Origin of the sequence: Phyllobacterium bourgognense, from assembly GCF_003337575.1 — a bacterium.
Taxonomy (GTDB): domain Bacteria; phylum Pseudomonadota; class Alphaproteobacteria; order Rhizobiales; family Rhizobiaceae; genus Phyllobacterium; species Phyllobacterium bourgognense.
This window is the reverse complement of record NZ_QPJM01000016.1, coordinates 57389-114626: the sequence shown is the minus strand read 5'-3', so window position 1 is coordinate 114626 and position 57238 is coordinate 57389. Positions and strand designations below refer to the sequence as shown.

The following is a 57238-nucleotide window of genomic DNA, read 5'->3' as shown; positions in this document are numbered from 1 at the left end:
GATTAAGCCCCTTGGCTCCAGTAGGGGGCACAATATGTGCCGCATCGCCGACGAGGAAAAGACGTCCGAAGCGCATGGGCTCCGCAACGAAGGAGCGCAGGGGCGCGATGGACTTTTCGAACGAAGGTCCGGTTATCACCGCCTCCGCATGGTGGGGAGGCAGTCGGCGCCGCAGCTCGTCCCAGAAGCGATTGTCGCTCCAGTCCTCGATCTTCTGGTCGAGCGAGCATTGCACATAATAGCGGCTGCGGGTTGTGGAGCGCATGGAGCATAGCGCAAAGCCGCGCGGATGATTGGCATAGATCAGTTCGTGATTGACCGGCGGCACATCGGCAAGGATGCCGAGCCAACCGAAGGGATAGACTTTCTCGAAGACGCGTAGCGATTTCTCCGGGATGGATTTGCGGCTGACACCATGGAAACCATCGCAGCCGGCAATGAAATCGCAGTCGATACGATGGGTGATGCCATCTTTTTCATAAGTGACATAGGGCGAATTGCCATCGAAATCATGCGGCTGAACATTGCTTGCATCATAAATGCTCTCGCCGCCGCTCTTTTCGCGCCGTTCCATCAGGTCGCGGGTGAGTTCCGTCTGGCCGTAGACCATGACCCGCTTGCCGCCGGTAAGTCCAGTCAGGTCGATGCGATGATCGCGTCCGTCGAAGACAAGAGAAAAGCCGTCATGCGGTAGCCCTTCAGAATGCATTCTCGTGCCGGATTTCGCCTTGTCGATCAGTTCGACTGTGCCTTCCTCGAGAACACCCGCGCGGACGCGGCCGAGGATATAATCCTTGCCGACGCGATCGAGGATGATGTTGCCGATCCCGGCATCGCTCAAGAGCTGTCCGAGCAGCAGGCCGGATGGCCCCGAGCCGATGATGACGATCTGGGTACGCATGATCCCCCGCATTTTTGGCTCAAGTCTGTACCGGCGCGGCTCGGACAGCAAGGAAGATTTTAAGGGCCAAGTTTGCACCACCGGCATGCGTGGTTCGACAAGCTCACCATGAGGGAGGTGAGTTGATTGCAGGGAGTTGATGTGCAGCGTTGGCGTCACGCTCTTGGGTGGAGCGATTATTACTGCAACCCACAATTCTCCCTCATGGTGAGCATCCTGAGCCTGTCGAAGGGCGAACCACGCACAGCAGCATTGCAGACAACCAGAAGTCTTAACCTTTCACCGCACCTGCCGTCATGGAACCGCTGATCTGTCGGTACATGATGATGCCGATCAGCATCGGCGGCAATGCGCCAACGATCATGACGGCCGACGCCGCGCCCCACTGAATGCCTCCGCCGCTTGCCGCGAAGAAGAACGAAGCGCCGACTGTCATCGGAACGGCTCTGTTTGACGTCAGCATCAGCCCGAACAGGAATTCGTTCCACGCTGTGATAAACCCGAAGATGAAGACTGTGGCGAGCGCGGGACGGCAGACCGGCAACATCATCCCCTTCATTATTCCCCATTTGCTCATACCGTCCAGCTTGGCCGCCTCATCGATCTCGATGGGGACTTCCGCAATCGCGTTGACGAATACGATCAACGAAAGCGGCAGGTTGACTATCGTCAGGATCAGTCCGAGACCAAGTTGTGTGTCGAGCAGGCCGGCAAACTGGAACATCATGTAAAGCGGGATCGCAAAGATGATCAGCGGCACCGCTCGCAGATTGACGATCAGCGGCATCAGGACCTTGCGGCCATATCTGCCGCGCGCAATGGCATAGGCTGCCGGAAAAGTAATGATCATGGCGAGCACCGTGCCGATCAGGGACGCCGCCAGGCTATTGAAGAGATAGGCGAAAATGTTCAACCGGTCGCTCACCTGTAGAACCGTCGCATAGTTTTCGAGGGTAGGGCTCGAAATCCAGAATCCCGGATTGACCGAGATTTCCTTGCCGCTCTTGAACGAGGTGAGCAGCGTGACGATAACCGGAAAATTCAGCGCAAGAGCAGCAACGGCATAGACGATCCAGCGTGCGAGTTTGATCATGACGCAGCGCCTTTCCCGCGGCGCGAAAGCCATGTCAGCGCGTACAAACCAACGAAGGACGCCAGGAACAGGATGACGGAAGCGGCGATTGCCTTGCCGATGGCACCCTGTTTGAAGAAGGCCTCGTAGATGTAGATCGGCAGCGATGTGGTCGAGCCGCCTGGACCACTGCCGGTCAGCGTATAGACATTGTCGAACACGCGGAATCCATCGATAAACCGGATGAAGAAAGTGAAGATGAGCGTCGGCCGCATCAGGGGCAATTCAATCGCCGTAAGGATTTGGCGAGCGGAAGCACCATCGATGGCCGAGGCTTCGCGCACGTCGTTCGGAATGGCCCGATAGGCGGTATAGAAGAGTAGCAGCGCGAAGGGTGTCCACTGCAATGTCTCGACGACGACAAGGGTCCAGAAGGCATTTTCCGCATTGAGGAATGACGGGCTGTCGCCAAACCACAAATACAAATAATACGGAACAGGGCCGACGAACTCGTGCAGCACGAGCCGGTACATCAGGCCGATCATCGCCGGCGCAACCATCAACGGCAACATCAGCGGCGCCATGAGCCATGAGCGCTTCTCGATCAGAGGCGACAGGAATACGGCGAGCCCGAGACCGAGCACACATTCCAGAATTGCCGTGATTACGCCGAAGCGCAGTGAAAACCAGCTGGCCCGCCAGAACTGCGCATCGCCGAGCACCTCGCCGTAGTTCCCGAAACCGACGATTTCCGGGCTGCGCAAATTCGTGAAACTGACGCGGGAAAGGCTGTAGACGAGATCGATCAGGATCGGAAATCCGAGGAAAAGCAGGAGAAACCCGACCAGCGGGCTCGCAAAAATTCTCCAGCCTTTGTGGTCCAAATCGACCATGTTTTTCCTTCAAATGGCTCGGAACAAGATGCTTATCTCCCCCCTTGTGGGGGGCCGAAGGCGGGCGAGATCCGTGGCTTGCCCCGGTAGCGATTTCAGCATCTTAGCTCTTGCTAAGTGCTAGAAATCGCAAGAGAGGGGATTTTGCTTCACTCATCCGCATCTGCTGGCGCTTCTATTGCTTCAGCAGTTTCTCCATGCCAGCCTTTGTATTGGCAAGCGCTTCGTCCAGGGTTTCCTGCCCCGACCAGTAGCCGGTGAATTCCTTCGCCTGCAGTTCGTAAACCGGGAAGGCACTGGCTGAGGTGGCTCCCGTCATGACATAGCCATAGGCGCCGGCATATTGACCGAGCGTAACGAGATCCGGCCGCTCCTTGGCAATCTTTGCCGCAACATCGGGGAGGAGCGCAGGCGAACCACCGCTGCGGGCATAAAGCAGGGCAGTGTCCTCGGTCGCCAGCCATTGCAGGAACTTGGCGGCACCTGGCTTGTTCTTGGCGTTCTTGTTGATGCCGAGCCCGAGGCCATGGATATGGTCAGCGCGGCCTGCCGAACCGGCTGGGGGCGCAACGATACCGACATTCTCGGCAACCGCTGGAGATTTGGCGGGATCGGTGAGTTCGCTGGCTGCAGCATTCCACTGCAACGCCGTCGCCACCTGACCGGAACCGAACGCAGCATTCGTTTCAGCATATTCATAGGACAGCGAATCCTTTGGCGAAGCACCCGCATCATAGAGCTTTTTGTAAAGTTCCAGCGCCGTCCGGTAGGCCGGAGAGTCGATTGTGATATTGCCCGAAGCATCCATCCAGTCGCCGCCGTTGGCACGGGCCACGGACTGCCACACCATGATGTTGAAGAGAAGGTTCTTCATCTGCAGCACCGTGCCGTAGCGAACCGGGCTTTCGGGATTTACGGACTTGGCGAAATAAAGCGCGGTCGCCGCCCAGTCATCCCAGGTCCAGCTGTCGGGCGCTTTCGGCTCCAGGCGCCTGCCGAGATATTTCTCGCTGATCTCGGCATATTTGGCCCTGGCTGCCGGATCGGCGAGAAGCGCGTCGATCAAATCCTTGCGGTAATACATGAAATGTAAGGAGAGGTCGGTCGGGACGCCGTATTGCTTGCCATTGAACTGCATTGTCTTCAGGACCGACTCGCCAAATACCTTGGCCGCATCCGGGCCGAGGTCGACCGGCTCCATGTAGGACGCATAGCGGCCGATCGAATATGTCGCGAGAAGATTGATGTCGAAGGCGCTCGACCCCGCTGCCATGTCGGCCTGCAACTTGTCGTAGAAGCCATCGCGGCTATAGAAAAGCAGTTCAACTTTGTCCGCGTCGGCAACGCCGCTTTGTGCGTTGTAGGCTTCTGCGACAGCGCGCAACGCGGTTTCCTCCGAACCGCCCGGCCAGCCTAGAACGGTAACCGCGGCGTTGGCGGCACCCAAGGATGTCGTAATGAGTGCGAGGGCCGATAAAGTGATTTTTGTAAATTTAAGCATGTTCTAGCCTCCAAAAATTGAGTTGGATTGTGCAATGGCAAGGTCGGCCGCGCCGATTACCCCCGCATGACGGCCGAGACCGGCACTCACGAGGGTCGGACGCAGCGATATTTTGGGAAATGTGAATGCGCCCCGAACCTGATCGATATAGCCTTCTGCAAGCCCGATACCGCCGCCAATGACGATACACTTCGGATCAAGGGCCAGCTGTATGTTCTGGCAGAGTATAGCGAGTCTGCGGGCGGAAATTGCGATAATATGCGATGCCCAGGGCGCCCCGGACCTCGCTGCGACGAAGATGGCAGGTGCCTCCAGCTCATAGCCCGCCTTGCAGGCTTCCGCATTCATCCAGTGACCGGAAATACTGTCTTCAAGCGGTCGGTGCGAGCATTCAAAGTAGCCCTGAAACAGGCCGAAATGACCGGCGGTTCCTTGCAAGAGCCTGCCGTTGATGACGATGCCTCCGCCAATGCCGGTCGAGACCGTGAGGAACACCATGTCCTTCTGTGCGCCGGCGCCAAACCGATGCTCGCCCCAGGCGGCGCATTGCGCATCGTTGACGGCAATTGCATCGACGCCGAACGTACCGCGCAACCTGTCGATGAGCGGATAGTCTTGCGGCAGGTTGAGCGTTGCCGGATTGAGCGCCTGCCAATTTCCGTCGACGACAATCCCTGTGACGGCAGCAGCAACCCGCCCATAGGAGCCGCGCCAGTTGGAGACCTTGGTGGCGATAACGTCGATCCAGCCGTCGGGACCAAGATTGTGGTCGGTAGCAAATTGCACCTCCTCGATGACTTTGCCTTCTTTCACCAGGCACGCCATCGTTTTCGTACCGCCGACATCGATCGCAAGCACGGCTTTGTTGGTTGGCCCCCTAAGCCCCGCATCCATTGCCTGCCTGAACCATGAGGTGACATGCTCGGTGCGGGTGATGGCGGAGCCGACCACGACGCTGAATGCGCCCCGGCGAATTGCCTCCGCTGCCTGTTCGGGCGTCCGGATGCGGCCCTCCGCGATCACATAAGGCGTCAGTTTGCGCAGTCCGGCGATCAACTCGAAATCTGGCGCATCGGGAACCGGACCGCCGGTATAGCCGGACAGCGTCGAGCCGACACAATCGGCACCCGCGGCCAACGCGGCGCGGCCATCCTCGACCGACGAACAGTCCGCCATCGCCAAGGCGCCCTTGGCGTGAATGGCCGCAATGATATCTGCGACAGTATCCGGCCGCGGCCGCGATGTTGCGTCGAACGCGACAATCTGTGCGCCGGCATCGATCAGCGCCATTGCGTCGGCCACGTCGGGCGTGATCCGGACGGGCGACGTTTCAAGATCTTTTTTGACGATGCCGATGATAGGCGCGTCCGTCACCTGGCGGACCGCTCGCACATATTCCACCGACTCGATCCTGAGTGCGCTTGCACCTCCCGCGATCGCCGCCAAGGCAAACGCCGTGACCATGTCGGCACGATCCATCGGGCCGTCCGGAACCGGCTGGCAGGAGACGATAAGGCTGCGTTCGAGATCCCCGATTTTCACTTCAAAATCCTCGCTTATGGCGAGAACGATATCCAGTTCATACCAGATTGCAACCAGTCAAAAACTGGTATTAGCGGCTTAGCTCCGTAACGAAATCATAGAGATCGCCGCGATACCTTGTTTCGGTAAATTCTACGGGCTGGTCGTCGGCAAGGAAACAACGCCGTTCAATGATAAGCAGCGGTGCGCCAACCGCACATTTCAAGAGCTCGCTGTCACGCACCGAAGCAGGCCGCGAACGCAGCCGTTGTATGGCCCGCTGGGGCAGCGCACTGCGCTTTGCCAGTGCCTCGTAGAGGGAGTCGCCAACGAGGTCGGGCGATGGCAGAAACTTTGCCGGAACGACTGCAGTCTCGTAGGCGGCGGGCTCTCCGTCAGCAGTTCGTATCCGTTTCAAGCGAATGATATCGGCATTTGGCGGCAAGGCGAGCGCCATCGCTTCGGCCGGGGATGGTCGACTTATTTCCTTGGAAATCCAGATACATCCGGGTTCAAGCCCCCGTGCAACCATATCTTCGGAAAAGCTCGCAAGGGTCGAAAGCGATTTCTCGACGGGAACGCTCACTTCAGTCTTCGCGCCATGCCGCCGCCGCAAATGGCCATCCTGGATAAGAAGTTCCAGAGCCTTTCTTACAGTCACACGCGAGAGGACAAGAGCCTCCGCCACGGCCCGCTCGCCCGGAAGAGTAGACCCGCGTTTGATGCGGTTGCTGATGATGAGATCCTGCAGCGCCATCTTCAATTTCTTGTGCAGGGGAATTCCCGTTTCGAACGCATCGATCCGCGACCGGATCTCCGCAAACAGCTGCTGGCGGTCCATGATTTCTCCTTGCCAGCGGTCTTCCCAAAGGCTGGATGTTCACCCTCGCATTATTTTTTTGGAAATCCAACTGGTATTATCTATAGGTGGTTTTCAACTGGGGATAGCAAGAGAGCTTGGGGCAAATCGATTTTGCGTAGCACGTTCTTATTTCTGTAAAGCTTTTGCATGAAATGGTGTCATTTTCGCACGCGAACATCCGATTCCCGCACGAGAATCCTCGAATCCGGGACGGATTTCGCTACGCAGGATTGAAATTTACGTGCGATCAGTTGTAACTGCCGGGATTCAAACATAATCGAACGATCTATTGCAATTTCCTGTAGATCGACCTTTTGTGAAAGCCTGCAGAAAAATCACGGAAAGAGAGACGTGCATCAAGAGGTTTCGCTCTTAGCGACGGTGGCGATCGGCTTTGTGTTTGCCGCAGTCTTCGGCTATCTGGCCGATCGTCTGCGCTTGCCGCCGCTGGTCGGCTATCTCGTTGCCGGCATCATGATGGGGCCGTATACACCGGGCATCGTCGCCGATAGCGGGCTTGCCTCGCAGCTCGCGGAAATGGGCGTTATCCTTTTGATGTTCGGTGTGGGCCTGCATTTTTCCGCCTCCGATCTGTTGGCGGTTCGAGGGGTTGCGGTTCCGGGAGCGCTGGGGCGTATCCTGCTTGCCACCCTGCTCGGCATCGGCCTTTGTTCGTTGTGGGGCTGGGGTCTTGGCGCGGGCATCGTCTTTGGCCTAAGTCTTTCCGTCGCCAGTACCGTGGTCCTGCTCAAGGCGCTTGAAGAGCACAATCAGGTGGACTCCGTAAATGGTCGCGTGACCGTCGGCTGGCTCATCGTCGAGGATCTGGCGATGGTTCTCGCCTTGGTGCTGTTGCCAGCATTTTCGGGGGTTTTGGGGGGGAATGCGGACGTAGCAGCTGGAGAGGCTGGTGGCCTTGCCATCACATTGACCATCGGCATAACCCTGCTCAAGGTCGGTGCTTTTACGGTGATGGCTATATATTTCGGGCCTAAGGTCGTTCCGTGGATTCTCACATTGGTTGCCCGCACCGGCTCACCCGAACTGTTCACGCTTTCCGTTCTCGCCGTTGCCCTCGGCATCGCCTTTGGCTCGGCGGAGATTTTCGGCGTATCCTTTGCGCTCGGGGCGTTTGTGGCAGGCGTGGTCATGAGCGAGTCGCATCTCAGCCATCGTGCCGCGGCCGACTCCCTGCCCCTACAGAATGCGTTTGCAGTACTGTTTTTCGTTTCTGTCGGGATGCTTTTCGACCCCTATGTCATCATCCGCGACCCGCTTGCGGTTGCTGCAGTGCTGGCGCTGATCATCTTTGGTAAATCGTTGATTGGGTTTCTGATCGTCGTCCTCTTGCGCTATCCGATTGCGATGGGCCTGTCGGTCGCTGCCGGTCTGGCGCAGATCGGCGAGTTTTCTTTCATTTTGGCTAGTCTCGGTGTTTCGCTCGGCCTTTTGCCACGTGAGGGACAGGACCTCATACTCGCCGGTGCCATCCTGTCCATCACCGTCAATCCACTCGTCCTGCTCGGTGGCGAATGGCTACAAAAAGTCGTTCGTCGAAAGTGGCCATCGCTGTTTGAACAATACGGAAAGAGCAAGCATGACGCACTTTGCCGTGAGCTGGAGCGTATCCGGAAGATCAGCGATGAAAGAAACAGGCAGCATCAGCTGGAAATGCAGCAGCTGATCGAGACTTTCCCGATGTTTGCCCAGGTCGACGAAAATTCTCAGGAAGAGCTTCTCCTGTTGTTTCGGCCGAAGGTGGCGTCGCCGGGCGAACGCGTCATTCGCGTCGGCGATCGTGGCGATGGCATGTATTTCATTTCCTCGGGAGCAGTAGAGGTTCAACTGGAGGACGAGCCGGTTCGCTTGAAGGCTGGTTCCTTCTTTGGTGAAATGGCGCTTCTGAGCGGTGGGCGCAGGACCGCAGACGTCATTGCAGTCGATTTTTGTCAGTTCCTGGTTCTCGAGCGCCGGGATTTCAACGTTTTTATGTCGAAGCATCCCGCACTTCGGGCCGCAGTTAGCGATATGGCTAAAGCGAGAAAAGCGATGAACGTTTCACGCAGGAAACGCAATCAGTCGCTCGATGCGACGTGATTGCTAATCCGACATCAGCGACAGCGTGGAAAATCCCCGCATCGCATCGGCCACGAGACACTTGTCGGTCAAGGTCAATCGATTGCCCGTCACGATATCCTGAAAATCCTTGCCATTGATTTCCGCTGGAATATGCACGGCGGTATCGCCCCATGCGGGTATCGGCATAAAGGGTTCGTGAAAACGTTTGACCGCTTCGAACGGTTGGCGGGGCACGGCGACCAGACAATAGTCGGATTGACGTTTTCGCAGAAAAGCGATGACGTTTTTCCGCTTCTTGCCGGTTACCTTCAGAGGAATGTATTGGCCGTCGATGAACAGTTCAGGCTTGCGCTTTCGAGCCCGAAGATGGGCGGCGACAAGCCGCTGTTTGACGGCGCCCGTATGCCAATCTTCCAGGAGAATATTCAAGGGGCACTGATCTGCATAGGAAAGCCGGGCAGTCAGCGCATCGAAATCTATGTCATTCGATGCAGGAATATTCGACACGGCGAAATCCCAGGATTCCGCCCCATTGTAGATAACAGGAACGCCGGGAGCAGTTGCCTTCAGGACAGTTTGCGAAAAACTATTGATCGCCCCGGCTATCCAGAAAGGCCGCATGGTCTTTGTGAAGTCCAGCAGGAACGAGCGGTCGGCGAAGAGCTGACCGATATAGTCCATCACGGCCAGCTCATAGGGCTTGTTTATTTCGGTCCAGAAGGAATCCCTTTGAATTTCGCTGATCGCCTTCTGAATGAATGCGCAAAGATCGTTATGAACGGCCTGCAAACTATTTTCATCGTCGATCTGCAACGTCAAAGGCCAGATCGCGCCAAGAGTTTGATAGATCAGCCATTCGGTCTGGGGGTCGGGCGCCAGCGTTTCCTCGATCGTTGCAACATTGCGCGCATGGAGCTTGCGCCAGCGCGCCACCGCCTCGCACCAGATTTCTGGCGCTTCGGACAGAGCGAGTAGCCGCATCCGCGCATCCTCGCCGAATTTTGTGGTGTAGGAAAACGTTGTCGCCAGCATGCCTCTAGGCGCGACCGTGGCTTTGCGCAGCATCTTTTCGTGGAAAAGCTGCACCGAATCCCCGGCATCGCTCGAGCGTAATATGATTTCGTCAAGCGCGATCGGCCCACGACCATATTGGTAAGATTGCTCGATTGCCTGGGCCATGACAGCGGCGGTCAATTGCTGGAATCTCACGATGAATTCACCAATTTTTCCGTCAGGATCATTCGCCGCTTCCAATATGCGCTGCACGAACTTCAGCGGAGCGGGATCGGCAGCGTCAGGACGTGCCAGGATATCGGAAATGGTGGACTGAAGAATGGATCGATAGGATTGGAGGATTCCCGCCTCATTCGAATAAGTCCGGAAAACCGGGAGTTCGATCACGAGATCGCTTACTGCGCGCCTCAGCTCAAGCTCGTCGGCGGCATTCGGTTCTATCAAGATGAGCAGGTCGACCAGTGCCTGCAGTTCCGCAGCGAATCTGCTGTGCAGCACAGCAGACTTTGCAACGCGATAATGGAGTGTACTTTGCGCGCCAATATTGCGGCTGTAGAGCTGTTCGAGTTCAGCCAGCCGTGCGTGATCGACCATGAGGTTCGCGGTCACCGAGATGAACTCGTAGCCTGCAGTTCCATCGACATGCCATGAAGCGGGATAAGGTTCGCCGTTCAGAAGAATCTTGTCGGCGACCAGATAGGCTTTTTCGCCAGCGTGCCGGCGCAATTCCTGCGAATATGTCTCAGGGTCGGCCAGACCATCGATCTGGTTGACACGAAAACCGATGACTTGGCTGATCTCGAGCAGATCGAGCGGAACCTCGTGAAAGTCCTTGAATGGCTGTGTCTTTTCGACCTGAACACCGACAGAATGCATGGATTCGAAAGAGTGGCGATAATTCATCCGGCGGCGAGCCTTCTGACGTGTCACCAGACGCCACTTTTGCGTCGATAGCACGTCTTCGAGCATCGAGATGTCCTGAGAGATATCTTTCAGCCGCGACGCGAGCACGAGACGATGCGCGAGTTCACTGGTGTCGTAGAGTTCCCGCAACCGGACATGAAATTCCTCCGATCGTTGCGGGTCAGCCTCGTTTACCGCGTCCTGGAAATCATTCGAAAGGGCGTTGTCGACCCCGCGAAGAATTGTTTCATAGGATTTCGGATACAGCGGATAAAAGACGTCGGCGTAAGAGACGCCGAGCGCAAATTTGTTCGGATCGAATTTGAGCTGCAGAGTCCCGGCCTGAACTTCTTCGACCAACGGACGTTGTAGAACGGGAAGCGCCAGACGTTTTTTCCAGTCCACATCGAAATGCTCGGCGTAGCGGCTCTTTGATCCCCATTCGAGAACATCAAACCACCAGGGATTGTGGTGCGTAGCTGGCAGCTGGTTTGGATTGATATCGACGATGAGACCCATACCCAACTTGCGAAGTGCAGAATCGAGGACGACGAAACCATCTTCGCCCCCGGCGTCCCTGTCCAGCTTTGTCGGGTTATAGGATTTCTTGCCGCGCCCGACGTCGATCGAGCTGAAAATTGGAGAAATGGTGAGCGTATCGATGCCGAGATTATTCAGGTACGGGACGATTGCCGCTACATCATTGAAGGACAGTCCGTTCCTCAACTGAATACGATAGGCGGAATTGGGTAGGGTCATATTCTTCAAGCAACCCGTTCATTGGCGGAGTGATGATCGCCATGTTGCAGGGCATGGAGATATTCCCGCTGCCACCATTGCGCATCGCGATCGATGACGCGTTTCAGAAGCTTGCGATGGCGCAGTTGCCGTTCTTCCAGCGGCATTGTGACAGCCGTCTTCAAAGCGTGCGCAACCTCGCTGATGTCGTAAGGATTGACAATGAGCGCCTCGCTCAGTTCTTCGGCTGCACCCGCGAACTTGGAGAGGATAAGGATGCCTGGATCCTTGTTGTCCTGAGCGGCGATATATTCTTTGGCCACAAGGTTCATCCCGTCACGCAACGGCGTTACCAGCCCGATCAGACTTGCCCGAAACAGAGGCGCCAGCTTTTCTCTTGGAATGTTACGATTGATGTATTGAACGGGCGCCCAGTTGAAATCCGCGAACCTGCCATTGACCGCGCCGGCAAGCTGCTCGAGTTCGGCCTTGATATCGGAATAGGCGGTGACATCTTCCCTGGAGGGCGAGGCAATTTGCAAGTAGTCGGCATGCCCTTGATATTCAGGACAAATCTCCAGAAATTTTCTAAAGGCTTTCATGCGGTGCGGCAGGCCTTTCGAATAGTCGAGACGATCCGCAGAAATGACCTGGAATCGCTTCAGAACAGTGCGGCGCATGCGTTCGAGTTCGATCGTATCGTCGGTTCTGGCCGACACCTTCGCAAACTGCTTCACATCGATGCCTATCGGGAAATGCCCGATATGGATCGTCCGATCGTTGACGCGAACCAGTTCGGGCGAAATGATTGCCGCATCGGAATGCTCTTTGAGATAGCGATGAAAATTATGGACGTCATTGATTGTCTGGAAACCGATGAGGTCAAACTGCAGCAGGCAATATCGTAGCCATTCGTGACGAGGGACGGCAGAGAAGATGTCGGCAGAGGGGAACGGAATGTGCAGGAAAAACCCGATCCTGTTCTTGTGTCCCCGTTTGCGGAGCTCGGCAGCCATGGGTATCAGATGATAGTCGTGCACCCATATAACGTCGTCATCCCGCAGATGCGGACTGACCATCTCTGCGAACTTCGCGTTGGTTGCAGAGTAGCAATCCACGAACTCCATGCGATAGTCCATCAGGTCAAGGCGATAGTGAAAGGCAGGCCAAAGCACCTTGTTAGCGAAGCCGAGGTAATATTTTTCGTGTTCCTCGGTTGTGAGTGGGGCCGTCAGGCTCGTGACATTGCCGTGCGTCTGAATCTTGGTTGTTGCGGTTTCTTCGGCACCCACGACACTCCCGTCCCAGCCGGCCCAAAGGCCGCCTTGAGCTTTAAGTGCATCCACGATACCGACAGCAAGTCCGCCAATTTGAGTATTCTTTCCCAAATTCGCCGTGCGATTTGAGATTACGACCAGCCGTCCCATAAGATGTCCCTTGCATGCAGTCAGGACTCTAACCAACTCCTCAAAGACTTGATGGTTCCGAAAAAGTCGGCATCAAGTCAACTTTCATTGAACGATTCAGGGCCGGTTGAGTTCTTCAATAACGAGAGTCTGTTTTGAAAGTCGCTGCCGCGAGGCAGATGGCGCGGTTTTTCGAGAACCGGAGCGCAGCGTACTAAGTACGTGAGCACCGGAAGCGCAAAAAATCGCGTCAGATGACCGCAGCAGTAGAGTTTCAAGACAGACTCTGAGAGTTCGAGCAAAGGAAAGAGATATGCAGCCGAGCACGGCGGTTGATACTGCAAACCACCCACTGCCAGACGATCTGAATGGTTGGGCGCTTTTCATAGACATTGACGGCACGCTGATTGATCTTGCGGCAACGCCTGAAAGCATTGTCATTCCTCCAGAATTACCCGTTCAACTCATGAAGCTGTCACAAAAGGTTGATGGTGCCATGGCGCTTGTGACCGGCCGTTCGATCGCTGCAGTCGATGCGATGTTTGAACCCTATTACTTCACCGTTGCAGGGCTCCATGGCGCGGAAATCCGCAGGGAAAATGCAGAAATTCTCCGGAAGGGGATGGAGGCAGCGGCGCTCGACCGCCCGCGCATGGTGTTGCAAAAATTTGCGAGCCGCTGGCCGGGTATGGTGATCGAGGACAAGGGCTTGGGGCTCGCCGTGCATTACCGGCAGGTTCCGGAAGCAGCGATTGCCGCCACGCATGCGGTCGATGGCCTGGTCAAGGATCTCGGTTATGGGTGGAAGCGCCAGGACGGGAAGATGGTCATCGAAATTGGGCCTGCCGGAACCAATAAAGGCATGGCGGTCGCGCATTTCATGGAGACCGCACCCTATGCAGGGCGCAAGCTTCTCGTCATGGGCGATGATCTGACTGACGAGACCATGTTCCGCTATGCCAACGAAACAGGAGGACGCTCGGTAAGAGTGGGTGATCCGCCGTTCGAGAGCGTTGCCGAATTCAAGCTGGACTCTGCAGATACTGTTCGATCATGGATCGCCACGATGGTGGCTCGGCAATGATTTTGCGCCGCCGAGCGACCATTCCCCGGGGCTATTGTCTCTGGCTTAATTTTTCCGATTCGCGTATGTTTTGTCTTGTGCAGGTTTAGGTCCATTGGTACCGCCTCTAGCATGGTACCCTTGGTGCCTTTCCCGCTCGAAACGAGATTGGGAGAATTGCTCATGGCACAATTTCATGTGATCGCTGGCGCAAATGATACCAGCGCCTATCCTGAGGTGCGTAAAATCGGTGTGGCAGATGTTTTTGCTGCGCTTCGTCAAGGGCTCGACGATTTTTGGGAAAAGCCTTCCCACTATGTTTTCCTCTGCCTGATCTATCCTGTCGCCGGCCTGGTATTGGCCCGTTGGTCGTCGGGAGCCAATGCGCTACCGATACTGTTTCCGCTGATGTCGGGTTTCGCTTTGATTGGTCCGTTTGCAGCGCTCGGTCTTTATGAGATCAGCCGCAGGCGGGAACTTGGCCTCGATACATCATGGCAGCACGCACTTGAGGTCAGGCGGTCGCCTGCCATGCCATCGATCTTTGCCGTCGGTATATTGCTCTTTGCGATCTTCATCGTATGGCTGCTCACTGCCCAGGCGCTTTATGTGAACCTTTTCGGTCCAGCAGCGCCGGAGTCCATCAGCGCCTTCCTGAACCAGGTGTTCAACACATCCGAGGGCTGGCGGATGATCATCCTTGGCAACGCGATTGGATTTGTCTTTTCCGTTGTTGTTCTATGCACCAGCGTCATCACCTTTCCGCTTCTTCTCGATAGGGACGTGGGTGCGTTGGCGGCAGTCGTAACATCGATCAAGGCCGTGCTTGCCAATCCGATACCGATGCTCTTGTGGGGCTTGATAGTGGCAGCGCTGCTCTTCGTCGGCTTCTTGACACTCTTCGTCGGCCTGGCAATCTTTATCCCGGTACTCGGCCATGCGACATGGCATCTTTACCGCAAGGTCGTCGCGCCGCTTCCTAGCGCGGAAGTGCAGAATCTGGCGAAACCACGCGCCCGGTGATAGTTAAGCAAATGTGCTAAAGGGGCGGTGCCAAAAGGGTGCCGCCTTTTTATTTTTACTCATGGTCCGGTGCCGAAGAAGGTCATCCGGCTGAGCAGTACGTAGTGCGATTCCGAAACCATCAGCGCCACGAATACCAACACAAGAACGGGCGGTAGCAGGATGGCATAGATGAGAGCCAGCCTTTCCCATGCCATGTGCATGAAAATCGCGACGATCAACCCGGCCTTGAGGATCATGAAAAGTAGAATAAGCGACCACCGCAGATAGCCGTGAAGACCAATGTAGTCGACCATATAAGAGAATAGGCTCAGGACGAAGAGTAGACCCCAAACGACGAGATAGAGCTTGATCGGATGCTCTTGATGTTCCGTATGTGCTGCCGGTTGCGTTGCCGGATGTGCCATGATTGGAGCCCTCACCACAGATAGAAGAATGCGAAGATGAATACCCAGACCAGATCGACGAAGTGCCAGTAGAGGCCGGTGATTTCGACGATTTCATAGTGGCCCTTCCGGCTGGTGAAAAAGCCACGTTTCTCCGTGTCGAAATCGCCGCGCCAGACCTTCCGGGCTATGATGAGCAGGAATATGACGCCGATTGTAACGTGTGTGCCGTGAAAGCCGGTGATCATGAAAAACGTTGAACCGAACTGTGGGGCGCCCCATGGATTTCCCCATGGACGAACCCCTTCGGAGATCAGCTTGGTCCATTCGAAAGCCTGCATTCCCACGAAAGTTGCGCCGAACAATGCGGTCAGCAGCATCAATAGCGCCGTCTTGCGGCGGTCGCGCCGGTAGCCGAAATTAACGGCCATAGCCATCGTACCGCTGCTGCTGATGAGAACGAACGTCATGATGGCGATCAAAATCAGGGGAACTTCGGTTCCGCCGATATTCAACGCAAAGACTTCGCTCGGGTTGGGCCAGGGGACGGTCGTCGACATGCGGGCGCTCATATAGGCCAGCAGGAAACAACCGAAGACGAACGTATCGCTGAGAAGGAAGATCCACATCATGGCCTTCCCCCAGGAAACATTCTTGAATGTTCGCTGGTCGGACGCCCAGTCGGAAGCGAAGCCGCGCAAGCCGTCAGGCCGCGGTTGGGATATTCTGGTTTCGGTTTCCACGACGTCGGTCATTGTCACATCCTCAGGTCAACAGTTGCCGGCAGATATCGACGAAATCATTGGCCCAGCCTGCGAACAGCGCAAAAATGACCAGCCAGACGATGAGCATGAAATGCCAGTACATGGCGCAGAGTTCGATGCTAAGCCGCGCTTCTTTCGGCGGTTCGCCTTGCCATACGTTGAACGTGGTCCGGCTGAGCACCAGGAGACCGCCGAGAATGTGCAGTCCGTGCATTCCCGTAATCAGATAGAAAAAGCTGTTGGCAGGATTGTCGGCGAGGACATAGCCCTCAGACACCAGTTCGCGCCAAGCGAACAGCTGTCCGGCCAGGAAGCCAATGGCGGTTACAAAACTTGCCAGAAGCGCGATTTTCATGGCGTTGGCATCGTTTTGCTGTGCCGAGGATTTTGCCATTTCCAGAGCAATGCTGCTCACGACGAGCGCGGCTGTATTGACCCAGAGGACGCCGGGCAGGGGAATGGCCCACCAATCCTGCAACCCCATGCGCATGAAGTAGGCGCTGATGAAAAGCGTGAACAGCGCCCCAACCACGGCAAGAAATACGCCGAGGCCGATTTTTACAGTGGGTATCGGTGACCGCGTAACCGGGAAAATATCGCTGGCTCGTGCGGACTCTAGCCATGGTTTGGAGGTCAGACGCTGCTGTGCCATCCACCAGATGATGATCGACGCCAGCCCCGCCAGAAAGATCAGGATTGCACTCATGACGCGTGCTCTCGCGACCGGTTCTCGGGATCCGGCTCATTCTGTGGAATGAAATCCTCGGGAGCACCGGGAACACTGTAATCATAGGCCCAGCGGTAGACGACCGGCAGTTCCTTGCCAAAATTGCCATGCGGCGGCGGTGTCGTTGGCGTCTGCCATTCGAGCGTCGTTGCCCGCCAGGGATTTCCCCCGGCGTCCTTGCCCCTGCGAAGGCTCCAGGCGGCATTGAACAGGAACAGGACCTGTGCGGCACCGACTGTCAGCGCCATCAGCGTGATGAAAATATTCAGATCATGCGCCGAAGGCGGATTGACGACGGATTCACCGAGTTCGTAGTAGCGGCGTGGAGCTCCCAGCAGGCCAAGATAGTGCATCGGGAAGAAGATCAGGTAGGCCCCGAGGAACGTCACCCAAAAGTGAATCTGCCCCATGGTTTCATCCAGCATTCGCCCGGTGATTTTTGGATACCAATGGTAGATCGCCCCGAAGATCACCATGATTGGTGCAACGCCCATCACCATGTGAAAATGCGCGACGACGAACATCGTATCGGAAAGCGGAACGTCTACGACGACATTGCCGAGAAACAGTCCCGTCAATCCTCCATTGACGAATGTAACGATGAAGCCGAGCGCGAAGAGCATCGGTACAGTCAGGTGGATATCGCCGCGCCACAAAGTGAGCACCCAGTTGTAGACCTTGATGGCGGTAGGAACCGCGATTATCAGGGTTGTCGTGGCAAAGAAGAACCCGAAATTGGGATTCATGCCGCTGACATACATGTGGTGTGCCCAGACAACGAAGCTCAGCGCACCGATGATGACAATCGCCCAGACCATCATTCGGTACCCGAAGATATTCTTGCGGGCATGGACGCTGATAAGGTCCGATACGATACCAAAGGCAGGCAAAGCGACGATATAGACTTCCGGATGTCCGAAGAACCAGAACAGATGCTGGAAGAGGATCGGACTGCCGCCACCATGTTGCAACTGTGTTCCCATCTCGACAATTGCGGGCATGAAGAAGCTTGTGCCGAGGACGCGGTCGAACAGCATCATGACAGAGGCGACGAAGAGGGCAGGGAAGGCGAGGAGCGCCATGACCGTCGCGGTGAAAATGCCCCAGATCGTCAAGGGCATGCGCATCAATGTCATACCGCGCGCGCGCCCTTGCAGGACTGTGACGACATAGTTCAATCCGCCCATGGTGAAGCCGATGATGAACAGGATCAGCGAACTCAGCATCAGGATGATACCCCAATCCTGCCCGCCCGGCGTGCCGGAAAGCACCGCCTGCGGTGGATAAAGCGTCCAGCCGGCGCCCGTTGGGCCGCCAGGTGCGAAGAACCCCGCGACTAGAACAAGCACGGCAAGAAGGTAAATCCAGTAGCTCAGCATATTTGCGTACGGGAACACCATGTCCCGTGCTCCGAGCATCAGCGGAATCAGGTAATTGCCGAAACCACCCAGGAAGAGCGCAGTCAGGAGATAAATCACCATGATCATGCCGTGCATGGTGATGAACTGGTAGTAGCGGTCGGCATCGATGAAGGTGAAAACGCCGGGGAAAGCAAGTTGCAACCGCATCAACCAGGAAAGGACAAGCGCAACGAGGCCAATCGAAATGGCTGTCAACGAATACTGGATAGCGATGACTTTGGCGTCTTGGCTGAAGACGTAGGTCGTCCACCAGCTATGCGGGTGATAAAGCTCCACATCTTCGACTTCCGCTGCCGGAATGGGATCGTTGATGCTGGATGGAATATTGACCATCTATTGCCCTCCCTGTGTTCGCTCTTTCTCCCGAAGAGCGGTGCCGTTTTCACTGTGCCGTCTGTGGTTCTCCGGATGCTGCCATCATCTGCGTGAATGTCTGCTGCTGCTGCAGCCACGTTTGATAGTCGGCCTCGTTATCGACCACCACCGTTCCACGCATTTGCGGGTGGCCGACCCCACAAAGCTCGGCACAAAGGACTTCGAACGTGCCCGTTCGTGTCGGGGTAATCCAGAAATAGGTGACCATGCCGGGCACCATGTCCATTTTGGCGCGGAACTCCGGAACGTAGAAATCATGCAGGACATCGATCGAGCGCAGCACCATCTTCACCGGCTTTCCAATCGGAAGGTGTAGTTCACCGCCCTGAATGATGATGTCGTCGAGCCCCGCGCTGTCGTTCTTGTTCACGCCGAGTGGATTTTCCGCGGTGATATCTCGGGTTTCCGACGTTCCGAGCTTGCCGTTGGCTCCAGGCAACCGAAAGCTCCAGAGCCACTGTTGGCCCACGACTTCAACTTCGGTCGCATCGCTCGGCACATTGACGAAACGGTCCCATACGAACAAACCGGGCGCAAGCATGGCGACGACGCCGATGGTGGTCAGCGTGGCGAGCCAGAATTCAAGCTTCCTGTTTTCCGGCTCATAATGCGCACGGTTTCCTGGCTTGTGGCGGAAACGCAAGACGCAATAAGCGACGAATAATACCACCGCGACGAACACGAAACCGGTGATCCAGAAAGTAATGATGATTGTATTATCGATGTATTGCCAATTGGACGCGATCGGCGTCCACCACCAGGGACTCAAAAGATGAAACAAGACTGACGCAACTGCAACAAAAGCAAGAATTAAGACTACAGCCATTCTATTGTCCCCTCCCTGCCGGAATCGGCTGTGGACATGAACTCGCAATCCGTAGAACCTCACCCTAGCATTTCAGAAACGAGAAATACAGGTAGTCGTCTCATCGAAAGTATCGGTGCACAGAATATCGGAAATATCGCTGGCGGTTACTATCGTTTCATCGCCGCGCCGTCATCGCCGGCGCGGCGCCTGAGCGGGAATACTGACCCGGTTATAGCTCCACGATAGGCGAAAATCCGCCAAAGATCATGCGCTTGCCGTCGAAGGGCATGCTGGCCATGTCGCCTTTCAGGCGTGGGTCCGCCATCACCTTCGCATTGATGGCATCACGCTTTTCGCGCGATTCATAAACGATCCAGGAAAACACGACGGTCTCGTCGTCTGTTGCGTGCACAGCGCGCGGGAAGGAAGTAAGTTCACCATAGGGTACGTCATCGGCGACGCACTCGACAAAGGCGAGCGCGCCGTGCTCTTTCCAGACCTCTCCCGCTAAACTGGCGAGTTCCTTGTAGGCTTCCAGTTTCGCTTTAGGAACGGCAAGTAAGAACCCATCGACATAGGACATAGAAAACCTCCATTTGCTTGACACGACCAAAGGACGTTGGCGCAAGTGGAAATCCTACATCGTCTTTCAGGTTTTGTCGTCGCTGCGCCACAGCCAGATCGTGACCGAGCCGGAGCGCCCGCGTATTTCCGTTTCGAGCGGTCCGCTCAGAACGCCGGTCTTGTACGGCGCGCTGTCCGGGCCTGCAATGTGCAGGATATCGGTCGTAAGCGCGAGTTCCGCGCGGTTCTTCTTGGCCACTTCCATGAGCCGGCTGGCAACGTTGACCGTATCTCCGGTCGCGGTGATCTGCTGGCGGTCACCGCCACCGAGCCGCGAAGCAACCACTGTGCCGAAATGTGCACCCAGTTTGAACCCGATGCGCGAAGCGGTTGACGCGGGAAGCGAGGCGAGCCACAGTTTCGTTCTGTTCGACAGCCTTATGCAGCAGAGGGTGGCATTGGCCGCGTCTTGCGGATCAGGTTCCGGCAGGCCGAAAAGTATCATCGCGCCGTCGCCCATGAAACTCGTAATGGTTCCGTTGCAGGCCGCGACTTCCTCATCGACCAGCTCGTAAAAGCCGTTCAATAATTCGCGCGTAGCATTAGGTCCAAGAACCTCGCTGAGGCCGGTAAATCCGGAAAGGTCGATGAAAACCACGGCGGCGTCCTGGCGAACAGGCTCGGCCAGAAAATCGGGGTTTCTTGCCAGCCATTTTCCAAGTCCCGGCGCCTGCACGCTTTGCAGCATCGCGCTTTGCCGAGCAAAATGCTGCGCGCGGCGCCGATCGAGCAAGAGCTGGCTTGCTCCGAATAGAAGGAGTGGGGGGACTGCAGCTGCGATAGGAATTGCGGCGCTGAGCCAGATGCCGTTTGCAAACGCAACTATATTGATGACGACCCATGCGCAGACCACTGCGGCTATTGCGGCGAGGCCAATGATACTGCGCCGCCACGCGAGCAGTCCTACGAGAACGACCGGCAGGCCGACAGCAAAGCCTGCATCGATAAGCCGGATATGACGATCGCGGACCGTGGCATCGCCCGCTACAAGCTGGGCTATTGCCGTCGAGATGACCTCCACGCCGGGAAGTACCTGATCGAATGGTGTCGGGAAAACGTCGCCGCCGCCGGTTACTGTCGTCCCCAGAACGACGATCTTGCCGGTAACGTCGTTGGCCTCAAGCTTGCCATCCAGCACCGCAGCGGCGCTGACCGTTTTTATCGTACCCCGCGGGCCGTAGAAGGTCAGGGGAAACGATTGGCCGATATCGGTGCGGATGTGGCGTTCACCCAGCGCGATGCCGCCGGGCTCGAATACAGGGTCGACTCCGGCGGCAAGCGCAACTGCACGCAGTGGAAAAGCAGGCTGGACCTCGTCACCCTTCTTGAACAGCATCGGGATAAATCGCGGCGTTCCGGATTGATCTGTTGCGACGTTCACGATGCCCACCGGCGATATATCGGCAAATTGCTGCTGCGGGAGTAACAAGCTGACCGCATCCGGAATGCGATCGAGTGCGTCGTCGTGTGCAGGCTCTATCAGTTGCTTGCCACTTGCGAACACTGCTGCTCCCGCCAGAAGTGTCGTGGCTTTCCCGAGCGATGACGCGAGCTTGCGATCGCCATCTTCCGGACCGCGATCCACCAGAAGCAAATCCAGCGCAATGACTTTTGGTTTGAGCTCGGCAATTGCGTCGATGAGTGCAGCGAGCGTCGAGCGGGGAACAGGATAACTCCCGACCAGCGTCACCGTCGGGTCGTCAATGGCTATAATTGTGACAGCATCCGGTGCCGGCTTTTTGCCACGGATATTGGTGCGCAGATCGGCGAAGGTAGCCTCGACGCGCTCCAGAAACCAGGTGGTTCCCCGGATGTGCATCAGGCCGAGGCCGGCGCCCCATATGCCCGCAAGGATCAGCGCGACCAGTATCTGCCGTGCACGACTGGACATGGTGATTATTGGCCGAGGCGCGCCATCAATGCGTTGACGCGCGGTTGGGGCCACCGCTTCACGACAAGAGCGCTGGTGCTTTCGTCGACATCAACGCCTTCACCGGGCCCCAGCACCACAGCCGCCGGCGCGGCCTGCCGCCTGACGCTGACCGCACCCCTGACAACGAAAACTGCCGTCTTGCCCGCACTGACATCGACAGCCCATTTCGTACCCCTGACCGCTGCGATAGCCTGCGGCGTGTCGACCACGAACCCGGATGGTGATTTCGGGGCATCGAGCAATATCGCCTTGCTCCGGGCCCGAACCGCATCGACGATGCCGTCACGGCTGCGGTCCAACAATGTGTATCGTGCGCCGCGCTCAGCGGTAATGGTGAGACCGCCACGGCATTTCAATATCTGCCTTCCTGTCCCGCCGACCTGTGTCAGGGCGCATCCAGAATTGGCGGATTGTGCCGAGGCAATTTCTGTGCCGAGCACAAAAACAAAGCCAATGGCCACCGCCGCGCGAAAAATTCCCGCCATTGAGTCCATGGAAATTGCCCCCGTTCACCGGCACCAGAATAGGCGCGGTTTCACCTCCAATATAGAACCTCCGGAGGGCATTTCAAAGCGCTGATAAGGTTTTTCTCTTCGGTATCGGCTTCACTAAAACGGGTTAGGTTGTGAACTCATAAATCTGATGGAAATGGTATGAGGCCATCTTTTCGGATACAAGGAGCAAAGGCGATGGAAATGTTTATCCATTTTCAAGTCCTTTGCGACGATGTTGCCGGGTAGATGGACGATATCCTCAGGACGCTGAAACGGCTGCAAGCTGCAATGTCGAACCGCTCGGCCGGGGGAAAGACCCCGCCCTTCGCGTCTCTCCTCGCATCTTTTTGCCGTTTCAGGCGCCATTTCTACCAAATTTATGAGTTTACGACCTAATTCTCCGTTGCCGGGTATAGCCGGTCGATTGCCGGCAGGCATTGCGCGCCTTTACGGCTGAGGAAATCCTGGAATGCGCGCATGGCCGGTGACATGGTCCGGTCAGTACGCACAACGGAAAACCACTGACGGCGGATAGGCATGCCGATCACGTCGAGCATCACCAGCCTGCCGACATCAAGCTCCAGTGCGATCGTGTGGGCGGAAATGAAGGCAATGCCGAGCCCCGCCATCACCGCCTGCTTGATCGTCTCGTTCGACGACATTTCCGTGCCGGGATCGTCAAGCCGGCCCGGCAGTTCGCTCAGGAAAATCTCCAGCGATATGCGCGTGCCGGATCCCGGTTCGCGGATAAGGAAATGCTCCTGCGCAATGCGTTCCTTGGTGATATCCCGGCATTTGGCGAGCGGATGATCGGGGGCGGCGATCATAACCAGCGGATGATCGCCGAAAACCGCCGAACGCAACGGCACGTCCTTCGGCGGGCGGCCCATCAAGGCGAGATCGACCGCATGGCTTTTCAGCCCGGCAATCGTCTCGGCCCGATTGCCAATAGCGAGCTTTATGGCGATATCCGGATGTTCCTTGCGAAAAATCGCCATCAGTTGCGGCGCGAAATACTTCGCCGTCGATACGACTCCCAGCGTCAGACTGCCAATGCGCAATCCCTTTATCGCGTCGATCTCGTCTTCGAGCAGGCGTAGCCGTTCATCGACCATTTGCGCAGCATCGAGAAAGGCTAGCCCGGCGGCGGTCGGCCGCAGGCCCTCATTTGTGCGATCGAAAAGGATGATGTTGGCGTCTTCTTCAAGAAGTTTGAGCTGGATGGTTACCGCCGGAGGCGTCAGACCCAGCGAATTGGCCGCCGCTGCGATCGTGCCGTGCTGCATGATCGCCTGTATCGCCCGCAGTTGCTTCAAATTCAAATTGCGCATGCTTAGCAGTTAATAGAATTTATCGAATACGTAAATATAATAAATTTTACTAAGTGCGGTTCGCGTGGTTCCATACCCGAAGTCCGATGCGGAGATAATCGGACAGGGAGGACCACCATGACCACGGCAACACTAGATGCCTTTCTTGGATCCTATGCGGAGAGCGGCGATACGCTGCGCGCTTCCGTTTCGCTGGTCGTCCGCCAGTTATCCCTGACTGCGGTCAAGATTCGCAACACGATCAATCAGGGTGCGCTCGGCAAGGCCTTCGCCAGCAGCCAGGGCAGCAAAAATGCCGATGGCGATTCCCAGAAAGACCTCGATATCTTCGCAGACGACATGTTCCTCGAAGCCATGCGTCAAGCGCCTGTTGCTCTTTATGGTTCTGAGGAACTCGCACATCCAGCCTTGCTCGACCCAAGCGCACCATTGGCGCTGGCGATCGATCCGCTGGATGGCTCATCCAACATCGACACCAATGTCTCGATAGGGACCATCTTCTCCATCCTCCCGGTGGCAGGCCAGCCGGACAGCGAGCCTGGCGCATCGTTTTTTCAGAAAGGCGATCGCCAGCTCGCTGCCGGTTTCTTCATTTACGGACCGCAACTTGCCTTGGTGCTTACGCTTGGCAGCGGCACCCATGTCTTCGTGTTTTCGGCGCGGCTCGGGACCTTTGTTCAGGCCTATGCGAGTATCGTTATTCCCGACCGTGCCTATGAATTTGCCATCAATGCCGCCAATTACCGGCATTGGGACGAGGCGGTGCAGCTCTATGTCGATGACTGTCTGAAGGGCAGCGAAGGACCACGCGAGCGTGATTTCAACATGCGCTGGATCGCATCCCTGGTCGCGGAAACGTACCGGATCCTCATGCGCAGCGGCGTGTTTCTCTATCCGGGAGACAGGCGCAAGGGCTATGGCGACGGCCGTATACGTCTCGTCTACGAAGCCAATCCCATTGCCTTTCTCATCGAGCAGGCGGGCGGCGCTGCGACCAACACGGCATGCCGCATACTCGATCTGACACCGAAGACCATGCATCAGCGTGTGCCGTTTATCTTCGGTTCGGCGAGGGAAGTAGCCCGTATCAGCCGGTATCACACCGAGCCCAGCAACATCGGCGAACGCGCGCCGCTGTTCAGCAAGCGTGGCCTGTTCAGGGTTTGAGTGGAGGAAGAAATCATGTCGGCAAAGCACCCAATCATATCGATCACTGGCTCGTCAGGCGCGGGAACGACCTCCGTGAAGCGCATCTTCGAGCAGATTTTCCGCCGCGAGCATATCGAGGCCGCTTTCATCGAGGGCGACGCATTCCACCGGTATGACCGCAATGCGATGAAGGCAAAGGTTGCGGAGGAAGAAGCCAAGGGTAACCCCAATTTCACGCATTTCCATGTCGATGCCAACGAGTTGAACAAGCTCGATGAGGTTTTCGAGGAATACGGCCGCCGGGGTACGGGCCAGACGCGGACCTATATCCACGACGAAGAGGAAGCTGCGCAATACGACGCACCTGCAGGCACATTCACCGAATGGCGCGATTTTCCGCCGAGCACCTTGCTGTTCTATGAGGGTTTGCATGGCTGCGCTGTAGCGGAGGGCGTCAACCTTGCCCGCCACGCGGATCTGAAAATCGGCGTCGTTCCCGTTATCAATCTCGAATGGATTCAGAAGATCCATCGTGATCGTTCGACCCGCGGCTATTCCACCGAGGCGGTCATGGATGTGATCCTGCGCCGCATGCCGGATTATGTCCGCTACATCACGCCGCAATTCACGCTGACCGACATCAATTTCCAGCGCGTACCGATTGTCGATACGTCAAACCCGTTCATTGCGCGGTGGATACCGACGCCGGACGAGTCGATGCTGGTGATCCGTTTTGCCCGGCCGCGCGGGATCGATTTCCCCTATCTGCTGTCGATGATCCACGATTCCTTCATGTCGCGGGCCAATTCGATCGTCGTCCCTGGCAACAAGCTAGATCTCGCCATGCAACTTATCCTGACGCCGCTGATCATGCAGTTGATCGAACGCAAAAACCGCGCCTCGTGAAGGAGATAGCGATGAATACGCAAGCTTTGCTTCAAGAAACGCCGGAAACTGAAACCGTTTCGGAACGGGATATGGCTAATGCAATCCGGGCGCTGGTTATGGACAGCGTTCAGAAGGCCAATTCCGGGCATCCCGGCATGCCGATGGGCATGGCCGACGTCGCAACGGTTCTCTTCAACCGCTTCATCAAGCTCGATCCATTGCATCCGCAATGGCCGGATCGCGACAGGTTCGTTTTGTCGGCCGGACATGGCTCGATGCTGCAATACGCCCTGCACTATCTGATCGGCTATCCCGACATGCCGATCGAGGAACTGCAGCGTTTCCGTCAGCTTGGCGCCAAGACGGCCGGCCATCCTGAATATGGTCATGCGCAGGGCATCGAGATGACGACGGGCCCGCTCGGACAAGGCATTGCAACCGCCGTCGGCATGGCGCTGGCCGAGCGTTTGCTGGTGCAGCGGTTCGGCGAGGATATCGTCGATCACCATACTTATGTGATCGCAGGAGATGGTTGCCTGCAGGAGGGCATAAGTCACGAGGCAATCGATCTTGCCGGTCATCTGAGACTGTCGAAGCTCATCGTCTTCTGGGACAACAATTCCATCTCGATCGACGGGCCGACCTCTCTTTCGACATCCATGGACCAGCTGATGCGGTTCGAGGCGGCAGGTTTCGATGTTCAGGAGATCGACGGCCACGACCACGAAGAAATCGCCGATGCCATTGCCCGCGCCAGGTCTTCTGACCGGCCGTCGCTGATCTCGTGCCGCACCATCATCGGCAAAGGTGCGCCCAATCTGCAGGGAACCGAGAAGACCCATGGTGCTCCGCTAGGCGACAGCGAAATCGCGGCAGTGCGTCAGGCAATCGACTGGCCGCATCGGCCATTCGAGGTTCCCGAAGAAATCATCGAGACCTGGCGCGACGTGGCGCGTCGTGGAGCCGACGAGCGGCGCGAATGGTGTGTACGAATGGGGGCATCACCGCATGGGGACGACCTCAGGCAGGCCGTTCAGAAGCAGTTGCCGGCGAGCCTGTTTGAAGAGCTTGGCGCATTCCGCCGCGAGCATGTCGAGAAGGCAACCAAGGTCGCGACACGCAAGGCTTCGGAAATGGTGCTTGGTGTCATCAACAATGCTACCGATCTGACGATTGGCGGTTCGGCTGACCTTACCCACTCAAACCTGACCGTTACGCCGGGCATGCGGGACGTCACACCGCAAAGTTTTTCCGGCCGCTATATCCATTATGGCATCCGCGAACATGGCATGGCGGCGGCGATGAACGGCCTTGCCCTGCATGGCGGCTTCATTCCCTATGGCGGCACCTTCCTGGCCTTCGCCGATTATGCGCGTGGTGCGATGCGTCTCTCGGCGCTGATGGGTCAGCAGGTCATCTACGTCATGACCCATGACTCGATTGGTCTCGGTGAGGATGGTCCAACCCATCAGCCGATCGAACATCTGGCGATGCTGCGGGCAACACCCGGCATAAACGTGTTCCGCCCCGCCGATATCATTGAAACCGCCGAGTGCTGGGAGCTCGCACTGAAATACGCCGACCGGCCGAGCGTCATCGTCCTGTCACGCCAGAATCTTGCGATGCTGCGTCACGCTCATACAGAGGAAAACCGGTCGAGCCGCGGCGCTTATGTCCTGCGCGAAACAGCGGAACCACGCGCGATTACGCTGATGGCGACTGGTTCGGAAGTCGAAATTGCCTGCACCGCCGCCGACATGCTGCGCGGTCAGTACAAGATCCCGGCAGCCGTTGTCTCGATGCCGTCCTGGGAGTTGTTCGAAGCGCAAACCCCGGCCTATCGCCGCTCGGTTCTGGCTGCGGCGCCCCGCATCGGCATAGAGGCTGCGTCCCGCCTCGGCTGGGATCGCTGGATCGGTGAAAAGGGTGCCTTCATCGGCATGCAGGGCTTTGGCGCCAGCGCCCCGGCGCCGGATCTCTACCGTCACTTCAATATCACGCCTGAAAACATCGTCGCCACGGCGCGCAAGCTCATCAACTGAACTGAAAGGAGTATTGATCATGGCCCGGATTACCTTGCGACAATTGCTCGATCATGCTGCCGAGTATGGTTACGGCGTGCCCGCCTTCAACATCAATAATATGGAGCAGGGGCTTGCCGTGATGGAAGCTGCGGCAGCCTGCGATGCACCGGTTATCTTGCAGGCGTCGCGCGGTGCACGCTCCTATGCCAAGGATTTGATGCTGGCGCGGATGATCGATGCGTTGGCGGATATCTATCCATCCATTCCGATCTGCATGCATCAGGATCACGGCAATGACGAGGCGACTTGCCTGACGGCGGTTCGCCATGGCTTCACTTCGGTCATGATGGACGGCTCGCTCGAAGCCGATGCGGCAACGCCAGCTTCATACGAGTATAATGTCGAGATCACGAAGCGGGTCACCACGATCGCCCATTGGGTCGGCGTTTCGGTCGAAGGTGAGCTCGGCGTGCTTGGTTCGCTCGAAAGCGGTGAAGCCGAGGCTGAAGACGGTCATGGTGCGAGCGGCGTGCTCAGTCATGATCAGCTCCTGACCGATCCGGATCAGGCAGTGGACTTCGTGCTGCGCACCAAAGTCGATGCGCTGGCCATCGCCTGCGGCACATCGCACGGCGCCTATAAGTTCACCCGCGCGCCCGACGGCGACATCCTGGCGATGGGCGTCATCGAGGAAATCCACCGCAAGCTGCCGAACACGCATCTCGTGATGCATGGCTCGTCGTCGGTGCCACAGCCCCTGCAGGACATCATCAACCGCTTCGGCGGCGAGATGCCGCAAACCTATGGGGTCCCGGTCGAGGAGATCGAACGCGGTATCCGCCACGGTGTGCGCAAGGTCAATATCGATACGGACTGTCGCATGGCCATGAGCGGCCAGTTCCGCCGGATCGCCACGGAAAACCCGGCGGAGTTCGATCCACGCAAATTCCTCAAACCGGCCATGGATGCCATGCGCGATCTTTGCCGTGACCGCTTCGAGCGGTTCGGCACGGCGGGCAACGCATCGCGGATCAAGGTCATCGGGCTCGATGAAATGGCCAAACGCTATGCCGCCGGCAAGCTAGAGCAAATTTTGTCCACCCGGAGCCAGTTCTGTTTCTCGGATGGCGAGACAATCCACGCGGAAGGTGGCGAGGCCGATGTGGTTCATCGGACGAAGCTGCCTGACAAAGTGGTTGGCCGCCAGCCGGAAACCCGGAGGGCCGAGTGAATTCGCTCCAAATCCAGCGGGCTTCGGCATCGTCCGATGGGAAGGCATCGGTCTCGCCAAATCCCTTGACCTTGTCGCGAATTCCCTTCGGCAGAACGGCTTCGTGTGGGCAAAACTTGCTCTAATCCGCAAATCGCTGCAGCCAAGGCTGCTTGAATCAAATTACCAAGGAAAGGACCTCACCATGTCGAACAAGTCAGAAACGGTCACAGGAAAGGACCGCTACAGGTCCGGTGTCATGGAATACAAGAAGATGGGCTACTGGGAGCCCGACTACGAACCAAAGGACACCGACATCATCGCGATGTTTCGCATCACGCCGCAGGATGGCGTCGATCCGATCGAAGCGGCGGCAGCCGTTGCCGGTGAATCTTCGACTGCCACCTGGACAGTCGTGTGGACGGACCGGCTGACCGCAACGGAGAAGTACCGTGCCAAGGCGTACCGCGTCGATCCGGTTCCGAACGGCGAAGGCCAGTACTTCGCCTACATCGCCTATGATCTCGACCTGTTCGAGCCCGGCTCCATCTCGAACCTGACGGCATCGATCATCGGCAACGTCTTCGGCTTCAAGCCACTGAAGGCGCTGCGCCTTGAGGATATGCGCCTGCCGGTGGCCTATGTGAAGACCTTCCAGGGTCCGCCAACGGGTATCGTCGTCGAGCGTGAACGCCTCGACAAGTTTGGCCGACCGCTGCTCGGTGCAACGGTGAAGCCCAAGCTCGGTCTGTCTGGCCGCAATTATGGCCGTGTGGTCTACGAGGCGCTGAAGGGCGGCCTGGATTTCACCAAGGATGACGAGAACATCAACTCGCAGCCCTTCATGCACTGGCGTGAGCGCTTCCTCTACTGCATGGAGGCCGTCAACAAGGCACAGGCCGCAACCGGCGAGATCAAGGGCAGCTACCTCAACGTCACCGCGGCAACGATGGAAGACATGTACGAGCGGGCCGATTTCGCCAAGGAACTCGGTTCGAACATCGTGATGATCGATCTGGTCATCGGTTACACGGCTATCCAGTCGATGGCCAAGTGGGCGCGGCGCAATGACATGATCCTGCATCTGCACCGTGCCGGTCACTCGACCTACACGCGGCAGAAGTCGCATGGCGTGTCGTTCCGCGTCATCGCCAAGTGGATGCGGCTTGCCGGTGTGGATCACATCCATGCGGGCACCGTTGTCGGCAAGCTCGAGGGTGATCCGGCAACCACGCGCGGCTACTACGACATCTGCCGCGAGGACTTCAACCCGATGCGGCTGGAGAACGGCGTGTTCTTCGACCAGCATTGGGCCTCGCTCAACAAGATGATGCCGGTGGCTTCGGGCGGTATCCACGCCGGCCAGATGCACCAGCTGCTCGACCTTCTGGGCGAGGACGTTGTTCTGCAGTTCGGCGGCGGCACCATCGGTCATCCGCTGGGCATAGCAGCCGGTGCGACGGCCAACCGCGTTGCACTTGAATGCATGGTGCTTGCACGCAACGAGGGCCGTGACATCGTCAATGAAGGACCGGAGATCCTGCGTATGGCAGCGCGTACCTGCCAGCCTCTGCAGCAGGCGCTCGAAGTCTGGAAGGACGTTTCCTTCAACTACACCTCAACCGACTCGCCGGATTTCGTTCCGACGGCAACAGCAGCAGAATAGGAGAAACGACATGCGTATCACTCAAGGGGCATTCTCGTTCCTGCCTGACCTGACCGACGAGCAGATCGCCAAGCAGGTGCAGTATTGCATCGACAATGGCTGGGCGGTCAGCCTCGAGTTCACCGATGACCCGCACCCGCGCAACACCTATTGGGACATGTGGGGACATCCGATGTTCGACAACCCGGATGCGGCCGCCCTCATGATGGAGCTGAAGGAGTGCCGCAAGGTCTATGGCGATTATTACATTCGCCTTGTCGCCTTCGACAACACCCATGGCTGGGAATCGGTCAAGCTGTCCTTCCTCGTCAACCGCCCGCCGGAAGAGCCCGGGTTCCACCTTGCCCGCCAGGAAGGCGAGGGCCGCGTGGTTCGCTACACGACGAGGTCCTACGCAACCGACAAGCCAGCGGGGCAGCGCTATGGCTGATGCCAGCATCACGCAACTCGAGGAGCTTCCTGTGGAGGTTCCGTCTGCCATCGACCTGCGCGCCGAATATGTTGAATCCGGCGTCAAGGAGGTGCTGGACGAACTCGACCGCGACTTGATCGGCCTGAAGCCGGTCAAGCAGCGGATCAAGGAGACTGCAGCATTGCTGCTGGTCGAGCGGGCACGCCGGCGCATGGGCCTCGCGCATGAAACGCCGACGCTGCATATGAGTTTCAGCGGCAATCCCGGCACCGGCAAGACCACGGTTGCAATGCGCATGGCGGACCTGTTGCATCGCCTCGGTTATATCCGCAAGGGCCATCTCGTCTCTGTGACGCGGGACGATCTGGTCGGGCAATATATCGGGCATACGGCGCCTAAGACCAAGGAGATCCTGAAGAAAGCCATGGGCGGCGTGCTGTTCATCGACGAGGCCTATTATCTGCACCGCCAGGAGAACGAGCGCGACTACGGACAGGAAGCGATCGAGATATTGTTGCAGGTGATGGAAAACCAGCGTGATGATCTCGTGGTGATTCTTGCGGGCTATGCTGATCGCATGGACAAGTTCTTCGAGAGCAATCCCGGTTTTCGTTCGCGCATCGCCCACCACATCGATTTTCCGGATTATAGCTCCGACGAGTTGCTGAGTATTTCCGAGACGATGTTGTCGAAGCAGAACTATACGTTCGATGCGAAAGGCCGCGCCATCATGGCCGACTATATCGAACGGCGCCGCCAGCAGCCGCACTTTGCCAATGCCCGCTCCATTCGCAATGCGCTGGACAGGGCGAGATTGCGCCACGCCAACCGGCTGTTTGAGGCATCCAACGGGCCGACAGATGCGGCGGCGTTGTCAACGATTACTGCGGACGATATCAGGGTCAGCCGGGTGTTTTCCGCATCGTCAGGAGAGGAGAAAACGCCATGAACAGGAACGTACTCATTGCGCCGTCCGTGCTTTCCGCGGATTTTTCCCGGCTCGGCCAGGAAGTCGAAGACGTCATGGCGGCGGGTGCCGACTGGGTGCATCTCGACGTGATGGACGGGCATTTCGTGCCCAACATCACGTTCGGGCCGCAGATCATAAAATCGATCCGCAACCGGACGTCCGCGATATTCGATTGTCATCTGATGATCGCCCCGACAGATGCCTATTTCGGGGCCTTTGCCGATGCGGGATGCGACTACATTACGGTGCATGCGGAAGCCGGCCCGCATCTCGATCGCTCGCTGCAGGCCATTCGCAGTCTTGGCAAGAAGGCGGGCGTGTCGCTCAACCCGTCTACCCCGGAAAGCGTCATCGAATATGTGCTTGACCGGCTCGATCTGGTGCTCTTGATGACAGTCAATCCGGGTTTCGGCGGACAGGCGTTCATCCCCTCGGTCGTCGACAAGGTACGACGCGTGAAGGGGATGATCGGCAACCGCCCGATTCATATCGAAATCGACGGCGGCGTGACGCCTGAAACCGCGCCGCTCGTTGCAGCGGCAGGGGCAAATGTGCTTGTAGCCGGATCGGCGGTCTTCAAGGGAAACGGCAAGGCGGCCTATGCTGACAATATCGCTGCAATCCGTCATGCTGCCGACCATGCGAGGCATCGGGCGGCAGCTTGAGCGGAGGAGACGATAATGGCGGCGATACCACCCCTTTGTGATTTTGGCTGGAAGGCTGTTGATGCGAACCTGATCGGTACCGATGGCCGGCAGCATTCCATTCTGGCACAGGCCGGCGACAAAGGGCTGGTTGTTGCTTTCATCTGCAACCATTGTCCTTATGTAAAAGCGGTCATCCAGCGCATTGTCCGCGACGCCCGGGATCTCAAGGAACTCGGCATGGGCTTCGTCGCCATCAACGCCAATGACGCAAATGCCTATCCTGCCGATTCGTTTGAAAACATGGAGGTTTTTGCCCGCGAGAACGCGTTCCCGTTTCACTATCTGCATGATGCCGATCAAAGTGTGGCACGTACATACGGGGCCGTCTGCACACCCGATTTCTTCGGGTTCAATGGCGCGGGTGAGTTACAATATCGCGGACGCCTCGACGCATCGCGCAAGGAAGCAGCGGCGCAGGATATCCGCCGCGACCTGTTCGAGGCGATGAAGGACGTCGCCAATACAGGGCAGGGGCCGCGCGAGCAGATCGCATCGGTCGGCTGTTCGATCAAATGGCGTGAGATTGTCTGACAGGGTGCCGCCGGCCGGATCGACCGGCGGCGATCCGGCTATTTATATTGATTCAGATAGGCTTCGAGATCAGTGATTTCCTTGTCGTCCTTCAGACCGGGAAAGGCCATTTTCGTGCCTTTGACCTTGGCCTTCGGATCGTGCAGATAATCACGCAGGCTGGCAGTATCCCAGACAAGTCCCGCGGCGCCTGCCGCCTTCATTGCAGGTGAATAGCTGAAGCCTGGATGCGTTCCCGCGGTTCTGCCCATCACTTTAAACAAAGATGGTCCGACCTTGTTCTTGTCGCTATCCGCCACGTGACAGACTGCACATTTCTTGAAAACTGTCGCTCCTGCTGTGGCGTCGCCGGCGTCCTGGGCGCGGGCTCCGGCAACAGACAGAATCGCAACTGATAGTCCAATCAGAACGGTAGAATAACGCATGGCATCTCCTCATTTTCGCCAAGGGTGCCCTGGACGAAGACCGGCGCCAATTTTCCATGCATTGGCGCCCCAATTTTTAGAACACTTCCAGAAGGTACCTTCAGCGCCTGATAAGTCAATTGTTTGGAAAGGATATAACGCCGCAGCTTTCACGATCGTGTTTTCTCGGCCGGTTGCAATTGACGCCAAGAGATGGCACCCGTAATTTGTGACGAACATTTCTCATCGGGCACCTTGGGAAATCCGCACTACAATCTTCTGGCCAGTCAGGACTCCTGCGATTTCGGCGCTATGAAGGTTGGACGTGTGAGAGGATTGGGAGGTGCCTGTATGGATGTTGTTGATCTCGTTTTGACCATCTGTCTCATAGCCAACCCGGCAAGTTGCCGGGAGGAGCGCCTGCATTTTGAAAACAGGGGCGGCCTGAACAATTGCATGATCCTCGCACCGACGGAAATTGCAAAATGGTCCGGGGAACATCCAAAGCTCAAGGTCGTTCGGTGGAAATGCGATTATCCGACAAAGGACCTGGAGCTCTAGGTCGTAAACGCATGGCGATCTGTCTGGGAGGACATCGTGACAGGACTGCATCAACGCCTTTTCCGCTTCTGTATTTTGTTGGCGCTCGCTCTTGGTTTTGGCACGCAGGCGAGCCCGGCTGCGGAAACCGTTCGTGTTGGCGTCCTGAAATTCGGGACCGTCAATTGGGAACTGGATACGATCAAGCAGCACAAGCTCGACGAAAAACATGGCGTGAATGTCGATGTCCGCTTCTTCGCCAGTGAAGATGCGACCAATGTCGCCATGATGGCCGGGGATGTCGATATCATTGTCACGGACTGGCTCTGGGTGTCGCGGCAGCGTGCATCGGGCGAAGACCTGACTTTCGTGCCATATTCGAGTTCAGTCGGCGCCTTGATGGTTCCTGATGGCTCGCCGATCAAAAGTCTGGCGGATCTGAAAGGCAAGAAGATCGGTGTGGCAGGTGGGCCGCTGGACAAGAGCTGGCTGCTTATGCAGGGCTATGCCAAGCACCAGTTCTCACTCGATCTGCCGGCGCAAAGCGAAATTGTCTACGGCACGCCGCCGCTGCTTGCCGAAAAAGCGCAGCAAGGCGAACTGGATGCCGTGCTGAACTTCTGGAATTTTTGCGCTCGGCTCGAAGCCAACGGGTTTCACCGCTTGGTCAGTACCAGCGATGCTGCAAAGGCTCTAGGCGCTACAGGTGACGTGTCGGCTATCGGTTACATCTTTCACGACAAATGGGCCGACGCCCATCCGGACGCAATCGCAGGTTTCGTCAAGGCCAGCAGAGATGCGAAGGCTTTGCTGCGCAGTTCCGATGAGGAATGGCAACGTCTGGCGTCGGTGGTGAAAGCCGAGGGCCATGAACTCGATGTCCTGCGTGACCGGTATCGTGACGGTATTCCCGACCGGCCAATCGAGGACGAACAGGCCGACGCGATGAAGCTCTATGCTATCCTCGCCGATCTTGGCGGCGAACGGCTTGTCGGCCCCGGAAAAACCTTGGCACCGGGCACATTCTGGAGGGCAGACTAATTGGCTCTCGCATCGAGCGAACAGCAGCAAACCGGCAAGCTTGTTTCCACCGCCGCTTCAAAGCGGCAATGGAGCTCGGCGCTTATGGTGTTGCTGTCCTTTGGCGCATTGGTCGTTGCTTGGCACCTTGGAGCGACGATCTGGCCCAGCCGCTCGTTCCCGGCGCCGTTGCTTGTTCTGCAAACATTCATAAGTGAAACAACGAGCGGCGATCTGCCCTACAATCTCGGTATCACCTTGTGCCGCGTCGCCGCCTCCTTCGTTCTGGCGATGCTGATAGGTTCGGTGATCGGTGTGCTGCTTGGCAGTCATCGACGCGCAGACGAGTTCTTCAATCCGTGGGTCATTCTCTTCCTCAACATACCGGCGCTGGTCATCATCGTCCTCGCCTATATCTGGTTCGGGCTCAATGAAGCCGCAGCGATCGGCGCCGTAGCGCTCAACAAGATCCCGAATGTGGTCGTCACCATGCGCGAAGGAACGAGGGCGCTCGATCCGCGCTACGCGGAAATGGCGCAGGTGTACCGCTTCAATGCACTCGATCGCTTGCGACATATACTGATACCCCAGCTGCAGCCCTATATTGCCGCCGCATCGCGTTCCGGTATTTCGCTGATCTGGAAAATTGTGCTCGTGGTCGAGCTGCTCGGCCGCTCCAACGGTGTTGGTTTTCAGATCAATCTGTTTTTTCAACTCTTCGATGTCGCGGCGATACTGGCCTATACACTGGCCTTTGTTGCCGTCATGCTCTTCATCGAACTCGTCGTGGTGCAACCGCTTGAACACACATCAACTCGCTGGCGTCGCAGCGCGGCTTAAGGTCAACATAGAAGAGAAAGCGTTCCGCTCGTCCAACGGTGGAACGATCGAGGTCCTGCGCGATCTGCGCTTCGAGGTCGAGCAGAACGAGTTCGCCTGTATCCTTGGGCCGTCAGGTTGCGGCAAGACCACCACACTACGCATTTTGCTTGGTCTCGACAGCGACTATCGCGGGTCGATCCAGTTGCCCGGATTGGCGGACGCGCGTATCGGGGCGGTGTTTCAGGAGCCGATGCTTCTGCCGTGGCGCACGGTCGAGCAGAACGTGCGGCTCGCCATACCGAAGCCCAACCGCGAGACCAATCTCGACGGCTTGTTCAGCACGCTCGGCCTGTCGAAGATGCGCAATTTCTATCCGGCAGAGCTGTCGCTCGGGCTGGCACGCCGCGCGGCGATAGCGCGCGCGCTGGCGATCGAGCCGGATATACTTTTGCTTGATGAACCATTTGTCTCACTGGATGAGTCCACAGCGCAGCAACTCCGGCATATGCTACTCTCCGTATGGTCCGAGCGTCCAACAACCGCGTTGATGGTGACGCATAATCTGCAGGAAGCGATCATGCTCGCCGACCGTATCATCGTGCTTTCCGAACGTCCCGCTCATGTTATCGGCATGTTCGATATCCGTCTGCCGCGCAATTATCGCAATGAGCAGGTGAAGGCGGATCTGTTGCGTTCGTTCAATGAAAAATTTGCTGGGGTGAGGAACGCGCCATGAGCGAGCCGACCCGGCGCAGCGTGCTTAAAACAGGTGTCTTTTTCGCCTGTTGCGGCATTTCGCATGTGCGTCTGGCGCGGGCGCAGTCGAGCCCGGTCGAGGCTTTGCCTGTCAAGGAGATTACCGGCGGCGTCTTCGCCTTTGCCGGCAGGCCAGAGATGATGGCCGCGAACAACGAGGGCGAAATCTGCAATGTCAGCTTCATTATTGGCGACGAAGCGGTCGCCGTGATCGACAGTGGCGGCAGTGTTGCCGAGGGGCGGCAGCTTGTCGCCGCCATTCGCGCCAGGACGGATAAGCCGATCCGCTATCTGATCAACACGCATATGCACCCCGATCATATTTTCGGAAACGCCGCGTTCGGGGAAACGGGAGCGATTGTCGTCGGGCATCACAATCTGCCGCGCGCGCTGACCGCCCGCGGGGATTATTATCTGCAGAGCTACCGTGATGCGATGGGTAGCGAGCTGATGGCGGACATCAGGATTATCCCGCCAACGAAGCTCATCACCGGCGAGGAGCAGCTCGATCTCGGTAACCGGAAGCTTACGCTGAAAGCCTGGAAAACTGCCCATACGGACAACGATCTGACAATTTTCGACGAACAGTCCGGTACCTTCTTCACCGGCGATCTGTGTTTCATCGAACATCTCCCGACGATGGATGGATCATTGCTTGGCTGGATTGCGCAACTGGAGGAACTTAAAGGTATCAAGGCAACATTCGCAGTACCGGGACATGGACCCGTTCCGTCGGCCTGGCCGCAGGCACTTGGGCAGGAGCAGCGCTACTTCGATGCGCTCGCCCGCGATATTCGCAAGGCCATCGCCGATGGCGTGCCCATGGCGGAGGCGGTCAAGACAGCGGCGGAAAGCGAGCGGAACAACTGGCGTCTCTTCGACGAATATAATGTGCGCAACGCCACGGCGGCCTTTGCCGAACTCGAATGGGAATGAACCCGTTTGCAAGTACATCAGCCGAGGTGGTATACTCAAACATGGCCGGGCACCGCCAAATTTCTTGGTGGAGGCAGAATATGACGATAAAGCCGATACGACTGCGCAGCCGGGTGGTTGCGTTTGTCATTCTCGCGCTCGTTGGAGCGGCAATGCCGTTTGCCGCCAGCGCGCAAAGCGCGAGCGTGCCGGATACCAAAACCTGGGATGGCTTGAAGGGCGATGTATTCGGCCAAAAGCCGATCGGAGACGCCGGCGGCATCATTACGATCGATGCGCCGAAACGCGCCGAGGACGCGGCAATCGTACCCATCGATCTGCATTTCAAGACCGATGCCGCAACTGGCCGGATCAAGGCCGTCACCCTCATCGTCGATGAAAATCCGTCACCCGTCGCTGCAGTATTTCAATTCGGCAAGGATGCAGGCGTCACCCATCTGGCTACGCGCCTTCGCGTCAATGCCTATTCCTATGTTCGCGCTATCGCGGAAACCGAAGATGGCAAACTTCATATGACGCAAACTTTCGTCAAGGCGTCCGGCGGCTGCTCTGCACCGGCGATGAAAAATCAGGACGAATCGCTGGCTTCGCTCGGCAAGATGAAGCTTCGCGTCTTTACAGCCAAGACGCCCGGCAACGAGCCCATGACCCGCGCGACTGAAATGCAGTTGATGATTCGCCATCCCAACAATTCCGGGCTGCAGATGGATCAGGTCACGCGCTATTATATTCCCGCGCACTTCATCCAGGGCCTGACCGTGTCGCAGGGTGACCGGCTTATCATGTCGATGGAAGGCGGTATTTCGATCTCTGAAGACCCGAATTTCCGCTTCGAGTTCGATGCGAAACCCGGCGAGGATGTGAAGGTCGAGGCTGCCGATACCGAAGGCAAGAAATTCCAGGACGAGTGGCCGCTGGAATCATCCAGTCTCTGATGGCAACGAGCGGTTCAAGAAATTCATTTTGATGAGTCAGGTAGGGTGGTTTTCGAGGAGCCGGAGCGCAGCGAACTTTCTCGTTCGTGAGCACCGGAAGTCGAGAAAACTGCCCTAGATGGCCATCAAAATGGATTGTTAATCCTAGAAGCAGCGGACATCGGCTTCCGCCTGAGCCCGCTTCAACTCGGTGATCGAAGCTTTCGCAGGAGCACTTTCACGGAACAGGACACCATTCTCTCCGGACAGCAAACCCATCTGTTTGTAGGTCTCGGCGGCTTCGTAGTGAGGGTAGGTCACAACGGACGCGATCACGTCGATCGAGCACGAACAGCGCTGAAGCATATCGCGGTTTTCACCATTGGCTTTCATGCAGCCGTAGACATATTCGGCGAGGGTCGAAGTGGGGTAATCTGACGCAGCATTAGCCGGCAAGGAAAGGACAATTGCTGCACCTGCTAACAAGGTAATTCGCGTGATTTTCGACGTGATCATGGCATCCTCGCATTTGCGGACGGTAAATATACATTTTCCAGATAGATAGCAAATAACAATAACAAACTGCAAACAGAATCCATTCCATAAGTATCAAATTATGTGACAGGACGGTCTGACAGAATATAGTAACCAAATCGGATACTTACTGCGATGCAGCAAAGTATACTGCAATGCAGCAAATATAATTTGATAATCCCGCTTGCCTAATGCAATTCTTTCTCCTATCGTCAACTTGTTTCCGGCTTCAAGGACGTTGCCGTCAAGGGAGTGGTGACAGTCTTCGTAGGCCAAGCGAGGTGGGCAGTAACGGTGCCCTCTGCGCGCCTGGCTTTGTCGTGACACGCTGCCGGAAATACTTCCCCATTTGCGTGAGCTAATGGAGCGAACCCGCACTGAAAAACGGCTTCGTCCGATGGTTCATAAATGTGAACTTAGGGAGGACTCAAAATGCGTGTACACAGAAATTTAATTGGAATTGCATTGGCTACAACGGCCATGACGTTCTCATTGGCGGGGGGTGCTCTGGCCAATGACGATCTTCAGGGTCTGATTTCTGATTCGAAGAACTGGGCTATCCAGACCGGCGATTACGCTAATACGCGATACTCGAAACTCAATAAAATCACTGCGGACAATGTCAAAAACCTTCAGGTCGCCTGGACGTTTTCGACCGGTGTGCTGCGCGGCCATGAAGGAGGCCCGCTCATCGTCGGCGATGTGATGTATGTTCATGCGCCTTTTCCGAACACCGTCTTTGCGCTTGACCTGAACAACGATGGCAAAATCCTCTGGAAGTATGAACCCAAGCAGGACGCAAACGTCATTCCTATCATGTGCTGCGATACCGTTAATCGCGGCGTAGCTTATGGCGACGGCAAGATATTCCTCTATCAGGCCGATACAACGCTCGTTGCACTCGATGCAAAGACAGGTAAACCGGTCTGGTCCGTGAAAAACGCCGAGGCGTCAGACGGCAGCAAGGGCGAATCCGGAACATCCGCGCCAATGGTCGTGAAAGACAAGGTCATCGTCGGTATTTCCGGTGGTGAATTTGGTGTTCGCGGTGCGTTGACCGCTTATGACATCAAGGATGGCAAGCAGGCCTGGCGTGCCTGGTCGATGGGTTCCGACAAGGAAACCTTGATCGATCCGGAAAAGACCACCCAGCTCGGCAAGCCAGTCGGAAAAGACTCCGGCACCAACACCTGGGAAGGTGACCAGTGGAAAACCGGTGGTGGAACGACCTGGGGTTGGTATTCGTATGATCCCAAGCTGAACCTGATCTACTACGGTACCGGCAATCCATCCACCTGGAACCCAAGTCAGCGTCCCGGTGACAACAAGTGGTCCATGACGATCATGGCCCGCGATGCCGATACAGGCATGGCGAAATGGCTCTACCAGATGACCCCGCATGACGAGTGGGATTATGACGGTATCAACGAAATGATCCTTGCGGATGGCATCGAGGTCGATGGCAAGCCGCGTGATGTCCTCGTGCACTTCGATCGCAACGGCTTTGCCTATACGATGGATCGTGCATCCGGCGAACTCCTGGTCGCAAAGAAATACGATCCGGCAGTGAACTGGGCGACGGAAGTCGACATGGACAAGGATAGCAAGACCTACGGCCGGCCGAAGGTCGTGGACAAATACTCGACGCAGGTACAAGGCGAAGACGTCAACACAACGGGTATCTGCCCGGCGGCTCTTGGTACGAAAGATCAGCAGCCGGCTGCCTATTCGCCAAAGACCAAGCTCTTCTATGTTCCAACAAACCACGTCTGCATGGACTACGAGCCCTATAAGGTCAGTTACACCGCCGGTCAGCCTTATGTCGGCGCGACACTGTCCATGTATCCAGCTCCGAACAGCCATGGCGGCATGGGTAACTTCATCGCATGGGATGCGGCAAAGGGTGAGATCGTCTGGTCCAAACCCGAGCAGTTCTCGGTCTGGTCAGGCGCTTTGGCCACCGACGGCGATGTCGTCTTCTACGGAACGCTTGAAGGCTATCTGAAGGCGGTCGATAAGGACGGCAAGGAACTTTACAAGTTCAAGACACCGTCCGGCATCATCGGTAACGTCACCACATACGAACATAAGGGCAAACAATATGTTGCCGTTCTGTCCGGTGTTGGCGGATGGGCTGGTATCGGTCTTGCCGCTGGCTTGACGAAGCCGAATGAAGGCCTCGGTGCGGTGGGCGGTTATGCTGCGCTCTCCGACTACACGGCCTTGGGCGGTCAGTTGACCGTTTTCGCTGTTCCTGAGTAATCGGGAACGAAGCTGACACAGTGAGCCCGCGGATGCAGGCTTTGAATAATGGGAGCCCGGTTTCAACCAGGCCGGGCTTCCCGTGTCACCCGACCCATATCGATGATCAAACAACCGTCCAGGCGGCGCCGCAAGGTGCTGACCCCGAATTGACGAGTTGAATGCGAGGTTCTTGTATGCCTATTCGAATGACATTGCTTGCCGTCACTGCCGGTCTTGCGCTTGTAGCGGGCCTCGGCAGCGCTTACGCCGATGACAAAGCCGCAGCAGCTGTTGCCTCCGACGAAAACGGCAAATATGCCGATAAGGACGGGAATCCCACCTTCAAGATTGACGAGGATGGTACGGTCGACTGGTACACCTATAGCGGGTTTCGCCGGTTCAATTCAGATTGTTTTGTCTGCCACGGCGCGGACGGTGCAGGTTCTTCCTTTGCACCCGCTTTGGCAAATTCGCTGAAAACGATGCCCTATGCCGAGTTCCTGTCGATCGTTGCCGAAGGGCGTAAAAACCTCAGCGCCGGCAAGGAAAACGTCATGCCGGCATTTGGCAACAACAAGAACGTCTACTGTTACATGGACGACCTGTACGTTTATCTGCGTGCCCGGGCCGTTGGCGATCTGCCACGCGGGCGTCCTGCAAAGCATGCGGACAAGCCGCCTGCAGCCAAGGAGGCGGAAGCCTCCTGCATGGGTGGGTAGATGATGCGATATGCGATACCCCTGATATTATGGATTGCCGGCGGCGTCATGGCGGCGGCACTTGCCGTGCCGTCCGGGGTCCTGGCCCAAGGCGCGGGTCTTGGAGCCTCGGGCGAACTGGTCGATCCTGACGTCCTGCGTGTTTGTTCGGATCCTTCCAACATGCCGTTCTCCGATGAGAGCGGCAAGGGGTTCGAAAACAAGCTGGCTGAGCTCGTGGCAGCAAAGACCGGACGTAAATCGGTGGCATATACATGGTTCCCGATGGCGACAGGCTTTGTCCGCAGCACGCTACGGGCAAATCGCTGCGACATTATCATGGGATACGCGCAAGGCGACGAGCTCGTCCAGAACACCAATGCCTATTATCGCTCGACCTATGTGATGATCTACAAGAAGGACAGCGGCCTCGATGGCGTGGATACAATCGAGGACAGCAAGTTGGCGAACAAGAAAATAGGGGTTGTTGCCGGAACGCCGCCGTCAGCAAACCTCGCCAAAGTCGGCTATATGAAAAACGTTCATCCCTATCCCCTGATGGTCGATACAAGGCTCGCGCCTTCGATGGCGGAAGTCATGATCAAGGAACTCAAGAGTGGTGTGATCGACGTTGCGATCCTTTGGGGGCCGATGGCAGGTTATTATGCCAAGGAAATCGATCCGAACCTCACGGTAATTCCTCTGGTCAAGGAAAAGACCGGGCATATGGCATACCGGATCACGATGGGTGTGCGTCCATCCGATCAGGAGTGGAAGCGCACATTGAACAAGGTAATCCGGGAGAACCAGAATCAGATCAACAAGATCCTGCTCGATTTCCAGGTGCCGTTGGTCGACGAGAATAACAAGCCGATCACGCAGTAGTAGTGTGATGGATGAAGCGAGGTGATGAACCGGTGAGGAACTGTTCCTGCGCGTTAGCCGTTTTAATTACCGTACTGGTGACGACGGCTTTCGCGGGTGAAACGGCTCCCGAGCCGGCGGACTACAGGACCGACAACTACAGGGCGCCGGTTCCTGCCACCCTGAAGGGGGCAAAGGTGGTCACCACCGAGGAAACGATCGCCCTATGGAAAGACAAATCGGCGGTGTTCGTCGATGTCCTTCCTCATGATCCCAAGCCGGCAAATCTCCCGGCCGGGACCATCTGGAGGGAAAAAGTCCGGGAGGATATCCCCGGGAGCATATGGCTCGCAAATGTGGGCTACGGAGTCATAAACAAGGAGACGGAAGCCTATTTTCGCAAGGGGCTGAAATCTCGGTTGGGTGACGATACGAAACGAAAGGTGCTTTTTTACTGTATGGCGAACTGCTGGATGTCATGGAATGCGGCCAAACGAGCTGTTGAATGGGGATATGAATCGGTACTTTGGTATCCTCACGGTACGGATGGCTGGACCGCGGCGAAGCAGCCAACACAGAAAAATGAGCCCTTTTAATTTCAATCTTGCGCCATATCGGCGTATGATGAGGAGAAAGATCAATCTTTGATCTTTGAGTAGAAGGAGGAAAGCATGAAGAAAACATGGACAAAGCCTACCATGTGTCAGGTTGCTGCCGGTATGGAACTTTCACGTTACCTGCCTGCAGAACTCAAGGCAAAAAAGTAAGATCTGACCCATCGCCCTGCGCGATCTGATCGCGTAGGGCGGCACCTTGTGGTTGTTCGGCCGGAAGCTGGTTTCCGGAAGGAGAGGGTTTGTGCCCGCATGCGATTGACAGTCATCGGCTCCGCAGCAGGAGGCGGGTTTCCCCAGTGGAATTGCAATTATCGATTGAGCCGTGGGGCGCGGAATGGCGAGGCCAATTTCCGTGGGAGAACCCAGTCCAGCCTCGCCGCCAGCGCGAACGGGCGTGATTGGGTTTTGTTCAACGCATCGCCTGACATTCGCCAGCAAATAGCGGTAACGCCCGAACTGCAGCCGCGAACCGATGGACCGCTGCGCTCAACGCCCATCCGCGCCGTCATCCTGACCAATGCCGATGTCGATCATATTGCCGGGCTGCTCAGCCTGCGTGAGCGCGAACCCTTCGCGATTTATGCAACACGGCGGGTTCTCGACGTGCTCGAATCCAATTCGATCTTCAACGTCCTTGACCGGGAAATAGTCCCCAGGCGCGAGCTCCCCGTGGGCGAGATCACGGATATTCATGACGCCCAGGGAAATCGCGTCGGCATAACTGTCGAAACTTTTGCTGTGCCGGGTAAGGTTGCGCTGTTTCTCGAAGATAAATCGAAGGCGAGTGAAGGGTTTGGCACCAAGGAAGGGGATACGATCGGCCTGCGCATCGTGTCGAATGCTGGTGCGACGGCTTTCTATATTCCTGGCTGCGCCGGTATCGACGCCCCTCTCAGAGAACGCTTGTCAGGTGCCGATTGCCTGTTCTTCGATGGCACAGTCTATACCGATGACGAGATGATCACGGCAGGCGTGGGTACGAAAACCGGCGCACGAATGGGCCATATGTACATTTCGGGCGAGGGCGGTTCGCTGGCCGCCCTGGCGGATCTTGGCATCAGGAAACGGATCTACGTGCACATCAACAATACCAACCCCATTCTCGACGCGGCATCGGCTGAGCATGCGGCAGTTGTCGCGGCGGGCTGGAAAATAGCGTTCGACGGCATGGAGGTCAGGCTTTGAGCAAATTCGGCAATGCGGCGCGAGACGGATTGTCACCGGCTGATCTGGAAAGAGTTCTGCGAGAGGTCGGTGCGGAACGCTATCACAATCGTCACCCTTACCACCATCAGATGGTCAACGGAACTTTGACCAAGGGTCAGATGCAGGCTTGGGCGCTCAATCGCTATTGCTATCAGTCGGTCATTCCGCGCAAGGACGCGATGATCCTTGCAAGGTCCGAAGATCCCGAATTTCGTGCGGAATGGCGCAAGCGGATCGAGGATCATGATGGCGACGACGGCTGGAGCGGCGGCATCGCGCGCTGGCTGAAGCTTGCCACGGGTCTCGGCCTCGATGCAGATGATGTCAAAAGCGAAAAGCTGGCGCTGCCGGGCACGCGTTTTGCCGTTGGCGCCTATCTTTCCTTTTGCACCAACCGCACCCTGCTTGAGGCCGTCGCGTCGTCACTCACCGAGCTTTTCTCGCCGGTGATCATCAACGAGCGCGTTCCGGCCATGCTGGCGAAATATGATTATGTAACGCCTGACATCCTGGCCTATTTTGACAAGCGGCCGACACAGGCGTCACGCGATTCCGATTTCGCACTGGCCTATGTGATGAAACATGCCGATACGCCGGAAAAACAGCAGGCCGTCATCGACGCGCTCATTTTCAAATGCGATGTGCTCTGGGCAATGCTCGATGCGTTGGCGCATGCTTACGGAGAAAAGGGCAATATCCCGCCCGGCGCTTTCGATCCGGAGGCGGCATGACTCAGGCAAGTCGCGTCCGTGCGGTTGTTTCCATGCAATCACGACCCATATTAAAGTCTCATGCACGGCTGCAGTATGATACGGTGCGCGAGGCATGGGCGCTGCTGTCGCCGGAACGGGTGTTCTGGCCGAATGAAGTGAGCCTCGATATTTTGAGGCTGTGTGATGGCCGCCACAGCGTTGCGCAGATGATTGCATTGCTGGCGGACCAGTATGCAGCGGATGAAGCCCAGATCGCGCCGGATGTAACCGGCTTTCTGCAGGAATGGTCCGACAAGTTTCTGGTGACGTTATGAACGAACCTGTCCTACCCCCGATCGGCATGCTGGCGGAATTGACGCATCGCTGCCCGCTGCAGTGTGCCTATTGCTCCAATCCGGTCGAGTTGTTGAAAGCCAACCGGGAAATGGATACGGCAGGCTGGCTCTCGCTGTTCGAGCAGGCGGCGGACCTTGGCGTTCTGCAGGTACATCTTTCTGGCGGTGAGCCAACGCTTCGCTCTGATCTCGGAGAACTTATTGCATGTCTGGCACGGCGCGGTGTCTATACCAATCTCATCACGGCGGGCGTTGGCATCGCCGATGGCCGGATTGAAGCCTGGGCCGAGGCCGGACTTGATCATATACAGCTGAGTTTCCAGGGCGCATTTGCTGCCACCACCGAGAAGATCGGCAATTCGCGCGGCGCCCATGAAAAGAAGCTAGAAACGGCACGCCGTGTTCGCGCGGCAGGTCTGCCGTTGACGATCAATGCGCCGATCCATCGCCACAACATGGAAGAAGTGCCGGATTTCATCGAACTCGCGCTCTCTCTTGGTGCCGAACGGCTGGAGATCGCCAATGTGCAATATGCGGGCTGGGCTCTGCTCAACCGCAAGGCGCTCATGCCGGAACGCGAAGCGGTCGAGCGGCAGGTGCAGATCGTCGAGGAGGCGCAGGAACGGCTGCGCGGCATCATGACGATAGACTTCGTCACGCCCGATTATTTTGCCATTTATCCGAAACCCTGCATGGGCGGCTGGGCGCGCGATGCCTTCATGGTAGCGCCCGATGGAACCGTGCTTCCATGCCACGCTGCCGGCACGATCAAGTCTCTGCATTTCGAGCGTTTCGGCGACTGGAGCCTCAGCCGTATCTGGCATGAATCCTCGGCATTCAATGCGTTTCGCGGAACAAGCTGGATGCAGGAACCATGCCGCAGCTGCGAGCGCCAGGAGATCGATTGGGGCGGCTGCCGCTGTCAGGCCATGGCAATCGCCGGCGATGCGGCTGCTACTGACCCGGCCTGCATCAAATCCCCGCTGCATGCGCGCATGGGCGCGCTGATCAACGAGGCAATCAGCACAAAGACGGCCGACACAACACCGGACGCCTTCACCTATCGCCGCATTGGCAGATCGGTCGAACTCGACCCAACTTCAGCATAGGCACTGTGCGTGGTTCGACAAGCTACGATCAAGGTTTGACGATCGATTGCTGGATTGTCTTTGACAGACCGTACAGGCGTTGCTCGATAATCGTCGGCACTTCGCAGACATAGGTCAGCGACTGCACCCGCTCCTCGAATATGCGGGTTTCCCAGGTCAGCCTTTCATTCAACCTGTCCAGTTCTTCCGGATCGTGATCGGGTTTGGCGCGCATCGCATCTACCGTCGAGGCTTCCTTGCGCAGGTCCTCCGCCATGTCGCGTTGCTTGTCGGCGTAGCGCGAGATACCGGATATCACCTGCTCACGCTCGCGATTCAAGGTGTCGAATACACCCTGGAAAAGCATGAACATCTTGTCGTTAAGCTGCTCCTTCGGCAGACTCCCGGCAAACTCCACGACCTGCTTTTGTGCGACGTCGAGCGGGTTGCGGCGCGCGGCGAGGTCGCCAACGAGATCATCAATCTTCGGATCGGCATCCCAGTTTTTGGCCGCCTCCGGAATGTCCGGGCCATTCCACACCTGACCGATCGAAAGTTCCGGTACCTTGCGCTGTACGCAGGGCCAGCTCGGATCATTGTTCGCCGCGGCAAGAGCAGCACCGCCGGAACATAGCAGGAGAAGGCCAGCCGACGCCGCGAAGAATACCTCTGACCGTTTCAATTATTGCCTCCCTCTTGTTTCTTGATGACGAGACCGCGCGAGGGGTCGTAGGCGATGATTGCGCCCGCAATGAAAACAATGGTGAACCCGCAGACGACGGCCAGCGAGGTCCACTCGATCTGTCCATAGAATGCGAAGCGCACCAGTTCGACTGCATAGGTAAACGGATTGAGCAGGCAGATCTTGTAGAGCAGGGGACTTGCCTCCTGCACGCGCCACAGCGGATAAAGCGCCGATGAGGCAAAATACATCGGGAAGATCACGAAGTTCATGATGCCGGCGAAGTTTTCCAGCTGCTTGATCAGGGATGACAAAAGCATTCCAAGCGCGCCCAGCATCATGCCCGACAGGAACAGCGCCGGCAGTGTCAGCAGATACCCGGACGGCGGCGCCTTGACGCCCCAGAACCAGGCGATGAACAGGAAGGCGTAGACCTGAATGATGGAAACGGCAACGCCGGCCAAAAGCTTCGACACCAGCAGGAACCAGCGCGGAAATGGGCTGACGAGCAGCGTGCGCATATTGCCCATTTCCCTGTCGTAGACCATGGAAAGAGATGATTGCATGCCGCTGAACAGGAGGATCATGCCGCACAGGCCGGGTGTGATATAGACCTCGTAAAGCACATAGGTCTGATACGGCGGGATAATCGAGACGCCGAGCACCTGCCTGAACCCCGCCGCAAAGATGAATAGCCACAGCAGTGGCCGCACCAGCGAAGAGATGAAACGCTCGCGCTGGTTAAGATAGCGCAGGCCTTCGCGGATGAGAATACCTTTCAGGCAAACGAGATAGTTCATCACGCCGAAGCGGCTGCATCCGATGGGGACGCGGCTGGCAATATCCGTCATAGCCGGTTCCCCGCATTCAATGCATATATCCCGGTAAGGCGAGAGAACGCTTCGTTGATCGTCTCCGCCCCGGCGTTCTTGACCACGTCATGCACGGGGCCATTGGCGACGAGCTTGCCCTGGTTAAGGACAATGACCTGATCCGCATGACTGACCTCATCGATCAGATGCGTCGCCCACAGGACGCTGATCCCCTTCTCCTCCACCAGCTTACGGATATCGGCAAGGATGGTGGCGCGCGATTTGATATCGAGGCCGACGGTCGCTTCATCGAGCAGCAGCAGCGACGGTTCGTGCAGCAGCGCACGCACGATTTCGACGCGACGGATTTGCCCGCCCGAGAGACTGCGGGCTTTCTCATGCAGCCGGTCGCTCATGTCGATGGATTGCATCAGATCGTGAATGCGCCGGTTGGCTTCACGTGCGCGGATGCCATGCAGCGATGCATGGTAGGAGAGGTTCTGATGTACCGAAAGATCGAGATCGAGCGTGCGCGTCTGGAAAACAATGCCGAGCCGCCGCAGCGCGTCACCCGGCCGCCGGTCGATGTCATGGCCGAACACATGGATGCGGCCATGCCTTGTTGCGAACAGATGGCTGATCAGGGAGAACAGCGTCGTCTTGCCGGCACCGTTCAGGCCGAGCAGCACGGCAAAGCGCCCAGGCGCTATGGAGAACGTGACATTTTCCAGCGCCTGACGCTTGCCATAGGCATAGCTCACCGATGCGAGATCAAGCGCCGGAAGATTTGCTTCCGGCATTGATTTGTCATTGATGTTCTTCAGTTCGGCATTTGTACCCATCAAGCTCCACCCTTGGTACACGCTCTTGTAACCATACAGAAACCTGACGGCTATTTGATGGTGATCGTACCCTTCATTCCCTTGTCTGCAAGGTCTGGCACGGACCATGTGTATTTGCCGGGCCGCACCGCCGTGAATTGTACATTGATCGTCCCCGGCGAGTCGAATTCGAGCCAGGCCGGCCCGCCATTCATATGCACTTCAAGATCGTTGATGACGATCTGGTTCATCCAGACATTGCGGAAAAGATCGGTGACGAATTTGTATTCAAGTCCGGCCGCGGACGTGATCTTCCAGCGATAGCCCTGTCCGGCAACCAGTTCGAAATCCTTCTGGTTGACCGTGAATTCATCCTCTTTCGAACCGAGAATAAGCTCCGGCACATTCTTGCTGCCGCGCGTGATCGCCGGCGGTTTTGCCTGCATCGCCGCTTTCGGCTCCGGTGCTGCCTTGGCATCGTCATCATCGTCAGCCTGGGCAAAGGCAAAGGATTGAGCCAGCCCGATGCTGAGAACTGCGGCCAGTGCGAGCGTCTTGTATGTTGTCATATAGTCCTCCCTAGTTTGTCAGAAATGCTTTCAATTCGGCGATATCGCGACGCCCCATGGAAGTTGCCCCACGGTGACGGATTTGATCGGCTCATCGGTTTCCGTGTCGATGAATGTGATGTCGTTCGATAACCCGTTCGTGCTGATGATCTGCTTGCCGTCCGGCATGAATGCGAGCTGCCATACCCGCTGGCCGACGAGCACGTATTTTTCGACCTCGTAGGTTTCGGTGTTGACCACGGCGACGCGGTTCGCAGGCCCGAGCGCCACATAGGCTTTCTTGCCATCGGCGGTGATACGGACGCCCACAGGCTGGATCTGTTCGGAGCGCAATCCCTGGATTTCGAAGGTGATCTTGTGGGTCACCGCGCGGGTCTTGTTGTCGATGACCGATACCGTGCCGCCGATTTCAGCGGAAACCCAGACTTCGGAACCATCGGGTTTGAACTCGGCAAAGCGCGGGCGCGAATCCACGAGCACATTGTCGGTGATTTCATGCGTCGACGTATCGATGAAATGCGCCATGCTCGTTGTTTCGGACGTATTGACGATGGTCTTGCCGTCCGGGCTCACACCCATACCTTCCGGCTCGACGCCCACCGGTATCTCGGCAACCACGCCTTTCGTATTGACGTCGATCACCGTGACGAGGTTGTCGTCCTCATTGGCGACATAGAGCGTCTGCCCGTCGGGCGACAGGACGAAGAGCTCGGGGTCTGGCCCTGATGGCAGCGATCCCACGACTTCATTCGTCGCGGTATCGATCATCTCGACCGTGTCGTCATCGCTGGCGCAGACGTAGATAATCTTCCCATCGGGCGAGATGGTTATGCCGCGCGGCCTTTGTCCGACGTTGATCGTCTTGACCACCTCCATGGTCTTTGAATCGACCACGGTCACAGTGTTGTCCTTCTCATTCGAGACATAGACCAGATTGGCCCAGGCTGGCTGTGCAAGAAATGGCAGCGCTACGGTCGCAGCGAGGATGTATCGTCGTCGCATTTTGGTCCTCCCAATACATTGTTCTTAATCAAGCTTGCACTTGGTTTCCGGCCTGTCCACGCCCAGCGTATCGAGCTCCGAGAACTGATGCAGGAAACCTTCCTGCGGCGAAGTGGAAACGACGCCGTGACCATCGCCGATCAGGATCGGCTGGCGCAGCTGCCAGTTCCAGTTGCGGAAACTGAGTTTTTGCCCTTTGAAGGCTGCTATGGAAAAGTCGTCTGCCTTGATGAAGGTCTCGACCTGCTTGGGGTCGTTTCCCTTTGACCGCGTGATTGCCTCTCCCAATATCCGCACTGCAGTCCAAGCCTGCATGTCCTTCGACAGCATCCGCCGTCCCGTCGCCTTGTCGAAACGGTTCTGAATCTGTGATCCGCCCCATTGTTCGCTGGCGGGGTGCCAGCTTGAGGGAACCAGTCCGGCCGTTCCCGCAACCGGCCGCGGCGTCCAGGTTCGGTAAGGCACGTAGCTGCCGAAAACCTCGCTCTCGTCGGCGACGATGACCACATCGTGTTCCGGCAGGTTCTGGGTGAATACCGGCATCTGCTTTTGCACCTGGATGACACCGGTGTCAGTCCTGCGCGCGGTGCCCTTGTCCTCGTAAAGCCGCTCTTCGACGATCGTTGCGCCGAAACGTGTGGCTGCGCGGCGGATCGCATCGGCATAGAGCTTGTCGCGGTCGTGCGAGCCATAGAGCAGCACCCATTTGCGCCATTGTTTCCAGACGAGGTATTGCGCCAGACCGTCGGCGAGCATGCTTCGCGTCGGCGCCGTGTGGAAGACGTTCGCGCGGCATTCCTCCTCGCGCAGGCTGTCATCCGTGGCGCCCACATTGAAAAGGAGGACGCCGCTATCCTTGGCGAGATCGGCAATCGACAACAATTGCTTGGCGGAAACGTCGGTCAGGACGAACTTGTCGCCGCGGGCGAGCATTTCCTTGAACACGGGCACTACGTCGGCGTCGAATTTCGTCTCGGTCACATCCAGCACAAAACTCTGGCCCAGAAATTTGCCGGTCGTATTGTTGTCGTTGATGGCGACATTGGCGCCGGCCACGCCCTCGTCGCGGGGCGGTATATCGAGTACGGATAGTGCCAGTTGCGGCTCGTAGGCGCGAAGATAGCCAATGCGCGTTTCAACCACCGGTTTTGCAGGCTTATTCGTCGCAGCCTGCTGTGCCGATACTCCGGACACGTTGACGAAGAGCAAAAAAAAGCCGAATAAAACGGAGAGAGTGTTTGGCACCGTACTCTTCATGATCATACCATTCAGACTAGCCGCCATTCACGTAATGGCGGTCGCTTAAGAACAGAGGTGCCCATAGTGTTTTTAAACAACCCCGCCATAATCTCAACCCTAGGTGTCAACTTTTCTTTGACACCAGGCAAGATTTCCAATCTGTCTCGGGGGCTGTGCAAATGACACAGATGCTGGCAAGCGTTCAGAACGTACAGGAAGCGGAAATTGTCTTCCAGAATGGTGCGGATATCATCGATCTGAAGGACCCGGCGAGCGGTGCACTTGGCGCGGTTGCACCGTCCAAGCTTATGGAAGTTATCGATTTTATTGCGGGAAGGCGGCCCGTCAGTGCCGCTTGCGGCGATGTTCCCATGGAACCTGAAGTCGTTCGCACAAAGGTTGAGGAATTCGCCGCAACCGGCGTGGACTATATCAAGATCGGGCTCTTCGCGTCAGGCAATTTAGCCGGCTGTCTGGAAGCGCTGAAGCCGCTTGCCTCACACAAAAAATTGATTGCAGTGCTTTTCGCCGACTACCGCAACACCTACAGCGAAAATCTGTTTGCGCAGCTCTCGTCCGCCGGATTCCACGGCGTGATGATTGACACGGCAGACAAGTCGAAAGGCCGGTTGCTCGACCACATGACTCCTGACCAGATCGGCAAATTCATCAAGGATGGCCAGTCGCACGAATTGAAGGTTGGCGTTGCCGGCTCGCTCGAAGCGCCGGATATCCCGCGTCTGTTGGCCTATGCGCCGGATTTTCTCGGTTTCCGCGGTGCGCTGTGTTCAGGTCTTGATCGCACCGCACCGATCGATGCGCAGGCAACGGCGAAGATTCGCGGTCTGATACCCGAGGCACTCGAGGCAAGCGCGCCTCCCGGTGTCGACTACAAGTTGCTCGCCGCGCGCGGTTACTTCCCCGACCCGGCGGAGGCCGGGCTTGGTACCGACAAGATCTTCGTCCGTGACTTCGTTTTGCCCGTTCACATCGGCGCCTACAGTTTCGAGCATGGCAAGGCGCAGAAGGTGCGTTTCGATGTGTCGGCCGATGTTTTGCGGGTGACGCGCAACCCGGAAGACATGCGCCACGTCGTTTCCTACGATCTCATCATGGATGGTATTCGCGCCATCGTCGCGCGCGGCCATATCGAGCTTGCCGAAACGCTGGCAGAGCAGGTCGCGGCTTTCGTTCTGGAAAATCCGCGGGTGACCCGCGTTGTCGTGCGGGCCGAAAAGCTGGAGCTTGGACCTGGCGGTGTCGGTGTAGAGATTGAGCGGAAAAACGATGTGAAGAATTCATCGGCCAAGCCCCGGCCGATCCACGTCCAAGGAGGCCGGAAATCCTCATGAAGCCTCTTGTCGTCAAGCTTGGAGGCAGCACGGCGGGCCATGCGGAAATGCAGCGCTGGATCGACCTTCTGGCGAGCGCAACCTTTCCGCTGGTTATCGTGCCGGGCGGCGGTCCTTTCGCCGATCAGGTGCGGATTTCGCAGAAGCGTCTCGGATACTCTGACGATGCGGCGCATGCGATGGCCATCCTTGCCATGGACCAGTTCGGCATCGCCATTGCCGAGCGGCATCCGCAATTGCGGGTGGCGCGGTCAATATTGCAGATCGGCGAGGTGTTGGACGCCGGCGCAACGCCGGTCTGGCTTCCGTCATCGATGACCTTGGATGCAGCGGATATACCGCCATCGTGGCAGATCACATCGGACAGCTTGGGTGCCTGGTTGGTCCGGCAATTGTGCACCGACGACTTGCTGCTGGTCAAGCAGACCGACGAATACACACGTTACGCAAGCGTGCAGGAACTTGCCGCCGCCGGCATCGTCGATAGCATGCTGCCGGACATGCTGGGCGAGGGCACAAGCCTCCATGTCGCCGGTTCCGGGATATTGGCCACGCTCGATTTGCCCTTGGCATCAATCCCGGGACGCAGGATCATACGGCACAGACAGACCGAAGCCATGGGTGCGCAATGACGAGACTGCATACGCCGCGCTGGGCCTGGGCACTGACCGGTTCGGGCCATTTCTTTGTGGAAAGTTTCGAGCTGATCCGCACGCTCGAGCACTGCGATGTTTTCGTCTCGAAGGCTGCGAACGAAGTCCTGCGCATGTACAAGCTCAAGCTGGATTTTCCCGAAACGACACGCGTGTTGCACGACAAGACGGCGAGTTCAGTGCCGATTGGCGGGTTTTACACCGGCGTCTACCACACGGCTGTGATCGCGCCGGCCACATCCAACACTGTGGCGAAGTGCGTCGCCGGGATTTCGGATTCACTACCCACCAATGTCTATGCGCAGGCGGGGAAGTGCCTTGTGCCGTCCATCGTCTTTGCCTGCGATACGGCGCCCGAACTCGAGACCATGGCGCCCAGCGGCATGGTCAAGGTCTATCCGCGCCCGATCGATCTGGAAAACACCGCGCGGCTCAAGACCTATGAACGAACCAGGGTCGTCGAGTCGCTGGCCGAACTCATTGAAACGATCACCGCTCGGCAGAAGGTGATCTCCGGCGATGGCTGAGCGCCTGCTATTCCTGACAGGGCATCTTGCCCGTGCGCGGCTGGAGAGGATCCTCGCCGATCTCGGTAAGACAACGTTTACCTACGAGATTGTCGATATCGGCGTGAAGGTCGCGGCGCTGATGACCGAGGAGATCATTGCACGCCGCCTGAAGCAGCCGATATCCGCCGATCGCGTTATCCTGCCCGGCCGCTATCGCGGAGATCTCGACAGCTTGAGCCAGCGTTTCGGCATTCCATTCGTCCGCGGTCCCGATGAAGTCGCCGATCTTCCTGTCTTTCTCGGGCGTGTCGGCAAGCCCATCGATCTTTCCAGGCACGACATGCGAATCTTTGCCGAAATCGTTGATGCTTCGGCGCTGTCGCTCGATGCGCTCATGCAGCGTGCAATGCATCTTGCCGCTGCCGGTGCCGATGTCATCGATCTTGGCTGCCTGCCGGAAACCCCGTTTCCGCATCTGGCCGATGCCGTTCGTGCCCTGAAAGATCAAGGACTGAAAGTCAGTGTCGACTCGGCCAATCTCGACGAGCTCGAAACCGGTGCTGCGGCCGGTGCGGACTATCTCCTGAGCCTCACCGAACATACCATCGGTCTTGCCATCAAATATGGCGTCACGCCCATTCTCATTCCTTCGAACCCGGGCGATCTGGATTCGCTTGGCCGCGCCATTGTTGCAGCTCAAGCTGCGAATATCGCCTTCATCGCCGATCCGGTGCTTGACCCGATCCATTTCGGCTTTTCGGTCTCGCTCGGACGGTTTCTTGAAGCGCGCAGCCGCTGGCCGGATATCCCGATGATGATGGGGACCGGCAATCTCACCGAACTCACCGACGCCGACAGTTCCGGTGTCACCGCACTGCTGGCGGGCATCTGCTCCGAGCTCGCGATCGGCAATGTGCTTGTCGTCAATGTCAGCCCGCATACGATCCGCACGGTCGAGGAGCACGACAGCGCGCGCCGCACCATGTTTGCCGCCAGAGAGGATCATGCCCTGCCACGCGGCTACGATGCCGGTCTGCTGCAGGCGCACGATCGCAAGCCTTATCCGAACAGCGTCGAGGATATTGCCGCGCTCGCCGCCGAGGTGCGCGATGCCAATTTCCGTGTCATGACCGCACCGGATGGTGTGCACATCTTCAACGGCCAGAGCCACAGGATCGCGCAGGACGCATTTGAACTTTTCCCCGGACTCGGCGTTGAGAGTGACGGCGCGCACGCGTTTTATCTCGGTGCAGAGCTGACCAAGGCGGAAATCGCCTGGAAACTCGGCAAGCGCTATACGCAGGACGAGCCACTCTCCTGGGGCGCGGCTGTACCGGGCAAACAGGAGGACCGGTTGCGGCTGGCGGAGGCAGGGCACACTTTGAAAGCGAAAAAGGACAGGGCGCCGTGACCTATATCAGGGAAACCATCGTCACTACTGTCGACACCAAGGGCGTCGCGCACATTGCGCCGCTCGGTATAATACAGCACGAGGATGGCTGGATGATCGCGCCGTTCCGGCCGTCGAAGACGCTTGAAAATCTCGCCGCCATTCCGTTCGCGATTGCCAATTATACCGATGACATGCTGATCTTCGCCGGCTGTCTGACCGGCCGTAAGGACTGGCCGACCGTTGCGGTAAAAAACTGCCCGGTGCCACGATTGCAGGCAGCGCTCAGTCATTCGGTGCTCAAGGTCGTCTCCGTCGATGAGGACGCCATGCGCCCGCGCCACTTTTGCAAGGTGGTTTCCGAGGCGACGCACGCCCCGTTTACCGGGCTGAACCGTGCCAAGGCCGCCGTGCTTGAACTTGCAATCCTCGTCAGCCGCCTTTCAATGCTGCCAGCGGAAAAGGTGGAGGCGGAGATCGCCTATCTCGCAATCGCTATCGAGAAAACCGCCGGACCCGATGAACATCAGGCATGGTCCTGGTTGATGGAGAAGGTCAAGGATCATCGCGACGCTGCCGACGCGAAAGGCAAGGAAGCCGTGCATCATCATGACAGGCTCTAGGCGGGCAACGTACTGAACGGATTCTGATACTTGACGCCGAGCGGTCTGAAGTCTCGTTCGTTGATCGTGAGCACGGTCAAATCATTTTTTTGTCCGGTTGCCGCAATCGCAATATCCTCAAAGCCCGGGCTGATGCCGGCCGCACGCGCTATTGTCATCAGATGTCCGGTGATCCTTGCGGTATCGAGGTCAAGCGGCAGAATACGGTTCCCGTAGTAATGACGGATTTCCCCCCACCACTCTTCGAGGTGTTGCGATTTTCGTGTGGCGCCTTTGCGGGCGGCATTCGCTATTCCATCTTCGATTTCCGCGGCCGTGATGACTGATAGCCACAGGTCCGCCGAACGGCTAACGATCCATTCGACGACTTTCTCGTCAGCTTCGGTCCTGCGGACTGCTGGTGCAAGCAAGCTGACAACATTCGTGTCAAGTAGATACACGATCAGAAAGCTGAACGGCGCAAAGCCTTCGCAGGCTTACGTTCGGGTAGGTCGCCCTT

The 57238-nt window shown here is 57.3% G+C and carries 58 protein-coding genes and 1 pseudogene (2 of these 59 cut by a window edge); 32 read left to right on the top strand and 27 right to left on the bottom strand.

Annotation, left to right across the window (positions count from 1 at the left end):
* From pobA to C7476_RS22085, 6 genes are all read right to left on the bottom strand, one after another.
* Positions 1–901: the 5' portion of a 4-hydroxybenzoate 3-monooxygenase gene (gene pobA / locus C7476_RS22110; protein ID WP_114432027.1), read on the bottom strand. Its footprint begins 272 nt before the window's first position; 901 of the gene's 1173 nt are visible here — the first part of the coding sequence; it begins with the start codon at positions 899–901; its stop codon lies beyond the left edge, outside the window.
* A 271-nt stretch (positions 902–1172) separates the two neighbouring features.
* Complete coding sequence (locus tag C7476_RS22105; protein ID WP_114432010.1) at positions 1173–1994, bottom strand: carbohydrate ABC transporter permease; 822 nt, start codon at positions 1992–1994, stop codon at positions 1173–1175.
* Positions 1991–2866 (bottom strand): carbohydrate ABC transporter permease, encoded by an 876-nt coding sequence (locus C7476_RS22100; RefSeq protein ID WP_114432009.1) that lies wholly within the window; start codon positions 2864–2866, stop codon positions 1991–1993. The genes C7476_RS22105 and C7476_RS22100 overlap by 4 nt, the downstream gene beginning before the upstream one ends.
* Before the next feature lie 175 nt (positions 2867–3041).
* On the bottom strand, positions 3042–4367 hold the full coding sequence (locus tag C7476_RS22095; RefSeq protein WP_114432008.1) for an ABC transporter substrate-binding protein: 1326 nt from the start codon (positions 4365–4367) through the stop codon (positions 3042–3044).
* 3 nt (positions 4368–4370) lie between these two features.
* Positions 4371–5909: a putative N-acetylmannosamine-6-phosphate 2-epimerase gene (locus C7476_RS22090; RefSeq protein WP_114432007.1), complete on the bottom strand. Its 1539-nt coding sequence runs from the start codon at positions 5907–5909 to the stop codon at positions 4371–4373.
* A gap of 70 nt (positions 5910–5979) precedes the next feature.
* Complete coding sequence (locus C7476_RS22085) at positions 5980–6729, bottom strand: GntR family transcriptional regulator (protein WP_114432006.1); 750 nt, start codon at positions 6727–6729, stop codon at positions 5980–5982.
* Positions 6730–7101: 372 nt separating this feature from the next.
* Here C7476_RS22085 and C7476_RS22080 point away from each other — a divergent pair, with 372 nt between their 5' ends.
* The gene (locus C7476_RS22080) at positions 7102–8847 is read left to right on the top strand and encodes a cation:proton antiporter domain-containing protein (RefSeq protein ID WP_114432005.1); all 1746 of its coding nucleotides are present in this window, start codon (positions 7102–7104) and stop codon (positions 8845–8847) included.
* A gap of 3 nt (positions 8848–8850) precedes the next feature.
* Here the strand turns inward: C7476_RS22080 and treY are convergent, their stop codons facing one another.
* Positions 8851–11505, bottom strand: a complete 2655-nt coding sequence (treY, locus tag C7476_RS22075) for a malto-oligosyltrehalose synthase (protein ID WP_114432004.1) — start codon at positions 11503–11505, stop codon at positions 8851–8853.
* A gap of 5 nt (positions 11506–11510) precedes the next feature.
* Positions 11511–12872 carry an alpha,alpha-trehalose-phosphate synthase (UDP-forming) gene (locus C7476_RS22070; RefSeq protein ID WP_245426477.1) on the bottom strand — a complete coding sequence of 454 codons (1362 nt, stop codon included), beginning with the start codon at positions 12870–12872 and terminating at the stop codon, positions 11511–11513.
* A 331-nt stretch (positions 12873–13203) separates the two neighbouring features.
* Here C7476_RS22070 and otsB point away from each other — a divergent pair, with 331 nt between their 5' ends.
* The gene (gene otsB, locus C7476_RS22065) at positions 13204–13974 is read left to right on the top strand and encodes a trehalose-phosphatase (protein WP_114432002.1); all 771 of its coding nucleotides are present in this window, start codon (positions 13204–13206) and stop codon (positions 13972–13974) included.
* Between the two features lie 162 nt (positions 13975–14136).
* Positions 14137–14976, top strand: coding sequence for a DUF2189 domain-containing protein (locus C7476_RS22060; RefSeq protein WP_114432001.1), 840 nt, complete (start codon positions 14137–14139; stop codon positions 14974–14976).
* Between the two features lie 59 nt (positions 14977–15035).
* Here C7476_RS22060 and C7476_RS22055 read toward each other — a convergent pair whose 3' ends face one another.
* The 9 genes from C7476_RS22055 to C7476_RS22015 form a co-directional block, all read right to left on the bottom strand.
* Positions 15036–15383, bottom strand: coding sequence for a cytochrome C oxidase subunit IV family protein (locus C7476_RS22055; protein WP_114432000.1), 348 nt, complete (start codon positions 15381–15383; stop codon positions 15036–15038).
* 11 nt (positions 15384–15394) lie between these two features.
* Positions 15395–16117, bottom strand: a complete 723-nt coding sequence (locus C7476_RS22050; protein WP_114431999.1) for a heme-copper oxidase subunit III family protein — start codon at positions 16115–16117, stop codon at positions 15395–15397.
* Between the two features lie 10 nt (positions 16118–16127).
* Positions 16128–16832, bottom strand: coding sequence for a cytochrome c oxidase subunit 3 (locus C7476_RS22045; protein WP_114431998.1), 705 nt, complete (start codon positions 16830–16832; stop codon positions 16128–16130).
* The gene (gene ctaD / locus C7476_RS22040) at positions 16829–18607 is read right to left on the bottom strand and encodes a cytochrome c oxidase subunit I (protein ID WP_114431997.1); all 1779 of its coding nucleotides are present in this window, start codon (positions 18605–18607) and stop codon (positions 16829–16831) included. The genes C7476_RS22045 and ctaD overlap by 4 nt, the downstream gene beginning before the upstream one ends.
* A 49-nt stretch (positions 18608–18656) precedes the next feature.
* Complete coding sequence (locus tag C7476_RS22035; RefSeq protein ID WP_114431996.1) at positions 18657–19475, bottom strand: cytochrome c oxidase subunit II; 819 nt, start codon at positions 19473–19475, stop codon at positions 18657–18659.
* 211 nt (positions 19476–19686) lie between these two features.
* Positions 19687–20040 (bottom strand): DUF1428 domain-containing protein, encoded by a 354-nt coding sequence (locus tag C7476_RS22030; protein ID WP_114431995.1) that lies wholly within the window; start codon positions 20038–20040, stop codon positions 19687–19689.
* A 66-nt stretch (positions 20041–20106) separates the two neighbouring features.
* Complete coding sequence (locus C7476_RS22025) at positions 20107–21972, bottom strand: CHASE2 domain-containing protein (protein ID WP_114431994.1); 1866 nt, start codon at positions 21970–21972, stop codon at positions 20107–20109.
* Positions 21973–21977: 5 nt separating this feature from the next.
* Positions 21978–22499: a FecR domain-containing protein gene (locus C7476_RS22020; protein ID WP_425374021.1), complete on the bottom strand. Its 522-nt coding sequence runs from the start codon at positions 22497–22499 to the stop codon at positions 21978–21980.
* Positions 22500–22900: 401 nt separating this feature from the next.
* Positions 22901–23839, bottom strand: a complete 939-nt coding sequence (locus C7476_RS22015) for a LysR family transcriptional regulator (protein ID WP_114431992.1) — start codon at positions 23837–23839, stop codon at positions 22901–22903.
* Between the two features lie 117 nt (positions 23840–23956).
* Between C7476_RS22015 and C7476_RS22010 the strand changes: the two genes are divergently transcribed.
* The 9 genes and pseudogenes from C7476_RS22010 (at position 23957) to C7476_RS21970 (ending at position 33396) form a co-directional block, all read left to right on the top strand.
* On the top strand, positions 23957–25006 hold the full coding sequence (locus tag C7476_RS22010) for a class 1 fructose-bisphosphatase (protein ID WP_114431991.1): 1050 nt from the start codon (positions 23957–23959) through the stop codon (positions 25004–25006).
* 15 nt (positions 25007–25021) lie between these two features.
* Positions 25022–25894, top strand: a complete 873-nt coding sequence (locus C7476_RS22005; RefSeq protein WP_112529045.1) for a phosphoribulokinase — start codon at positions 25022–25024, stop codon at positions 25892–25894.
* A gap of 11 nt (positions 25895–25905) precedes the next feature.
* Positions 25906–27918 (top strand): transketolase, encoded by a 2013-nt coding sequence (tkt, locus tag C7476_RS22000; protein ID WP_114431990.1) that lies wholly within the window; start codon positions 25906–25908, stop codon positions 27916–27918.
* A 19-nt stretch (positions 27919–27937) separates the two neighbouring features.
* Positions 27938–28987: pseudogene (gene fba, locus C7476_RS21995) on the top strand (class II fructose-bisphosphate aldolase); the annotation flags it as partial.
* A 328-nt stretch (positions 28988–29315) separates the two neighbouring features.
* The gene (locus C7476_RS21990; protein ID WP_114432026.1) at positions 29316–30776 is read left to right on the top strand and encodes a form I ribulose bisphosphate carboxylase large subunit; all 1461 of its coding nucleotides are present in this window, start codon (positions 29316–29318) and stop codon (positions 30774–30776) included.
* A 10-nt stretch (positions 30777–30786) separates the two neighbouring features.
* Entirely contained in the window at positions 30787–31206 is a 420-nt protein-coding gene (locus C7476_RS21985) for a ribulose bisphosphate carboxylase small subunit (protein ID WP_112529053.1), read from the top strand.
* Entirely contained in the window at positions 31199–32137 is a 939-nt protein-coding gene (gene cbbX / locus C7476_RS21980; RefSeq protein ID WP_114431988.1) for a CbbX protein, read from the top strand. The genes C7476_RS21985 and cbbX overlap by 8 nt, the downstream gene beginning before the upstream one ends.
* Positions 32134–32823 (top strand): ribulose-phosphate 3-epimerase, encoded by a 690-nt coding sequence (rpe, locus tag C7476_RS21975; RefSeq protein ID WP_114431987.1) that lies wholly within the window; start codon positions 32134–32136, stop codon positions 32821–32823. Before cbbX ends, rpe begins: the two co-directional genes overlap by 4 nt.
* A 15-nt stretch (positions 32824–32838) precedes the next feature.
* Entirely contained in the window at positions 32839–33396 is a 558-nt protein-coding gene (locus C7476_RS21970; protein WP_114431986.1) for a thioredoxin family protein, read from the top strand.
* Positions 33397–33434: 38 nt separating this feature from the next.
* Here the strand turns inward: C7476_RS21970 and C7476_RS21965 are convergent, their stop codons facing one another.
* Positions 33435–33821 (bottom strand): c-type cytochrome, encoded by a 387-nt coding sequence (locus C7476_RS21965; protein ID WP_114431985.1) that lies wholly within the window; start codon positions 33819–33821, stop codon positions 33435–33437.
* Between the two features lie 330 nt (positions 33822–34151).
* On the opposite strand from C7476_RS21965, the gene C7476_RS21960 reads away from it, so the two are divergent.
* From C7476_RS21960 to C7476_RS21935, 6 genes are all read left to right on the top strand, one after another.
* Positions 34152–34361 carry a hypothetical protein gene (locus C7476_RS21960; protein WP_114431984.1) on the top strand — a complete coding sequence of 70 codons (210 nt, stop codon included), beginning with the start codon at positions 34152–34154 and terminating at the stop codon, positions 34359–34361.
* Positions 34362–34397: 36 nt separating this feature from the next.
* On the top strand, positions 34398–35381 hold the full coding sequence (locus tag C7476_RS21955; protein ID WP_342633357.1) for an ABC transporter substrate-binding protein: 984 nt from the start codon (positions 34398–34400) through the stop codon (positions 35379–35381).
* A gap of 84 nt (positions 35382–35465) precedes the next feature.
* Positions 35466–36200, top strand: coding sequence for an ABC transporter permease (locus C7476_RS21950; RefSeq protein ID WP_114432024.1), 735 nt, complete (start codon positions 35466–35468; stop codon positions 36198–36200).
* Positions 36160–36918 (top strand): ABC transporter ATP-binding protein, encoded by a 759-nt coding sequence (locus C7476_RS21945; protein ID WP_114431983.1) that lies wholly within the window; start codon positions 36160–36162, stop codon positions 36916–36918. Before C7476_RS21950 ends, C7476_RS21945 begins: the two co-directional genes overlap by 41 nt.
* Positions 36915–37874: a quinoprotein relay system zinc metallohydrolase 2 gene (locus C7476_RS21940; protein ID WP_114431982.1), complete on the top strand. Its 960-nt coding sequence runs from the start codon at positions 36915–36917 to the stop codon at positions 37872–37874. Before C7476_RS21945 ends, C7476_RS21940 begins: the two co-directional genes overlap by 4 nt.
* An 80-nt stretch (positions 37875–37954) precedes the next feature.
* Complete coding sequence (locus C7476_RS21935) at positions 37955–38809, top strand: quinoprotein dehydrogenase-associated SoxYZ-like carrier (RefSeq protein WP_114431981.1); 855 nt, start codon at positions 37955–37957, stop codon at positions 38807–38809.
* A gap of 144 nt (positions 38810–38953) precedes the next feature.
* On the opposite strand, the gene C7476_RS21930 is transcribed toward C7476_RS21935, so the two are convergent.
* A complete protein-coding gene (locus C7476_RS21930) occupies positions 38954–39304 on the bottom strand; it encodes a hypothetical protein (RefSeq protein WP_114431980.1) in 351 nt (116 codons plus the stop codon).
* 498 nt (positions 39305–39802) lie between these two features.
* Here C7476_RS21930 and xoxF5 point away from each other — a divergent pair, with 498 nt between their 5' ends.
* From xoxF5 to pqqE, 9 genes are all read left to right on the top strand, one after another.
* A complete protein-coding gene (gene xoxF5, locus C7476_RS21925) occupies positions 39803–41584 on the top strand; it encodes a lanthanide-dependent methanol dehydrogenase XoxF5 (RefSeq protein WP_181872557.1) in 1782 nt (593 codons plus the stop codon).
* A gap of 176 nt (positions 41585–41760) precedes the next feature.
* Positions 41761–42285 (top strand): c-type cytochrome, methanol metabolism-related, encoded by a 525-nt coding sequence (locus C7476_RS21920; protein WP_114431978.1) that lies wholly within the window; start codon positions 41761–41763, stop codon positions 42283–42285.
* Entirely contained in the window at positions 42286–43149 is an 864-nt protein-coding gene (locus C7476_RS21915) for a substrate-binding domain-containing protein (protein WP_425374020.1), read from the top strand.
* Positions 43150–43160: 11 nt separating this feature from the next.
* On the top strand, positions 43161–43724 hold the full coding sequence (locus tag C7476_RS21910) for a PQQ-dependent catabolism-associated CXXCW motif protein (protein WP_114431977.1): 564 nt from the start codon (positions 43161–43163) through the stop codon (positions 43722–43724).
* A gap of 75 nt (positions 43725–43799) precedes the next feature.
* A complete protein-coding gene (locus C7476_RS21905; RefSeq protein WP_100002498.1) occupies positions 43800–43895 on the top strand; it encodes a pyrroloquinoline quinone precursor peptide PqqA in 96 nt (31 codons plus the stop codon).
* Between the two features lie 99 nt (positions 43896–43994).
* Complete coding sequence (gene pqqB, locus C7476_RS21900) at positions 43995–44930, top strand: pyrroloquinoline quinone biosynthesis protein PqqB (RefSeq protein WP_114431976.1); 936 nt, start codon at positions 43995–43997, stop codon at positions 44928–44930.
* Positions 44927–45682, top strand: coding sequence for a pyrroloquinoline-quinone synthase PqqC (gene pqqC, locus C7476_RS21895; RefSeq protein WP_114431975.1), 756 nt, complete (start codon positions 44927–44929; stop codon positions 45680–45682). The genes pqqB and pqqC overlap by 4 nt, the downstream gene beginning before the upstream one ends.
* Positions 45679–45978, top strand: a complete 300-nt coding sequence (gene pqqD / locus C7476_RS21890) for a pyrroloquinoline quinone biosynthesis peptide chaperone PqqD (protein WP_114431974.1) — start codon at positions 45679–45681, stop codon at positions 45976–45978. Before pqqC ends, pqqD begins: the two co-directional genes overlap by 4 nt.
* Positions 45975–47108 carry a pyrroloquinoline quinone biosynthesis protein PqqE gene (pqqE, locus tag C7476_RS21885; protein ID WP_114431973.1) on the top strand — a complete coding sequence of 378 codons (1134 nt, stop codon included), beginning with the start codon at positions 45975–45977 and terminating at the stop codon, positions 47106–47108. Before pqqD ends, pqqE begins: the two co-directional genes overlap by 4 nt.
* A 28-nt stretch (positions 47109–47136) precedes the next feature.
* On the opposite strand, the gene C7476_RS21880 is transcribed toward pqqE, so the two are convergent.
* The 6 genes from C7476_RS21880 to C7476_RS21855 are packed head-to-tail and all read right to left on the bottom strand — an operon-like array spanning position 47137 to position 52230.
* Complete coding sequence (locus tag C7476_RS21880; RefSeq protein WP_114431972.1) at positions 47137–47769, bottom strand: hypothetical protein; 633 nt, start codon at positions 47767–47769, stop codon at positions 47137–47139.
* Entirely contained in the window at positions 47766–48620 is an 855-nt protein-coding gene (locus tag C7476_RS21875) for an ABC transporter permease (RefSeq protein WP_114431971.1), read from the bottom strand. Before C7476_RS21875 ends, C7476_RS21880 begins: the two co-directional genes overlap by 4 nt.
* The gene (locus C7476_RS21870) at positions 48617–49423 is read right to left on the bottom strand and encodes an ATP-binding cassette domain-containing protein (protein ID WP_181872555.1); all 807 of its coding nucleotides are present in this window, start codon (positions 49421–49423) and stop codon (positions 48617–48619) included. The genes C7476_RS21875 and C7476_RS21870 overlap by 4 nt, the downstream gene beginning before the upstream one ends.
* A 50-nt stretch (positions 49424–49473) precedes the next feature.
* Positions 49474–49971, bottom strand: coding sequence for a cupredoxin domain-containing protein (locus C7476_RS21865; RefSeq protein WP_114431970.1), 498 nt, complete (start codon positions 49969–49971; stop codon positions 49474–49476).
* Positions 49972–50001: 30 nt separating this feature from the next.
* Positions 50002–50973 (bottom strand): YVTN family beta-propeller repeat protein, encoded by a 972-nt coding sequence (locus C7476_RS21860; RefSeq protein WP_114431969.1) that lies wholly within the window; start codon positions 50971–50973, stop codon positions 50002–50004.
* A 24-nt stretch (positions 50974–50997) separates the two neighbouring features.
* Positions 50998–52230 carry an ABC transporter substrate-binding protein gene (locus C7476_RS21855; protein ID WP_114432021.1) on the bottom strand — a complete coding sequence of 411 codons (1233 nt, stop codon included), beginning with the start codon at positions 52228–52230 and terminating at the stop codon, positions 50998–51000.
* A gap of 161 nt (positions 52231–52391) precedes the next feature.
* Here C7476_RS21855 and C7476_RS21850 point away from each other — a divergent pair, with 161 nt between their 5' ends.
* From C7476_RS21850 to C7476_RS21830, 5 genes are read left to right on the top strand one after another with little or no spacing between them, the layout of a single operon-like run.
* A complete protein-coding gene (locus C7476_RS21850) occupies positions 52392–53564 on the top strand; it encodes a (5-formylfuran-3-yl)methyl phosphate synthase (RefSeq protein ID WP_114431968.1) in 1173 nt (390 codons plus the stop codon).
* On the top strand, positions 53561–54196 hold the full coding sequence (locus tag C7476_RS21845; RefSeq protein ID WP_114431967.1) for an amino acid kinase family protein: 636 nt from the start codon (positions 53561–53563) through the stop codon (positions 54194–54196). The genes C7476_RS21850 and C7476_RS21845 overlap by 4 nt, the downstream gene beginning before the upstream one ends.
* Positions 54193–54744, top strand: coding sequence for a flavoprotein (locus C7476_RS21840; protein ID WP_114431966.1), 552 nt, complete (start codon positions 54193–54195; stop codon positions 54742–54744). The genes C7476_RS21845 and C7476_RS21840 overlap by 4 nt, the downstream gene beginning before the upstream one ends.
* Positions 54737–56137: a DUF6513 domain-containing protein gene (locus tag C7476_RS21835; protein ID WP_114431965.1), complete on the top strand. Its 1401-nt coding sequence runs from the start codon at positions 54737–54739 to the stop codon at positions 56135–56137. The genes C7476_RS21840 and C7476_RS21835 overlap by 8 nt, the downstream gene beginning before the upstream one ends.
* Positions 56134–56739, top strand: coding sequence for a DUF447 domain-containing protein (locus tag C7476_RS21830; protein WP_114431964.1), 606 nt, complete (start codon positions 56134–56136; stop codon positions 56737–56739). The genes C7476_RS21835 and C7476_RS21830 overlap by 4 nt, the downstream gene beginning before the upstream one ends.
* Here C7476_RS21830 and C7476_RS21825 read toward each other — a convergent pair.
* Both C7476_RS21825 and C7476_RS21820 read right to left on the bottom strand, forming a co-directional pair.
* Entirely contained in the window at positions 56736–57179 is a 444-nt protein-coding gene (locus C7476_RS21825; RefSeq protein WP_114431963.1) for a type II toxin-antitoxin system VapC family toxin, read from the bottom strand. The two genes, C7476_RS21830 and C7476_RS21825, sit on opposite strands and share 4 nt — an antisense overlap.
* A 2-nt stretch (positions 57180–57181) precedes the next feature.
* On the bottom strand, positions 57182–57238 hold the end of the coding sequence (locus C7476_RS21820) for a type II toxin-antitoxin system Phd/YefM family antitoxin (protein ID WP_181872554.1). The gene runs 189 nt beyond the window's last position; the window shows 57 of its 246 coding nt (coding positions 190–246); the start codon falls outside the window, past its right edge; it ends in the stop codon at positions 57182–57184.

Bases quoted from the DNA above. Each gene is read 5' to 3' on its own strand.
- C7476_RS21935 (WP_114431981.1), top strand. From the start codon at position 37,955: ATGACGATAAAGCCGATACGACTGCGCAGCCGGGTGGTTGCGTTTGTC.
- C7476_RS22095 (WP_114432008.1), bottom strand. From the start codon at position 4,367: ATGCTTAAATTTACAAAAATCACTTTATCGGCCCTCGCACTCATTACG.
- C7476_RS21990 (WP_114432026.1), top strand. From the start codon at position 29,316: ATGTCGAACAAGTCAGAAACGGTCACAGGAAAGGACCGCTACAGGTCC.
- C7476_RS22060 (WP_114432001.1), top strand. From the start codon at position 14,137: ATGGCACAATTTCATGTGATCGCTGGCGCAAATGATACCAGCGCCTAT.
- C7476_RS21910 (WP_114431977.1), top strand. From the start codon at position 43,161: ATGAAGCGAGGTGATGAACCGGTGAGGAACTGTTCCTGCGCGTTAGCC.
- C7476_RS21870 (WP_181872555.1), bottom strand. From the start codon at position 49,423: ATGGGTACAAATGCCGAACTGAAGAACATCAATGACAAATCAATGCCG.
- C7476_RS21865 (WP_114431970.1), bottom strand. From the start codon at position 49,971: ATGACAACATACAAGACGCTCGCACTGGCCGCAGTTCTCAGCATCGGG.
- cbbX (WP_114431988.1), top strand. From the start codon at position 31,199: ATGGCTGATGCCAGCATCACGCAACTCGAGGAGCTTCCTGTGGAGGTT.
- C7476_RS21965 (WP_114431985.1), bottom strand. From the start codon at position 33,821: ATGCGTTATTCTACCGTTCTGATTGGACTATCAGTTGCGATTCTGTCT.
- C7476_RS22055 (WP_114432000.1), bottom strand. From the start codon at position 15,383: ATGGCACATCCGGCAACGCAACCGGCAGCACATACGGAACATCAAGAG.
- tkt (WP_114431990.1), top strand. From the start codon at position 25,906: ATGAATACGCAAGCTTTGCTTCAAGAAACGCCGGAAACTGAAACCGTT.
- C7476_RS21920 (WP_114431978.1), top strand. From the start codon at position 41,761: ATGCCTATTCGAATGACATTGCTTGCCGTCACTGCCGGTCTTGCGCTT.
- C7476_RS21850 (WP_114431968.1), top strand. From the start codon at position 52,392: ATGACACAGATGCTGGCAAGCGTTCAGAACGTACAGGAAGCGGAAATT.
- C7476_RS21860 (WP_114431969.1), bottom strand. From the start codon at position 50,973: ATGCGACGACGATACATCCTCGCTGCGACCGTAGCGCTGCCATTTCTT.
- C7476_RS21915 (WP_425374020.1), top strand. From the start codon at position 42,286: ATGATGCGATATGCGATACCCCTGATATTATGGATTGCCGGCGGCGTC.
- C7476_RS22025 (WP_114431994.1), bottom strand. From the start codon at position 21,972: ATGTCCAGTCGTGCACGGCAGATACTGGTCGCGCTGATCCTTGCGGGC.
- C7476_RS22105 (WP_114432010.1), bottom strand. From the start codon at position 1,994: ATGATCAAACTCGCACGCTGGATCGTCTATGCCGTTGCTGCTCTTGCG.
- C7476_RS21845 (WP_114431967.1), top strand. From the start codon at position 53,561: ATGAAGCCTCTTGTCGTCAAGCTTGGAGGCAGCACGGCGGGCCATGCG.
- pqqE (WP_114431973.1), top strand. From the start codon at position 45,975: ATGAACGAACCTGTCCTACCCCCGATCGGCATGCTGGCGGAATTGACG.
- C7476_RS21970 (WP_114431986.1), top strand. From the start codon at position 32,839: ATGGCGGCGATACCACCCCTTTGTGATTTTGGCTGGAAGGCTGTTGAT.
- pqqD (WP_114431974.1), top strand. From the start codon at position 45,679: ATGACTCAGGCAAGTCGCGTCCGTGCGGTTGTTTCCATGCAATCACGA.
- C7476_RS21940 (WP_114431982.1), top strand. From the start codon at position 36,915: ATGAGCGAGCCGACCCGGCGCAGCGTGCTTAAAACAGGTGTCTTTTTC.
- C7476_RS21930 (WP_114431980.1), bottom strand. From the start codon at position 39,304: ATGATCACGTCGAAAATCACGCGAATTACCTTGTTAGCAGGTGCAGCA.
- C7476_RS21835 (WP_114431965.1), top strand. From the start codon at position 54,737: ATGGCTGAGCGCCTGCTATTCCTGACAGGGCATCTTGCCCGTGCGCGG.
- C7476_RS22050 (WP_114431999.1), bottom strand. From the start codon at position 16,117: ATGACCGACGTCGTGGAAACCGAAACCAGAATATCCCAACCGCGGCCT.
- C7476_RS22020 (WP_425374021.1), bottom strand. From the start codon at position 22,499: ATGGCGGGAATTTTTCGCGCGGCGGTGGCCATTGGCTTTGTTTTTGTG.
- C7476_RS22015 (WP_114431992.1), bottom strand. From the start codon at position 23,839: ATGCGCAATTTGAATTTGAAGCAACTGCGGGCGATACAGGCGATCATG.
- C7476_RS22100 (WP_114432009.1), bottom strand. From the start codon at position 2,866: ATGGTCGATTTGGACCACAAAGGCTGGAGAATTTTTGCGAGCCCGCTG.
- C7476_RS22085 (WP_114432006.1), bottom strand. From the start codon at position 6,729: ATGGACCGCCAGCAGCTGTTTGCGGAGATCCGGTCGCGGATCGATGCG.
- xoxF5 (WP_181872557.1), top strand. From the start codon at position 39,803: ATGACGTTCTCATTGGCGGGGGGTGCTCTGGCCAATGACGATCTTCAG.
- C7476_RS21950 (WP_114432024.1), top strand. From the start codon at position 35,466: ATGGTGTTGCTGTCCTTTGGCGCATTGGTCGTTGCTTGGCACCTTGGA.
- rpe (WP_114431987.1), top strand. From the start codon at position 32,134: ATGAACAGGAACGTACTCATTGCGCCGTCCGTGCTTTCCGCGGATTTT.
- C7476_RS22045 (WP_114431998.1), bottom strand. From the start codon at position 16,832: ATGAGTGCAATCCTGATCTTTCTGGCGGGGCTGGCGTCGATCATCATC.
- pqqB (WP_114431976.1), top strand. From the start codon at position 43,995: ATGCGATTGACAGTCATCGGCTCCGCAGCAGGAGGCGGGTTTCCCCAG.
- C7476_RS22005 (WP_112529045.1), top strand. From the start codon at position 25,022: ATGTCGGCAAAGCACCCAATCATATCGATCACTGGCTCGTCAGGCGCG.
- C7476_RS21960 (WP_114431984.1), top strand. From the start codon at position 34,152: ATGGATGTTGTTGATCTCGTTTTGACCATCTGTCTCATAGCCAACCCG.
- C7476_RS22010 (WP_114431991.1), top strand. From the start codon at position 23,957: ATGACCACGGCAACACTAGATGCCTTTCTTGGATCCTATGCGGAGAGC.
- C7476_RS21840 (WP_114431966.1), top strand. From the start codon at position 54,193: ATGACGAGACTGCATACGCCGCGCTGGGCCTGGGCACTGACCGGTTCG.
- C7476_RS21985 (WP_112529053.1), top strand. From the start codon at position 30,787: ATGCGTATCACTCAAGGGGCATTCTCGTTCCTGCCTGACCTGACCGAC.
- C7476_RS22035 (WP_114431996.1), bottom strand. From the start codon at position 19,475: ATGGCTGTAGTCTTAATTCTTGCTTTTGTTGCAGTTGCGTCAGTCTTG.
- C7476_RS22030 (WP_114431995.1), bottom strand. From the start codon at position 20,040: ATGTCCTATGTCGATGGGTTCTTACTTGCCGTTCCTAAAGCGAAACTG.
- C7476_RS21905 (WP_100002498.1), top strand. From the start codon at position 43,800: ATGAAGAAAACATGGACAAAGCCTACCATGTGTCAGGTTGCTGCCGGT.
- C7476_RS21875 (WP_114431971.1), bottom strand. From the start codon at position 48,620: ATGACGGATATTGCCAGCCGCGTCCCCATCGGATGCAGCCGCTTCGGC.
- C7476_RS21855 (WP_114432021.1), bottom strand. From the start codon at position 52,230: ATGAAGAGTACGGTGCCAAACACTCTCTCCGTTTTATTCGGCTTTTTT.
- otsB (WP_114432002.1), top strand. From the start codon at position 13,204: ATGCAGCCGAGCACGGCGGTTGATACTGCAAACCACCCACTGCCAGAC.
- treY (WP_114432004.1), bottom strand. From the start codon at position 11,505: ATGACCCTACCCAATTCCGCCTATCGTATTCAGTTGAGGAACGGACTG.
- ctaD (WP_114431997.1), bottom strand. From the start codon at position 18,607: ATGGTCAATATTCCATCCAGCATCAACGATCCCATTCCGGCAGCGGAA.